The 57,671-nt window shown below is 43.9% G+C and carries 49 protein-coding genes (1 of these 49 running past the window's edge); 45 read left to right on the top strand and 4 right to left on the bottom strand.

All coding sequences use genetic code 11. The features are described from left to right. The 24 genes from cbiB to DXB15_RS11015 form a co-directional block, all read left to right on the top strand. Positions 1-1,109 carry the 3' portion of an adenosylcobinamide-phosphate synthase CbiB gene (gene cbiB, locus DXB15_RS11125; protein ID WP_118702996.1) on the top strand. 28 nt of this gene lie to the left of the window's left edge, so 1,109 of the gene's 1,137 nt are visible here — the last part of the coding sequence; its start codon lies off the left edge, out of view; it ends in the stop codon at positions 1,107-1,109. 137 nt (positions 1,110-1,246) lie between these two features. Further along, entirely contained in the window at positions 1,247-2,302 is a 1,056-nt protein-coding gene (locus tag DXB15_RS11120; RefSeq protein ID WP_118702995.1) for a pyridoxal phosphate-dependent aminotransferase, read from the top strand. Further along, complete coding sequence (locus tag DXB15_RS11115; protein ID WP_118702994.1) at positions 2,284-3,858, top strand: cobyric acid synthase; 1,575 nt, start codon at positions 2,284-2,286, stop codon at positions 3,856-3,858. Before DXB15_RS11120 ends, DXB15_RS11115 begins: the two co-directional genes overlap by 19 nt. Before the next feature lie 82 nt (positions 3,859-3,940). Beyond that, positions 3,941-4,468, top strand: coding sequence for a cob(I)yrinic acid a,c-diamide adenosyltransferase (locus DXB15_RS11110; protein ID WP_118703018.1), 528 nt, complete (start codon positions 3,941-3,943; stop codon positions 4,466-4,468). A 77-nt stretch (positions 4,469-4,545) separates the two neighbouring features. Then, the gene (locus tag DXB15_RS11105; RefSeq protein ID WP_109216299.1) at positions 4,546-5,199 is read left to right on the top strand and encodes a precorrin-8X methylmutase; all 654 of its coding nucleotides are present in this window, start codon (positions 4,546-4,548) and stop codon (positions 5,197-5,199) included. Then, the gene (gene hemA, locus DXB15_RS11100; RefSeq protein ID WP_109216300.1) at positions 5,196-6,443 is read left to right on the top strand and encodes a glutamyl-tRNA reductase; all 1,248 of its coding nucleotides are present in this window, start codon (positions 5,196-5,198) and stop codon (positions 6,441-6,443) included. The genes DXB15_RS11105 and hemA overlap by 4 nt, the downstream gene beginning before the upstream one ends. 18 nt (positions 6,444-6,461) lie before the next feature. Beyond that, complete coding sequence (locus DXB15_RS11095) at positions 6,462-6,950, top strand: precorrin-2 dehydrogenase/sirohydrochlorin ferrochelatase family protein (protein WP_109216301.1); 489 nt, start codon at positions 6,462-6,464, stop codon at positions 6,948-6,950. 2 nt (positions 6,951-6,952) lie between these two features. Further along, a complete protein-coding gene (gene hemC / locus DXB15_RS17060; protein WP_243115641.1) occupies positions 6,953-7,948 on the top strand; it encodes a hydroxymethylbilane synthase in 996 nt (331 codons plus the stop codon). Then, on the top strand, positions 7,949-9,565 hold the full coding sequence (gene cobA, locus DXB15_RS17055; RefSeq protein ID WP_187119658.1) for a uroporphyrinogen-III C-methyltransferase: 1,617 nt from the start codon (positions 7,949-7,951) through the stop codon (positions 9,563-9,565). Between the two features lie 106 nt (positions 9,566-9,671). Beyond that, the gene (gene hemB, locus DXB15_RS11085) at positions 9,672-10,655 is read left to right on the top strand and encodes a porphobilinogen synthase (protein WP_177957742.1); all 984 of its coding nucleotides are present in this window, start codon (positions 9,672-9,674) and stop codon (positions 10,653-10,655) included. A gap of 5 nt (positions 10,656-10,660) precedes the next feature. Continuing rightward, positions 10,661-11,944, top strand: a complete 1,284-nt coding sequence (gene hemL, locus DXB15_RS11080) for a glutamate-1-semialdehyde 2,1-aminomutase (RefSeq protein ID WP_118703016.1) — start codon at positions 10,661-10,663, stop codon at positions 11,942-11,944. A gap of 171 nt (positions 11,945-12,115) precedes the next feature. Next, entirely contained in the window at positions 12,116-12,844 is a 729-nt protein-coding gene (locus DXB15_RS11075; RefSeq protein ID WP_118702993.1) for a peptidoglycan recognition protein family protein, read from the top strand. After that, a complete protein-coding gene (locus DXB15_RS11070) occupies positions 12,841-14,325 on the top strand; it encodes a HEAT repeat domain-containing protein (protein ID WP_109216304.1) in 1,485 nt (494 codons plus the stop codon). The genes DXB15_RS11075 and DXB15_RS11070 overlap by 4 nt, the downstream gene beginning before the upstream one ends. 122 nt (positions 14,326-14,447) lie before the next feature. Further along, complete coding sequence (locus DXB15_RS11065; RefSeq protein ID WP_109216310.1) at positions 14,448-15,017, top strand: glycerol-3-phosphate responsive antiterminator; 570 nt, start codon at positions 14,448-14,450, stop codon at positions 15,015-15,017. Between the two features lie 34 nt (positions 15,018-15,051). Beyond that, positions 15,052-15,711: a YczE/YyaS/YitT family protein gene (locus tag DXB15_RS11060; RefSeq protein ID WP_109216305.1), complete on the top strand. Its 660-nt coding sequence runs from the start codon at positions 15,052-15,054 to the stop codon at positions 15,709-15,711. 126 nt (positions 15,712-15,837) lie between these two features. Beyond that, complete coding sequence (locus tag DXB15_RS11055) at positions 15,838-16,716, top strand: metallophosphoesterase (protein WP_118702992.1); 879 nt, start codon at positions 15,838-15,840, stop codon at positions 16,714-16,716. A gap of 382 nt (positions 16,717-17,098) precedes the next feature. Next, on the top strand, positions 17,099-17,956 hold the full coding sequence (locus DXB15_RS11050) for an NAD(P)/FAD-dependent oxidoreductase (protein ID WP_118702991.1): 858 nt from the start codon (positions 17,099-17,101) through the stop codon (positions 17,954-17,956). A 508-nt stretch (positions 17,957-18,464) separates the two neighbouring features. After that, positions 18,465-19,565 carry a redox-regulated ATPase YchF gene (ychF, locus tag DXB15_RS11045; protein WP_109216311.1) on the top strand — a complete coding sequence of 367 codons (1,101 nt, stop codon included), beginning with the start codon at positions 18,465-18,467 and terminating at the stop codon, positions 19,563-19,565. A gap of 172 nt (positions 19,566-19,737) precedes the next feature. Next, a complete protein-coding gene (locus tag DXB15_RS11040; RefSeq protein WP_109216312.1) occupies positions 19,738-19,992 on the top strand; it encodes a YlmC/YmxH family sporulation protein in 255 nt (84 codons plus the stop codon). A 26-nt stretch (positions 19,993-20,018) separates the two neighbouring features. Continuing rightward, the gene (gene nrdR, locus DXB15_RS11035) at positions 20,019-20,471 is read left to right on the top strand and encodes a transcriptional regulator NrdR (RefSeq protein WP_109216313.1); all 453 of its coding nucleotides are present in this window, start codon (positions 20,019-20,021) and stop codon (positions 20,469-20,471) included. 92 nt (positions 20,472-20,563) lie between these two features. Next, a complete protein-coding gene (locus DXB15_RS11030) occupies positions 20,564-21,100 on the top strand; it encodes a YqeG family HAD IIIA-type phosphatase (RefSeq protein WP_118702990.1) in 537 nt (178 codons plus the stop codon). Continuing rightward, positions 21,097-21,534: a ribose 5-phosphate isomerase B gene (rpiB, locus tag DXB15_RS11025; protein ID WP_109216315.1), complete on the top strand. Its 438-nt coding sequence runs from the start codon at positions 21,097-21,099 to the stop codon at positions 21,532-21,534. Before DXB15_RS11030 ends, rpiB begins: the two co-directional genes overlap by 4 nt. Positions 21,535-21,655: 121 nt before the next feature. Further along, positions 21,656-22,216, top strand: coding sequence for an elongation factor P (gene efp / locus DXB15_RS11020; RefSeq protein WP_109216316.1), 561 nt, complete (start codon positions 21,656-21,658; stop codon positions 22,214-22,216). Positions 22,217-22,430: 214 nt separating this feature from the next. After that, the gene (locus tag DXB15_RS11015; RefSeq protein WP_109216317.1) at positions 22,431-23,600 is read left to right on the top strand and encodes a MalY/PatB family protein; all 1,170 of its coding nucleotides are present in this window, start codon (positions 22,431-22,433) and stop codon (positions 23,598-23,600) included. Between the two features lie 50 nt (positions 23,601-23,650). Here DXB15_RS11015 and DXB15_RS11010 read toward each other — a convergent pair whose 3' ends face one another. After that, positions 23,651-25,006, bottom strand: coding sequence for a polysaccharide biosynthesis protein (locus tag DXB15_RS11010; RefSeq protein WP_118702989.1), 1,356 nt, complete (start codon positions 25,004-25,006; stop codon positions 23,651-23,653). A gap of 73 nt (positions 25,007-25,079) precedes the next feature. Here DXB15_RS11010 and DXB15_RS11005 point away from each other — a divergent pair, with 73 nt between their 5' ends. Next, positions 25,080-26,243 carry a cysteine desulfurase family protein gene (locus DXB15_RS11005; RefSeq protein ID WP_118702988.1) on the top strand — a complete coding sequence of 388 codons (1,164 nt, stop codon included), beginning with the start codon at positions 25,080-25,082 and terminating at the stop codon, positions 26,241-26,243. A 346-nt stretch (positions 26,244-26,589) separates the two neighbouring features. Here the strand turns inward: DXB15_RS11005 and DXB15_RS11000 are convergent, their stop codons facing one another. Next, positions 26,590-27,393 carry a histidinol-phosphatase HisJ family protein gene (locus tag DXB15_RS11000; RefSeq protein ID WP_118702987.1) on the bottom strand — a complete coding sequence of 268 codons (804 nt, stop codon included), beginning with the start codon at positions 27,391-27,393 and terminating at the stop codon, positions 26,590-26,592. Positions 27,394-27,836: 443 nt separating this feature from the next. On the opposite strand from DXB15_RS11000, the gene gap reads away from it, so the two are divergent. The 8 genes from gap to purB all read left to right on the top strand — a co-directional run bounded on the left by gap (position 27,837) and on the right by purB (position 38,654). Next, positions 27,837-28,850, top strand: coding sequence for a type I glyceraldehyde-3-phosphate dehydrogenase (gene gap / locus DXB15_RS10995; protein ID WP_109216930.1), 1,014 nt, complete (start codon positions 27,837-27,839; stop codon positions 28,848-28,850). 114 nt (positions 28,851-28,964) lie between these two features. Further along, positions 28,965-30,176: a phosphoglycerate kinase gene (locus DXB15_RS10990; RefSeq protein WP_118702986.1), complete on the top strand. Its 1,212-nt coding sequence runs from the start codon at positions 28,965-28,967 to the stop codon at positions 30,174-30,176. Positions 30,177-30,343: 167 nt separating this feature from the next. Beyond that, a complete protein-coding gene (gene tpiA, locus DXB15_RS10985; RefSeq protein WP_109215681.1) occupies positions 30,344-31,096 on the top strand; it encodes a triose-phosphate isomerase in 753 nt (250 codons plus the stop codon). 154 nt (positions 31,097-31,250) lie between these two features. Beyond that, positions 31,251-32,795: a 2,3-bisphosphoglycerate-independent phosphoglycerate mutase gene (gpmI, locus tag DXB15_RS10980; RefSeq protein ID WP_109215682.1), complete on the top strand. Its 1,545-nt coding sequence runs from the start codon at positions 31,251-31,253 to the stop codon at positions 32,793-32,795. 275 nt (positions 32,796-33,070) lie between these two features. After that, positions 33,071-34,399: an MATE family efflux transporter gene (locus DXB15_RS10975; RefSeq protein WP_118702985.1), complete on the top strand. Its 1,329-nt coding sequence runs from the start codon at positions 33,071-33,073 to the stop codon at positions 34,397-34,399. A 287-nt stretch (positions 34,400-34,686) separates the two neighbouring features. Continuing rightward, a complete protein-coding gene (locus DXB15_RS10970; protein WP_109215684.1) occupies positions 34,687-35,568 on the top strand; it encodes a phosphoribosylaminoimidazolesuccinocarboxamide synthase in 882 nt (293 codons plus the stop codon). 28 nt (positions 35,569-35,596) lie between these two features. Next, a complete protein-coding gene (gene purF / locus DXB15_RS10965) occupies positions 35,597-37,045 on the top strand; it encodes an amidophosphoribosyltransferase (RefSeq protein ID WP_118702984.1) in 1,449 nt (482 codons plus the stop codon). Positions 37,046-37,220: 175 nt separating this feature from the next. After that, positions 37,221-38,654 carry an adenylosuccinate lyase gene (gene purB, locus DXB15_RS10960; RefSeq protein WP_109215686.1) on the top strand — a complete coding sequence of 478 codons (1,434 nt, stop codon included), beginning with the start codon at positions 37,221-37,223 and terminating at the stop codon, positions 38,652-38,654. Between the two features lie 349 nt (positions 38,655-39,003). Here purB and DXB15_RS10955 read toward each other — a convergent pair whose 3' ends face one another. Both DXB15_RS10955 and DXB15_RS10950 read right to left on the bottom strand, forming a co-directional pair. After that, a complete protein-coding gene (locus DXB15_RS10955; RefSeq protein ID WP_109215687.1) occupies positions 39,004-39,300 on the bottom strand; it encodes a helix-turn-helix domain-containing protein in 297 nt (98 codons plus the stop codon). Between the two features lie 190 nt (positions 39,301-39,490). After that, on the bottom strand, positions 39,491-40,324 hold the full coding sequence (locus DXB15_RS10950) for an AraC family transcriptional regulator (protein ID WP_109215688.1): 834 nt from the start codon (positions 40,322-40,324) through the stop codon (positions 39,491-39,493). Positions 40,325-40,553: 229 nt separating this feature from the next. Between DXB15_RS10950 and DXB15_RS10945 the strand changes: the two genes are divergently transcribed. The 12 genes from DXB15_RS10945 (at position 40,554) to DXB15_RS10890 (ending at position 57,618) form a co-directional block, all read left to right on the top strand. Beyond that, positions 40,554-41,723 (top strand): galactokinase, encoded by a 1,170-nt coding sequence (locus tag DXB15_RS10945; protein ID WP_109215689.1) that lies wholly within the window; start codon positions 40,554-40,556, stop codon positions 41,721-41,723. A gap of 173 nt (positions 41,724-41,896) precedes the next feature. Beyond that, positions 41,897-43,393, top strand: coding sequence for a UDP-glucose--hexose-1-phosphate uridylyltransferase (gene galT, locus DXB15_RS10940; protein WP_118702983.1), 1,497 nt, complete (start codon positions 41,897-41,899; stop codon positions 43,391-43,393). A gap of 136 nt (positions 43,394-43,529) precedes the next feature. Beyond that, entirely contained in the window at positions 43,530-44,546 is a 1,017-nt protein-coding gene (galE, locus tag DXB15_RS10935) for a UDP-glucose 4-epimerase GalE (protein ID WP_109215691.1), read from the top strand. 17 nt (positions 44,547-44,563) lie between these two features. After that, positions 44,564-45,076: a hypothetical protein gene (locus tag DXB15_RS10930; RefSeq protein ID WP_109215692.1), complete on the top strand. Its 513-nt coding sequence runs from the start codon at positions 44,564-44,566 to the stop codon at positions 45,074-45,076. After that, positions 45,073-46,008: an AraC family transcriptional regulator gene (locus DXB15_RS10925; protein WP_118702982.1), complete on the top strand. Its 936-nt coding sequence runs from the start codon at positions 45,073-45,075 to the stop codon at positions 46,006-46,008. Before DXB15_RS10930 ends, DXB15_RS10925 begins: the two co-directional genes overlap by 4 nt. Before the next feature lie 535 nt (positions 46,009-46,543). Continuing rightward, entirely contained in the window at positions 46,544-47,884 is a 1,341-nt protein-coding gene (locus DXB15_RS10920; protein WP_118702981.1) for an ABC transporter substrate-binding protein, read from the top strand. A 94-nt stretch (positions 47,885-47,978) separates the two neighbouring features. Then, entirely contained in the window at positions 47,979-48,872 is an 894-nt protein-coding gene (locus DXB15_RS10915) for a carbohydrate ABC transporter permease (protein ID WP_109215695.1), read from the top strand. A gap of 16 nt (positions 48,873-48,888) precedes the next feature. Continuing rightward, entirely contained in the window at positions 48,889-49,695 is an 807-nt protein-coding gene (locus DXB15_RS10910) for a carbohydrate ABC transporter permease (RefSeq protein ID WP_118702980.1), read from the top strand. Positions 49,696-49,796: 101 nt separating this feature from the next. Next, on the top strand, positions 49,797-51,830 hold the full coding sequence (locus DXB15_RS10905; RefSeq protein WP_243115640.1) for a beta-galactosidase: 2,034 nt from the start codon (positions 49,797-49,799) through the stop codon (positions 51,828-51,830). A gap of 523 nt (positions 51,831-52,353) precedes the next feature. Continuing rightward, positions 52,354-54,336: a hypothetical protein gene (locus tag DXB15_RS17300; RefSeq protein ID WP_243115639.1), complete on the top strand. Its 1,983-nt coding sequence runs from the start codon at positions 52,354-52,356 to the stop codon at positions 54,334-54,336. Positions 54,337-54,616: 280 nt separating this feature from the next. Continuing rightward, complete coding sequence (gene eno / locus DXB15_RS10895) at positions 54,617-56,041, top strand: phosphopyruvate hydratase (protein WP_118702979.1); 1,425 nt, start codon at positions 54,617-54,619, stop codon at positions 56,039-56,041. A 173-nt stretch (positions 56,042-56,214) separates the two neighbouring features. Next, positions 56,215-57,618 carry a vWA domain-containing protein gene (locus DXB15_RS10890; RefSeq protein ID WP_118702978.1) on the top strand — a complete coding sequence of 468 codons (1,404 nt, stop codon included), beginning with the start codon at positions 56,215-56,217 and terminating at the stop codon, positions 57,616-57,618. The last annotated feature ends 53 nt before the right edge of the window (positions 57,619-57,671 follow it).

Genomic DNA, 57,671 nt, shown 5'->3' with positions numbered 1-57,671 from the left:
TCGTGGGCTATGTGCTGGATCTGATTTTTGGCGATCCCCATGGGATGTGGCACCCGATCTGCTTTATCGGAAATATGATTTCATTTTTTGAACGCAGGTTGCAAAGCGACTGCGTTCATGAGCAAGTAGCGAAAGCGGATTGCGAACGTCCGCTTTACGAAAGAATCCGGGGAAGCAAAAAGGAGCAGAAACAAAAACAACTGGATACAACCAACACGAATGAAAGCAAAAAGGATGGTTGTGATAAAAAACGTGAATCAGAAGTATTTCATGAACCAAATAGGGAGCTGGCAGGCGGTGTGCTGCTTGTCATTTGTGTGCTGGCGGTTTCTACCGCGATTCCGCTGGTAATTTTAATGATTTGTTATCGGATCTGGTTCTGGCTTGGGTTCGCGGTACAGTCTTATATGTGCTACACCATTCTGGCAACAAAGTCGTTAAAGACAGAGAGTATGAAGGTGGCAGAGGTATTGCAGACAGATGGTCTGGAAGCCGGAAGAAAAGCTGTTTCCATGATCGTCGGACGGGATACACAGAACCTGACAGAAACCGGTGTGGTGAAAGCTGCTGTGGAAACCGTAGCGGAAAACACGTCAGACGGAATTCTGGCACCGATGTTTTACATGGCAATCGGCGGTCCGGTGCTTGGCTATTTTTACAAAGCAGTCAATACCATGGATTCCATGGTGGGGTATAAGAATGACAAATATCTGTATTTTGGCAGGGCAGCGGCAAAATTTGACGATGTGATGAATTTTATCCCGGCAAGACTGTCAGCGATTATGATGATTCTTGCAGCGCCGCTGGTAAAATTGGACGGCGCGTCTGCATGGAAGATTTTCAAACGGGACAGGCTCAATCATGCAAGTCCGAACTCTGCACAGACGGAGGCGGTGATGGCAGGTGCCCTGCAGGTGCAGCTTGCAGGAGATGCATGGTATTTTGGAAAAAAACATGAAAAACCAACCATTGGTGATGCTGTTCGCCCAGTGGAAATCGAAGACATTGCAAGGGCGAATAAGCTGCTGTATGCGGCAAGTCTGCTTGGTATGATTGTATTTTGTGGCATAAGGATTGCAGTTTGGTTTGGAATAAAAATGGAGTTGTAAATGATCGTATTTTGGAATGAATACAGTCATTTGCAATAGGCAAAGGAATCTGTCAGAGTAAATGAAATTTTGGTAGCAAATGATACTCAATAAGTGATAGTCAATAAGGAAAAAATGGAAATTCAGGAGGTGAGCGGATGCACAGACATGGCGGAGATATTTACCGCAATCAAAACAAAATCGATTATTCGGCAAATATCAATTTTCTTGGAATGCCACAGGCGGTGCGTCAGGCAGCAAAGGATGCCATTGATGATGCTGTTCATTATCCGGATCCGTTTTGTGAGGCATTAAAGCAGGCAATCGCTGAAAAGGAAGGAGTTCCAGCGGAGTGGATCTTCTGTGGAAACGGTGCCGCGGACGTGATTTTTACCCTGATGCTGGCAGAAAGGCCAAAAGAAGCATTATTGCCGATTCCGTCTTTTTATGAATATCGACAGGCGTTGGAAAGTGTTGCGTGTCAGATTCGGACACATTTGTTGCTGCCGGAACATCAGTTTTGTGTACAACGGGATATTTTAGAAGCATTGAAGAAACGACCGGATTTGCTGATCTTGTGCAATCCGAATAATCCTACCGGGCAGTTACTGGATCAGGAATTGTCGGAAGAAATCGCAGTTCAGTGTCAGAGACAGGGAACGCGTCTTTTGATGGATGAATGTTTTTCGGATTTTCTGGAAGATGCAGAAAAGCACACGCTGTTATCAAAGGTGGCAGAGAATCCACAGATTTTCATTTTGCGTGCATTTACAAAAATGTATGGCATGGCAGGGCTCAGACTTGGGTATGGCATTTGCAGTGATGTGGCACTGATCCGGCGCATGGAAGCAGTATCGCAGCCATGGAATGTGTCAGTTCCGGCGCAGGCGGCAGGAATCGCTGCCGTAAAAGAGACCGCATTTGTGGAAAAAAGCAGAGCACTGATCGCAGAGCAGAAAGCATATTTACTGGAAGGTTTGCAAAAAGCCGGTGTTAAGGTGTTTGGCTCTGCGGCAAATTATATATTTTTCCGGGCAGAAGAAGGACTGGAGAAAGCCATGCGGGAGGCAGGTTTTCTGATCCGGGATTGTGGAAATTTTGATGGTCTGACGGAAGGATATTACCGGATCGCAGTGCGCGGACGGGAAGAAAATGAGAAATTTTTGGAAGCATTGAAGAAAAGGACACAGAATATATGGCAAAATCAATTATGATACAGGGCACCATGTCAAATGTGGGAAAAAGTCTGCTGGCAGCGGGCTTGTGCCGGATTTTTAAACAGGATGGCTACCGGGTGGCACCTTTTAAATCCCAGAACATGGCATTAAATTCATACATTACTTCCGAAGGACTGGAAATGGGACGTGCGCAGGTGATGCAGGCGGAAGCGGCAGGAATAGAGCCATCTGTTCTGATGAATCCAATCCTGCTCAAACCGACCAATGATGTGGGTTCTCAGGTAATTGTCAACGGCGAAGTGCTTGCAACGATGCGGGCAAGGGATTATTTTAAATATAAAAAGACACTGATCCCGGACATTATGAAAGCCTATCATACGCTAGAGGAACAGTCGGATATCATTGTAATCGAAGGCGCGGGTTCTCCGGCAGAGATTAATCTGAAAAGTGATGATATCGTAAATATGGGAATGGCAAAAATGGCAAAATCGCCGGTACTTTTAGTGGGCGATATCGACCGCGGCGGAGTGTTTGCACAGCTTGCCGGAACCATGATGCTCCTGGAAGAAGAGGAAAAACAGCTGGTTAAAGGTCTGATCATCAACAAATTTAGAGGAGACAAGACGATTCTTGATCCGGGTATTGTGATGCTGGAGGAGCTTTGCCACCGGTCTGTGGTGGGCGTAACGCCATATATGGATATCGATGTGGAAGATGAAGACAGCTTAAGCGAACGGATGAGTAACGAAAAAGTAGTTGGTCAGATTGACCTTGTGGTGGTTCGTCTGCCACGCATTTCCAATTTTACCGATTTTAATATATTTGAGAGTATTCCGGGTGTGTCGGTGCGTTATGTGAAACGGGCGGCGCAGCTTGGAAATCCGGATCTGATCCTGCTTCCGGGTACGAAAAATACGATGAGTGATCTGGCGTGGATGCGTCAGTCCGGTATGGAAGCGGCAGTATTAAAGGCACATGCGGCAGGATGTCCGATTTTTGGCATCTGTGGCGGTTATCAGATGCTTGGCGAAGAACTTTCCGATCCGTTCGGTGTGGAAGATGGCGGAACCATGCGCGGAATGGGACTGCTTCCGATGCATACGGTGTTTACGGAAGAAAAAACAAGAACCCGGGTGAACGGGCAGTTTTTGCAGGTAAAAGGAGATCTGGCAGGACTCTCCGACATTGCATTTTCCGGGTATGAGATTCATATGGGACAGAGTGTTTCGGATGGAAAGCTGTCGATGCTGACAAAAATCAGCGATCATTGCGATCATGTGGGACATACTTCCGAAGGGAGTGCTGACGGCGGAGCCAAAACACTGTTACAGAGCGGCAGCGCAATGGAAAAATGCGAGGGTGCCATAGGCGAAAATGTGTATGGCTCTTATGTACATGGTATTTTTGATACGCAGGAAGTCGTCAATGCCATTGTGAAGGCGCTGGCAGAGAAAAAAGGGATTGATCCGGCAGGACTGGCGCAGATGGATTATGCGGCATACAAGGAAACACAGTACGATAAGATGGCAGATATTTTGCGGAAACATCTGGATATGGAACAGATTTACCGGATTCTGGATGCCGGTGTGTGATCAGATGAAATAAGTTTCTGTGGTAAATTGCGAATGTCCGCTTTATGGTCTGTTTGATGATATAAATGTGGAGGACGAAAAAGTGGCAGAAAGTTGTGTACATATTTATACCGGTGACGGAAAAGGAAAGACCACCGCGGCGGTAGGACTGGCAGTACGGTTTGCCGGAAACGGCGGTAAAGTGCTGTTTACCCAGTTTTTAAAGGATGGGACTTCCTCAGAACTTCGGATTTTAAAACAGATTCCGGAGATTACCGTATATTCTGCAGAAAAAAAATTCGGATTTACCTTTCGGATGGATGAGGAAACAAAGCGGCAGGCGCGGGCATATTATGACCATTATCTGGCAGAAGCACTTCGACGCGCGACAGAGGAAGCATATGGTCTGCTGGTTTTGGATGAAATCTGTGCGGCATATCGGGCAGAAATGATCAATCGGAAGCGTCTGCTTGCGTTTCTGGAGCAGCGTCCACAGAATCTGGAAGTTGTTTTGACTGGACGTGATCCGGCAGAGGAATTGCTGGCATATGCGGATTATGTCTCAGAGGTCCGAAAAATAAAACATCCCTTTGAACGCGGAATTACTGCCAGAGAGGGCATTGAATATTAAGATAAAAATACATTTAGTTCAAGTCGCACGCACGTGAGACTTGAATTGTGATAGAAAAAGGAGCAGCGGAGAACACCATGGAGTTTGAACATGTAAAACCAATGGATATTGAAAAGAGAAGTATGGAGATCATCGGTCAGGAGCTGGCAGAAAAAGGAATTACATTGCCGGCAGACAAGGCGCACATCATTAAACGTGTCATTCATACGACGGCAGATTTTGAATATGCAGATACCCTTACTTTTTCGGAACATGCGGTGGAAAAGGCAAAGGAAGCGCTTCGGGCAGGTGCGACGATCGTGACGGATACGAAGATGGCGTGGTCCGGCATTAACAAACGAACATTGGAAAATCTGCACGGAAAAGCCTGCAATTTTATCTCAGATGAAGATGTAGCTGAGGCGGCAAGACAACATGGTTTTACCCGCTCCGCAGCAAGCATGGATAAGGCAGCATCCCTACCGGGACCGCTGATTTTTGCCATAGGAAATGCACCGACAGCGCTGATCCGTCTGTATGAACTGATCGAAGAAGGAAAACTTGCACCGGCACTGATCATCGGTGTCCCAGTCGGTTTTGTCAATGTGGTGCAGGCAAAGGAACTGATCATGGAAACCGATGTGCCTTATATCATCGCAAGAGGCAGAAAAGGCGGAAGCAACGTGGCGGCAGCAATCTGCAACGCATTATTATATGATCTTGACAGCAGCAGAGGAATGAAGAAATCATGATAAACATACAGATGATAGGAATTGACCACAGCAGAGCATCTGTGGAAGAACGGGAATTATTTTCCTTTACAAAGACAAAACAAAAAGAACTGATGGAGGCAGTCGTCCGGCAGCAAAGCGTGGACGGCTGCGTGTTGCTGTCTACCTGTAACCGGATGGAGCTGTATGTGTCTCTGGATGCGAAGGCAGAGCCGGATCTTTACCGGATTATTTGCCACTGTAAACAGATTTCCGGAGAAGAAGAAAAACGGCTACGGGAACTTTTTACGGTGCGAACTGAAGAAGACGCGGTGCGGCATCTTTTTTTGCTGACCGCGGGACTGAAATCGAAAATCATCGGGGAAGATCAGATTCTGACGCAGGTAGGCGATGCGCTGGAATTTGCCCGAAGTGGTGAATTTGCGGATACGGTGTTAAAAACACTGTTTCGTATGGCAGTGACAGCGGGCAAAAAGATCAAAACACAGGTGGCAATTCCAAAAGGAAACACATCAACGATTGATGCAGCACTGACACAGCTTGCCCGTCAGGGGTATCAGTTTGCCGGAGAAAACTGTCTTGTGATCGGAAATGGTGAAATGGGACGGCTGACGGCACGGGCGTTTCAGGAGCGGGGCGCAAATGTAACGGTAACGGTTCGACAGTATCACAGCGGAGAAGTGCGGATTCCGGAAGGCTGTGCCCGGATTCATTACGGGGAACGCTATCACAAAATTCCGGAATGCCGGTATGTAGTATCGGCAACAGCAAGCCCAAATGTGACATTAGAGCGTGTGGAACTGGAAAAATGGAAGCTGGAGCATCCGATCACTTTTGTGGATCTGGCAGTGCCAAGGGACATTGATACCTCAATCCGGGAACTTTCATGGGCAGAAGTCTATGACATCGATGATTTTCAGGGTGGCATCGGTTTGTCTGAGCGGCAGCAGGAGCAGTTACAGGCGGCAAACCTGCTGGCAGAAGAAGAACTGGCAGCATTTGTTTCCTGGTATGAATGTCGGGATATGGTGCCGCAGATTCAAAAGTTTGGTGCACTAGCAGCGCAGGATGTAAGCTGGCGGATGGGAAGAACGTTTCAGCAGATGAAATTGGATGCCAGTCAGTGTCGACAGCTGGCAGATGCCGTGGAACAGACATCGCAGAAAGTATTTCAGAAGATGTTGTTTGGATTGCGGGATCATGCAGATACGGACGTGATGAGGGAATGTCTGGCTGCATTGGAAAAAGTATGGAAAGAGGAGTAAAAAGGAGTAGAAAAAGGGATGGATCACAGATATTTTCCATTTTTTGTAGATATTACAGGGAAAAAAGTATTGCAGGTGGGAGCAGGAAATATTGCCCTGCGCAGAACAGAAAGCCTGCTGCGGTTTGGCGCGGATGTAACGGTGACTGCATCGGAGATTCGGATGGAGTTTTTACAGTTACAGCAGAAGTATGGCAGAAAGCGGCTGGAGCTGATCCGCAGTCCGTTTATGCATGGCATGACCAGAGGTTATGAACTGGTGCTGACGGCGACCGGGGACGAAAAAGCGGATCTGGAAGTCTGGGAAGAGTGTAAAAAGCATCATATCTGGGTGAATGTAGCATCCGACCAAGCACTGTGTGATTTTCGGTTTCCGGCGCTGGTGGAAGAAGATGATATTGTTGCAGGAATCAATTCCTGTAATAACGATCATGGAAAAGTGCGTGAGGTAAGTGCAAAAATCCGGGAAATACTTGGAACGGTAGATTATAACAATGTGGAGGAATAACAGTGAAAAAATTTCGAATCGGAAGCAGAGAGAGCCGTCTGGCTGTGATTCAAAGCGAGATGGTGATGGATTATATCAGAAATCAGTGCCCGGAATACGAGCCGGAGCTTGTTACCATGAAAACTACCGGTGATAAAATTTTGGATCGTACATTAGATAAGATTGGCGGAAAAGGATTGTTTGTGAAAGAACTGGATGCGGCATTGCTGGATGGGCGCAGTGATCTGTCGGTACACAGTCTGAAAGATATGCCGGCAGAAATTCCGACTGAATTGCCGCTGATCGGGTTTTCCAAGCGGGAAGATCCGCGGGATGTACTGGTATTGCCAGACGGTGTGAAAGAGCTGGATTTTTCCAAACCGGTGGGATGTTCGAGTCAGCGCCGGATGTTGCAGTTTCAGAAATTGTATCCACAGGCAACCTTTGCACCGATTCGTGGAAATGTACAGACACGTCTGGCAAAACTGGATTCTGGGGAGTTCTCTGCAACGATTCTGGCAGCAGCAGGATTAAAACGACTGGGATTGGAAAACAGGATTACCCGATATTTTTCGGTAGAAGAAATGATTCCGGCTGCCGGACAGGGCGTGTTGGCGTTACAGGGACGTGCCGGTGAAAATTATGCATTTTTACAACCATTTTGTTCCGAAGCAAGCCGGATCACGTCCCTTTGTGAACGGGCATTTATCCGGGAACTGGACGGAGGATGTTCCTCTCCGGTGGCAGCGCATGCAACAATTGCGGAGGATGGAAAACTGACGCTGCGAGGACTTTATTATGTGGAAGCTACCGGGAAAAGTGTCATCGAAACGGAATTTATTTATCTGGCAAAAGAAAATCTGCTTCAGAAAGATTTGTCAGATTCTATAGATCCTACAGATTGTACAGATCACAAAAAAGTTGTTTTTAAACCAAATGCATGTAATCTGGCAGAAAATTTTGGCAGAAATCTGGCACGTCGTTTGCAGGCAGAAGGAAAAGCACAGGAGGAGCGCTAAATGGAACAGAAAAAAGAAGGAAAAGTCTGGCTGGTGGGCGCCGGACCTTCCGATGCGGAACTTTTGACGTTAAAAGCAAAGCGTGTGCTGGAACAGGCAGAAGTCGTCGTGTATGACCGGCTGGTGGGAGAGAGTATCCTGCTGATGATGCCGGAAGCAGCAGAAAAAATCGATGCCGGAAAACGTTCCGGTAATCATACCATGCCGCAGGAGCAGATGAATGAGCTGCTTTTGAAAAAAGCGCAGGAAGGAAAATGCGTGGTGCGCTTAAAAGGTGGAGATCCGTTCCTGTTTGGACGCGGCGGCGAAGAACTGGAGTTGCTGGCAAAACACAACATTCCATTCGAAGTAGTACCGGGGGTGACCTCTGCCATTTCTGTACCGGCTTACAACGGCATTCCGGTGACGCATCGAGATTATGCGTCCAGTGTGCATATCATTACCGGACATAAGAAAAAAGACGAACCGCTGAATCTGGATTTTACCACGCTGGCAAAACTGGAAGGAACACTGGTATTTCTGATGGGCGTTTCCGCATTGACAGATATTTGTCAGGGATTATGCAACGGCGGAAAAGCGAAAGAAACACCGGCGGCATTATTAAGCCGGGGAACGACAGCAAAACAGAGACGGATCGTGAGTACACTGGAAAAACTGCCGGAAGAAGTGAAAAAAAATCCAATGGAAACACCGGCAGTCATCGTTGTGGGAGAAGTCTGTGGACTCTCAGATGAATTTAACTGGTATGAAAAACTAACACTGTTCGGTAAAAAAATTATTGTTACAAGACCGCGGGAGCGAAGCCGGGCGCTGGCAGAACGGTTACGGAGCCTTGGGGCAGAAGTGCTGGAACTGCCGACCATTGAGATTCATCCCAATGATAATTTTTCGAATGAATGTGATATAACAGAAAAATGGATACAGAAAAATGTTGAAGATACCGAGACACAAAATGAGAACCAAAAGGCAGAGATGCATATAGACATGGCTCAGAAGTTGTCTGATGTACTGTTAAATGATTATCAATATGTGGTATTTACCTCTCCGTCTGGTGTAAATTGCTTTTTTGATCAGTTAAAAAAAGAAAAAATCGATATCCGAAGATTTTTCAGAGCAAAAATCGCAGCTTTGGGAGCGGGTACAGCAAAAGAACTGGAACTGCATGGTGTTTTTGCAGATCTGGTTCCAGAGGTGTACGATGCGGCACATCTTGGCATCTGCATTGGGGAAGCCTGTGCAGACGGCAATCATATTTTGATTCCGCGGGTGAAAAACGGCAGTCAGGAACTGATCCGGGAGATTCAGAAAAGGAAAAAAGTTACGATTGCAGATTTGCCGATTTATGATACCATAGAGAAAGAGCAGAAATGGGTGAATGTACCGAAGCTGGTGGAAGAAGGCTGCATGGTAGTTTTTACCAGTGCATCTACGGTTCGGGGCTTTGTAAAAAATGTACCGGATACGGATCTGAGTCATGTGCAGGGCATCTGTATCGGAAAACAGACCGCGCAGGAAGCAAAAAAAGCAGGGATTTCCTGTGTGACCGCGAAATCGGCAACCGTTGAAAATCTGGTACAGACAATTTTAAATTGTTCATCTCAGTCTGATGGAAAATAAAGTATTATAACTTTTTATATAAAATTCGTTCCTGCATTTTTATGGGAAAATGATAAAAATGTTGAGAGAAAAGCGGTCGAACATAGACTGCAGGAGGAAAGTAAAAATGGAAATGATCAATCGTCCGCGCAGATTGCGGACAAGCGCAAATTTAAGAAAAATGGTACGAGAGACCAGAATGGATAAATCCTCTCTGATCTATCCGATGTTTATTGTAGAAGGAACCAATATCAAAGAAGAAATCCCGTCCATGATGGGACAGTACCGTTACAGTGTGGACCGCATGGGTGAAAAATTAGAAGAACTGACAAAAGCCGGAATCGGTGGCGTGATGCTCTTTGGAATCCCGAATCACAAGGATGAGCTTGGAAGCGGTGCCTATGCGCAGGATGGCATTGTGCAGCAGGGATTTCGTAAGGCAAAAGAACTGTTCCCGGATCTGTATATGATCGGAGATGTCTGCATGTGTGAGTATACTTCTCATGGTCATTGTGGTGTACTTTGCGGACATGATGTAGATAATGACAAAACATTGGAACTGTTACAGAAAACGGCTTTATCCCAGGTTCAGGCTGGTGCAGATATGGTAGCACCTTCTGATATGATGGATGGCAGAGTCGGCGCGATCCGTCACATTTTGGATGCCAACGGTTATATCAATACACCGATCATGGCATATTCTGCAAAATTTGCGTCTGCTTTTTATGGTCCGTTCCGGGATGCGGCAGATTCCGCACCGGCTTTTGGTGACCGCAAAACTTATCAGATGGATTATCACAACCGCAGAGAAGCGTTAAAAGAAGTAGAACAGGATGTCATCGAGGGCGCAGACATTGTAATGGTGAAACCTGCCATGGCTTACGGCGATCTGATTCGCGAAGTAAAAGATATAACAGATCTTCCGGTGGCAGCATACAGCGTCAGCGGAGAGTATTCCATGGTAAAAACCACCGCAGCGGCGGGATTTATCGATGAGACTTCTATCATGTGTGAGATGGCAGTCGCTGCTTACCGCGCGGGAACAGATATTTACATTACCTATTTTGCAGAAGAACTGGCAAAATGCATGGATGAAGGGAGAATCGGATAATGGAGATCAAAAAATCAGAAGCTCTTTTTCAGGAAGCAGTTCAATACATTCCGGGTGGCGTGAATTCACCGGTTCGTGCCTTTGGTTCTATCGGTTCTACCCCGCGTTTTATCAAAAAAGCGGACAAAGCGCTGATGTGGGATGAGGACGGCAACGAGTACATAGATTTTATCGGTTCCTGGGGACCGATGATCTTAGGACATAATCATCCGCTGGTTTTGGATGCGGTGATGGAGTATGCAAAACGCGGTTTAAGCTATGGAGCAGCGACATCTATAGAAGTGGATATGGCAAAACTGATCTGTAGCATGGTGCCGTCCATCGAAATGGTGCGTATGGTAAATTCCGGCACCGAGGCAGTGATGAGTGCTGTTCGTGTGGCGCGCGGTTTTACACGCAGAGATAAAATTATTAAATTCAATGGCTGCTATCATGGTCATTCGGATGCGTTGCTGGTAAAGGCAGGTTCCGGCGTTATGACCGCGGGCGTTCCGGGTTCCCTTGGTGTTCCGGCAGGCTGCACCGCAGATACGATCACCGCAGATTATAACTCTCTGGAGAGCGTGCAGAATTGCTTTGACACCTATGGAGAACAGATCGCAGCGATTCTGGTAGAGCCGATTGGTGCAAATATGGGAACCGTACCGCCAAAGCCGGGATTTTTGCAGGGACTTCGTGATATTTGTGACAAATATGGCGCATTGCTGATCTTTGACGAAGTCATTACCGGATTTCGTATGCAGGCAGACGGTGCACAGGGCTATTTTGGCGTGACACCGGATCTGACCACATTTGGAAAAATCATCGGCGCAGGTATGCCGGTTGGCGCATATGGCGGACGCAGAGAAATCATGGAAATGGTATCTCCGGTGGGTGCTGTGTATCAGGCAGGAACTTTAAGCGGTAATCCGGTGGCAATGGCAGCGGGTATTGCACAGCTTTCTTACTTAAAAGAACATCCGGAAGCCTACGCTGCCCTAAATCAGAAATCTGACCGGTTTTTCGAGGAATTGCAGAAAATTGTGGATGAGAGCGGCAGAGGCTATCATGTCAACCATATTACTTCACTGGGAAGCCTGTTTTTTACAGACAGGGAAGTTGTTGATTATGAAAGTGCACAGACATCGGATACAAAGGCATATGCAGATTACTGCAATTACATGCAGAATCATGGCATTTATCTGGCTCCGGCGCAGTTTGAGGCAGTATTTATTTCCATGGAACATACAGAGGAGCAGTTAGCGCGGACATTGGAACTTGCAAGAACCTATTTTACAAAAAACAAGTAATATGTATGATACAATGAGCGCAAACAAGTCAATATATTGGTATGATTGGCAAAATGTTGATCATGAACTTTTTTTGTTCATGATATTTTGAATTGTATTTGAAAAAAGGGATCGTGCTATTTCACAATAAGCAAAAATTGTTTGACATAGAGTCGAAGGAAATCAAAACATATGGCAGCACAGAAGAAGGTACAAAAAAACGCACCGCGAAGAAAAAAGAAGCGGAAAAGCAGACGAAAAAGATACGATATGTCAAGGGTATGGATGGCACTGGGATTACTGGCGTTGGTATTGCTGGTGATCGTGGGTGTGACCAGACATCAGAAAAACAAAGCGGTCAGTGCAGACAGTCCGGTAACCTTGTCCGAAGTGGATGAAAACAGACCGGAACTGGACGTGGAACTTTTGACGGTCAATCCATATTCCAGACCGGGCACAGCGCTGGAAAAAGTAAATGGCATTGTCATTCACTATACGGCAAACCCCGGCGCAACTGCCATTGCAAACCGCAATTATTTTGAAAATCTGAAAGATACGCATACGACAAAGGCAAGTTCTCATTTTGTCGTGGGACTGGAAGGTGAGATTGTGCAGTGTATTCCAACTGCGGAGATTGCCTATGCATCCAATGACCGCAACAGCGATACGATTTCTATCGAGTGTTGTTATAAAAACGAGGACGGTTCTTTTGAACAGGCAACGTATGATTCGGTGATCAAACTGACCGCATGGCTCTGTGCAAAATTTGGACTGACATCGGAAGATGTGATCCGGCATTATGATGTAACTGGAAAACTGTGTCCGCTCTATTATGTGGAACATGAAGATGCGTGGGCGCAGTTTAAAAAAGATGTAGATACTTATCTGCAAGTTTACAAGACGGGAGATGAAAACGGATGAGAGATCTTTATGAAAAAATAAAAAAAGGAATCGATCGCAGAGCAAGTCTGATCGCTCTGAAAAAAGAACTGAAGGATGACGCAAAGAAAAAGGTGTTTCTCACCATGACAGGCAACCGTCTGGATGAGATCATGAAGTGTCTGGTGGATCAGGATCCGAAGGTACGGAAAAATGCAGCATTGATCCTTGGAGAATTGCATTGTCAGGATGCGCTGGATGTACTGATGGATGCCTATGAGGAAGAAGATAAATTATTTGTCAAAGAAGCCTATGTGCAGGCATTATCCATGATCGACTGCAGCGAGTATCTGCCACAGTTAGAGGTGCGTCTGCAGGAGCTGGTTGCTTATGATGCGCCGGAAGAAGAAAAGAAACATGTGCAGGCAGAGATCCGTGCGCTGCAGGAACTTTTATTGCAGAAAAAAGGTGTGAAAAAACATACCTTTAATGGATGGAACCGTTCTAGCGAGGTACTGCTTTTGACCATTCCGGCATTTCGTGATGCACTGGCAGAAGAAGTGACTGGAAAGAAAAAAGTATTAAAATCCGGTGTGCGTACCATTGTGCCTGATTTTGAAACAGTCATGAAAATCCGTACAATTCAGGAATTACTGTTTGTGATTCACACGCAGACAGAGGGTAACGTGCTTTCCGCAGATCCGGAAACACTGGCAGCGCAGCTGGCAGAATCCGATCTGATGCAGATTTTAGCAGAGACACACAAAGGTGATGTCCCATTTTGCTTCAGGATCGGAGTATCCGGTGCCATGTCGTTAGAAGAGCGAAGCATTTTTTCAAAACGTGTGGCAACAGCGATAGAAGGAGCTTTTGAGCGAAACCTGATCAACTCTACTTCGCATTATGAAGTGGAATTGCGCCTGTTACAGCATCGTGAGGGCGGATTTGTACCGTTATTAAAACTGTATACACTGCCGGATCATCGTTTTGATTATCGCAGATATTATGTGGCAGCAAGCATGAAACCAATGATGGCAGCAGGATTGATGGCACTGGCAAAACCATATCTGAAAGAGTATGCGCAGATCTTAGATCCGTTCTGTGGTGTGGGTACTTTGTTAATGGAACGCAGATTTGCGGTACCGGCGCGAAATGCTTACGGAATTGATACTTTTGGCGAGGCGATCGAGAAAGCACGAGTAAACAGCAAGATTGCCGGTATGCAGACCAATTATATCAATCGCGATTATTTTGATTTTGTGCATGATTATAAATTTGATGAGATCGTTACCGATCTGCCGGCAGGCAATCTGTCAAAACCGGAGCTGGACGATTTGTATCGCAGATTTTTTGAAAAATCCGATGAAGTGCTGGCAGAGGATGGTCGTATGATCTTCTTTTCAAGGGAAATGGGACTGGTGAAAAAACAGCTTCGTCTGCATCCACAGTTCCGTCTGGCTCAGGAATTTTGTATTCAGGAGAAAAATGGAAGTTATCTGTTTATCGTAGAAAAGCGTCAGTAAGAAATGTCAGAGGCGATTTTTTTCCTCATTTATGATTGATAGGAAAAAATATATATCAGGGATTGTTTTCGAACAGTTATATGATATGGCATGAAAAAGAGAACAGGGGACAGGAGAAAGGTATGCTTCAGAATTTGTTTCGGGAACAATTAGAAGATTGTCCGGTGATCGCAGCGGCAAGAGATCTGGAAGGACTGGCACACTGCTGTCAGTCCGAGAGTGGCATTGTTTTTATTTTATTTGGGGATGTCTGCACCATTTCGGAAATTATAGATCAGGTAAAATCTGCAGGAAAACTGGCATTTGTGCATATGGATCTGGTGAACGGACTATCCAGTCGGGAGATCAGTGTGGATTTTATCAGGAAAGAAACGAGGGCGGATGGAATCATTTCCACCAAGCAGCCGCAGATCCGCCGGGCAAAAGAACTTGGCTTATATACTGTGCACCGTTTTTTTGTCATTGATTCCGCTGCTTATGAAAATGTGGAAAAATGCACAAAAGCACTACGCCCGGATTGTGTAGAACTGATGCCGGGAGTGATGCCGAAAGTTATTCGGCAAATGACAGAGAAGCTGTCTGTTCCGGTGATCGCGGGTGGTCTGATTTCCGATAAAGAGGACATTATTGCTGCGTTGGATGCAGGAGCGACAGCGATTTCAACGACGAAAGAAGAACTGTGGTTTTTGTAGCAGATAGATGAGAAAAATTGGGGGATGAAAAAGCATGAAAGAAATTTGGCAGGGATTTTTTCAAAAGAAACATTTTGGCATACGGTTCGTTACAGTAATGCTGGCAGTTCTTGGTATGGGATTTTCCCTTTCCTTTTTGTTACTGGTAGATCTGGGAGCAGATCCATGTACGATGATGAACCGCGCCATTTCAATGAAATTAGGGATGACTTTTGGAAACTGGCAGGCATTGCTGAATGTGATACTGTTGGTAATCGTTGTGATATTCGGTGGGAAAAATCTTGGTTTTGGGACACTTGCAAATATGATCTTAATCGGATATTATGCAGATTTTTTTATGTGGATCTGGAATCAGGTATTTCCGGAAAACTTATTTCAGAGTATGCAGGTTCGGATTGGAGTACTCATTCCGGCGATTATTGTATTTATTCTTTCGGCAGCGCTTTATATGGACGTAGATATGGGAACGGCACCTTATGATGCGATTCCAATTATTATATCCGACCATTTGCCGAAAGTCCCGTTTAAAGTAGTTCGTATGTGCTTTGACTGTATTGTGACAATACTGGGACTTGTCTTTGGTGGAAAACTTGGAATTATGACTGTGATCATGGTGCTGACACTTGGACCGGTCATTCAGTGGATGGGCAATATTTTGAAAAAGTATTTTCCGGTGCTGACAGGAGAAGCGTGAGAAAAAAAAGCAATTATGAAAATGAACAGTCCCACTATCGAAAAATGGCGGGCTGTTTTTAACTATAATTTACATATGGATAAAAAATTGAAATATAAAGAAATAGGAATTGTATAAAAATAGAGGATGAAAAACAACAAGCAAAGCAAAACAATCACAACAACATACAATATCCCCACTCAACTTTCCGGCAGCGTACACATCGCCCTGATTTCCGATGTTCACGACCGCTGTCCAGATGCAGCACTTTCCATCCTGCATCAGCAGCAACCGGATCTGATCCTGGTTGCCGGTGACCTGATGGAACGCCATGATCCGGTCGTCAGTCCCTGGACGGTAGAGCAGATGGATGAATGGCAGGGAATCCCGCGCACCCGCACCTGGTTTTTCAATATTGTGCGAAAATTTGATGGTTCCGCATCATCCGGAGAACAAACGAAGCGTTGGAACAAGGCAAACGGTTATCGTTTTCTGGAAGAAGCGGTAAAAATTGCTCCGGTGGTGCTTGGTGTCGGCAATCATGAATGGTATCACACGGAAGAAGATTTGCAGTTTTTTAAAGATCATGGGGTGGTTTTTCTGGATAATCGGGATTGTGAACTGACGGTAAAAGGACAGAAACTTCTGATTGGTGGAATGTCCACCCGATATGATCTGGAATGGCTGGATCAATTTTCACAAAAAGACGGTGTGAAGATTCTGATCTGCCATCACCCGGATTATTATCCGAAATATATCAAAGACACGAATCGGAATACGTTTGCGTTGATCGTGGCAGGTCACGCTCATGGCGGACAGTGGCGTCTGTTCAGCAGAGGCGGAAGGAAACGTGGAATTCCGGTTTTTGCACCGGGACAGGGATTATTCCCACGCTATTCTTACGGTCAGTATGACAATATGATCGTCAGCGCAGGAGTTTCCAATACGGCGAATATTCCGCGTTTTGGGAATCCCTGTGAGGTGGTTATGATTCAGCTGGGTGGAAGTTCAAGCAATAATAAATGATGGGAAAAAATAAGAAGCCATCAGAGTGCCAGATAACAAAAAACTTGCGCCTGTATAGGTGCCGGGTAACAAGAATGCGAAAAGCAGTCTGGAAGGAGATACGGTGCATTCTGGGGATACCGTGACGCTTTCCATGCGGCGCGACCATCTGCTGTGTGGGATACATCGGAAAAGTAGGAATGCATCAGACAGATAAGGAAATTATAAAAATGATACTGAAATAAGCATTTATGGTTTATAATAAATAAAGATGTTGAAATAAATGTTTGTAGATGATAATAGGTGAAAAACTTGAAACAAAATATTTATGATTTATAAATAAACGAAGATACCGAAATACAATGTTCGTGATATAGGAAAGAAATACGGAGGTACAGAAAAAATGTACGATTGCATTATTATCGGAACCGGTCCGGCAGGCTTATCTGCAGCACTGAACCTGAAAACATACAAAAAAAGTTTTGTGTGGTTTGGTTCCAAAAGCTTAAGTGATAAAGTGCGGAAAGCGGAAAAAATCACAAATTATCCCGGATTTCCGGAGTTAACTGGACAGGAACTGTTTGCACATTTTGAGGATCATATACAGTCAGCAGGTCTGGAGATTACAGAAAAGACAGTAACCAATGTCATGTCAGCGGGAAATTATTACATGGTGTTGGCGGACAATGAAATTTACGAAGCAAAAACGCTGATTCTTGCCATGGGTGTCATGACGGCAAAACTGTTAAAAGGTGAGGATGAGCTGCTTGGCAGAGGTGTCAGCTATTGTGCTACCTGTGATGGTATGTTTTATAAAGATAAGGAGATTGCAGTATTATGCAACGATCCGAAATACGAGCATGAGGTAGAATATCTGGCAGATCTGGCAGCAAAAGTAACGTATTTTCCGCTGTTTTCCGACAGTCAGGTGAAAAAAGAGAACGTTACGATTTCCAAAGACTTTCCAGTGGAAGTAAACGGCATTGACCGGGTGACAGGACTTACCTTAAAAAGCGGTGAAATTTTGAGCGTGGATGGTGTTTTCTGTCTGCGTAATGCGATCGCACTATCAAAACTGATTCCGGAATTGGAAATTGAGAACGGGCATATTGTGGTGGATCGTGCGCAGAAAACAAATCTGCCGGGCTGTTTTGCAGCAGGAGACTGCACCGGCCGTCCATATCAGTATACGAAAGCCGTGGGCGAAGGAAATGTGGCAGCACATAGCTGTATCAGCTATCTTGCTGAAATAGCTGAGTAAAATGGATCGGATAGTATAGTCAATCCATGCTATTTATGGAATCAATTTTTGCTGCGTTTATTTACACATTCTCCAACTACCATGGGAAAAGGGATAAAACTTGCGATTATGTATTTAAAAAGTAAATAAGGTGTGCTATAATATTAGGCTGTGATAGACTCTTCTGAGTTTTTACAGCCTTTTTATTTCATCTCAGTCTGAGATGAGACTCCCACTTCTGCAAGTGGTGAGTAGTAACAAGTATTTCTCAGTGGGAGTTCAATCTCCGACTGAGATAAATGCTCCGCGAGGATGTGCAGTGATTCTGAAAAGAAGATGTCAGCTTGCGCTGAACAGAATCACGCACCAAGTCTCACGTGCGTTCGACTTGAAAGAAAATCAAGGCAGATAATAGCCTGAACACATGGAGAAAACAAGATAAGATGTTATTTTTCATGGACTCAGTATTATTTAAGAAAGAAAGTATACCCCTGTTATATCGGGGAATTAAAAAGGAGAGATAGAAGATATGAAATTAGGAATCGTGGGACTTCCGAATGTCGGAAAAAGTACCCTGTTCAATTCACTGACAAAAGCCGGCGCTGAGTCAGCCAACTATCCGTTCTGTACCATCGACCCGAATGTCGGTGTCGTTGCAGTACCGGATGAGCGCTTGAAATTACTTGGAGATATGTACAATTCCAAAAAAGTAACACCGGCTGTTATCGAATTCGTAGATATCGCAGGTCTTGTAAAAGGTGCCAGCAAAGGTGAGGGACTTGGAAACCAGTTCCTTGCAAATATCCGTGAAGTAGATGCCATCGTTCACGTAGTACGTTGTTTTGAAGATCCAAATGTAGTCCATGTAGACGGAAGCGTAGATCCGGCAAGAGACATTGAGACCATCAACTTAGAGCTGATCTTCTCCGATATTGAGATCTTGGATCGTCGTATTGCAAAAACAACAAAAGGCGCAAGAATGGACAAAAAACTTGCAAAAGAGCTGGAGCTGTTACAGAAGATCAAAGCACATCTGGAAGACGGCAAACTTGCAAAGACTTTTGAAGTAGGCGATGATGAGGATGATCAGGAATGGTTCGCTTCTTACAATCTTCTGACTGCAAAACCGGTTATTTACGCAGCAAACGTTTCAGAGGATGATCTGGCAGACGACGGCGCAAACAATCCGCATGTAGCGAATGTGCGCAAACTTGCAGCTGAGGAAGGTTCTGAGGTATTTGTCATCTGTGCACAGATCGAGCAGGAAATCGCAGAGCTGGATGACGATGAGAAAGCAATGTTCTTAGAGGATCTTGGACTGAAGCAGTCCGGTCTGGAAAAACTGATCAAGGCAAGCTACAGCTTACTTGGACTCTTAAGCTACCTGACCGCAGGTGAGGATGAGACCCGTGCATGGACCATCAAAAAAGGAACAAAAGCACCGCAGGCAGCAGGAAAGATCCATACCGATTTCGAGCGTGGATTTATCCGTGCAGAGGTTGTAAACTACAAAGACCTGCTTGAGTGCGGTTCACTGGCAGCAGCCCGTGAAAAAGGTCTGGTAGGACTGGAAGGAAAAGAGTACGTAGTTCAGGACGGCGATGTTATCCTGTTCCGTTTCAACGTATAATATGAAATATTTGATGTGAGTGACAAAAGCGTAGCAGAAATATTCTTCGCTTACATCTTATAAGTAAAAATGTTGGAAACATTTTTAAATAACGTATGGATATATGAAAAATGCACTTCCTTTTTCAATCTGAATAAAATATAAAGAAACAGAGAGTAAAGGAAAGTGTACCATGCGTTTATGTGAATTTTCAAGGAAAGAGGTAATCAACGCCTCTGACTGCAGATGTCTGGGAAATGTCTGTGATCTGGAGTTTGATGAATGCAGCGGACAGATATGTGCAATGATCATAAAGGGACCTCCGAAGTGGTTTCATCTGGTGGGATGTGACACGGAATATGTCATAGACTGGAAAAAAATTGTTCGGATCGGACCGGATGTAATACTGGTAGATATATGTGCGGAGAAATGCCTGCACAAACTATAAAGAATAGGTACGGAGGAAAAAGAGCGATGAAATGCCCTTACTGCAGCAGTGATAACACACGTGTCATTGATTCCAGACCAGCGGAGGACAACTGTTCCATCCGCCGCAGAAGACTTTGTGATGACTGCTCAAAACGTTTTACAACTTATGAAAAAGTGGAGACGATTCCGCTGATCATTATCAAAAAAGATAACACCAGAGAGCAGTATAACCGTTCCAAAATTGAGGACGGCGTGCTCAGAGCCTGTCATAAACGCCCGGTATCTGTCAACCAGATCAATCAACTCATCGACGATGTGGAGACGGAAATCTTCAATATGGAAGAAAAAGAGATCCCAAGCAGCGTGATCGGCGAATTGGTGATGGATAAACTGAAAGATTTAGAGGCAGTAGCTTATGTGAGATTCGCATCTGTATACAGGGAGTTTAAAGATGTGAATACTTTTGTGGAAGAACTGAAGAAAGTTCTGGACAAATAAGTATATCCGGTATGAGTAGTATCATATCAGATGTAAGTAACGAAATGATATCAGTGGCGGGATCTGATCTGCCAACTGAACGGAGGTAACCTATGTTTCAAAAATTTTATCCGGATCTGTATATTTCATCTACATATGAAATTGATTTTGACCGGTTGTACCGGGACGGATACCGGGGACTGATTTTTGATATTGATAATACCCTGGTGACACATGGTGCACCGGCGAATGAGAAGGCAAAAAAACTGTTTGCCCATCTGCATGAGCTTGGATTTGCGACTTGCCTGATCTCCAACAATCAGGAACCCAGAGTAAAACCGTTTGCGGACGCTGTGCAGTCAATGTATATTTACGATGCACACAAACCGTCCACAAAAAACTATGAAAAAGCAATGGAACGGATGCACACCGATAAGAAGAACACGATTTTTATCGGTGATCAGATGTTTACCGATGTTTTCGGAGCCAATCGAACCGGAATCCCATCGATCATGGTGAAAAAGATTCACTGGAAAGAGGAGATCCAGATTGTCTTAAAGCGCAGACTGGAGGCAATTGTTCTGATCAGTTACCGTAACTATAGAAAAACACACAGGAGTATTTTTGAAAATCGGGAGGAAGAAAAATGAAACTTGTAATTGGAAACGATCATGCAGCAGTAGAACTGAAAAATGAGATCAAAGCATATCTGGAAGAGAAAGGTCACGAAGTGATCAATATCGGAACCGACACACATGACAGCTGCAACTATCCGGAGTACGGCGAGAAAGCCGGACGTATGGTAGCAGCAGGCGAAGTGGACGGCGGTGTGCTGATCTGTGGAACCGGCGTTGGTATCTCCATCGCAGCAAATAAAGTAAAAGGCGTTCGCGCAGCAGTTTGTTCTGAGCCTGTTACCGCACGTCTTGTCAAAGAGCACAACAATGCAAATATCATTGCATTCGGTGCAAGAATTGTTGGAAGCGAGACTGCAAAAGCAATCGTTGATGCATGGTTAAATGCAGAGTTTCAGGGAGGACGTCATCAGACAAGAATCGATATGATTCATAAAATTGAGGAATAGTCCATAAAAAGGTTGAAAAATCGCGGTTTTTCATATAGAATAGAGAGAAGTAATAATTACCATTCGTTTGTGGTAATAGAAGAAAAGACCGAAGGTCTTAACATACAAGGAGGATTTTTTAATGGCAAACGCAGGAAAGGTAATCGGAAAAGGTGTTACAATCGAGCTGGAAGGCAACGTTTACAGAGTAGATGATTTCCAGCACGTAAAACCTGGAAAAGGCGCAGCTTTCATTAGAACAAGATTAAAAAATATTAAAACAGGCGGAGTTGTAGAGAAAACTTTCCGTCCGACAGAGGATGTAGAGACAGCACACGTTGACAGATCTGAGAAACAGTATCTGTATAATGACGGTGATTTATACTACTTCATGGATACAGAGACATATGATCAGATCGCTCTGAGCACAGATGCAATCGGTGATGCTCTGAAATTCGTAAAAGAGAACGAAGCAGTTACAATGCTTGCTCACAACGGAGATATCTTCGCAGTTGAGCCGCCAATGTTCGTTGAACTTGTGATCACAGAGACAGAGCCAGGCTTCAAAGGCGATACAGCTACAGGCGCTACAAAACCTGCTACAGTTGAGACAGGTGCTACTGTATATGTTCCGTTATTCGTAAACGAAGGCGATGTAATCAAAATTGATACAAGAACAGGTGAGTACTTATCACGAGTATAAGAATTAGCAATCGGTATAGCGAACTGGTTCTTATGAATTATGAGTAAGTAATGAGCGGATTACGAATTACCGCTATGATACTACTTGTAATGAACTAAATGAAGTGTAATGCGGGGCAGACGTTTTGTCTGTTCCGTTTTCCGTTTAAGCGAAACATATTCGAACTTTTCAGGCTTTGAAAATACTGCCTGTGAGTTGAAATTAGGAGAAAAACATGAAATACGATTTTGACAGAATGGTAAACCGTTATGGTACAGATTGCTACAAATGGGACATGATCACAAAACGAAAATTAGATCCGAATACCTTACCGCTCTGGGTAGCGGACATGGATTTTGAGACCGTTCCGGAAGTAAAAGAACGCTTAAAAGAAGTGGCAGACCGCGGTATTTACGGTTATTCCATGTTGGGAGACGGTTATTATGACGCATTGAAAAACTGGTTTTCCACACGATTTAACTGGCAGATTGAAAATGACTGGGTGATTGCAACTCCGGGGGTGGTATTTGCACTGGCAGCAGCAGTTCGCGCCTACACAAAAGAGGGAGACAGCGTCATGATCCAGCGTCCGGTTTATCATCCGTTTACAAATGTGGTAAAAGAAAACGGACGCAAATTAGTCAATAATCCACTGGTGCTGGAAAATGGAAAATACCATATGGATTACGAAGATATGGAACAAAAGATTACAGAAGAACAGGTAAAACTGTTCCTGCTCTGCAGTCCACACAATCCGGTGTCCCGCGTATGGACAAAAGAAGAACTGTGCAAGACTGCTGAAATCTGCAAAAAACACAATGTTATCATGATCGTGGATGAGATCCACTGTGATTTTGTTTATGAGGGATATCATCACACTAGCTTTGGCACACTGAGCGAATATGCAGACAATGCCGTGATCTGTACTGCACCGAGTAAAACCTTCAACCTGGCGGAATTACAGCTTTCCAATATCATGATTCCAAACCCGGAATTAAGAAAAACATTCCAGGCAGAGATGAATAAAGTATTTTATTCCGATGCAAACCTGTTCGGACAAGTATCCTGTCAGGCAGCCTACGAGCACGGTGCGCAGTGGTTGGATGAATTACTGGTATATCTGCAGGGTAATATCACATACATCCGTGATTATCTGGCAGAGCATTTACCGAAGATTCATTTGATTGAACCAGAGGGAACCTATCTGCTCTGGATGGATTTCCGGGAGTATGGACTTTCACCGGAAGCATTAAATGCCCAAATTTTAAAAGATGCAAGAATCTGGTTTAACGAAGGTTCCATGTTCGGACCGGAGGGCGCAGGCTTTATGCGAATTAATATTGCAAGCCCGCGCGGTATGATCATTGAGACGATGGAGCGCCTGGGTGAAGTTTTTGGAGAATAGTGTATTCTGCACAGATTTCACATACGTTCGATTGAAATGCAGGAAGCTGGTTATGCAGATTGCTTCGGGAGTTTGGGTGTCTTACGCAGGCTGATAAGTGCCAGACCGGAGATCAAAATCTGACTGGCAAGCATACCCCATAGATAGGCAGACAGACCGATCCGTGGAATACCAACAAAAATAAAGCCAATGCGGAGTATGGCTCCGGACAAGTTGATCAGCATTGTGAGTGTCGGTTTCCCAAGACCATGCAGAATGCTGCACAGCGTAGTTGCGAGGAACAGAAACGGACAGATCCAGCTTAAAGTCCGGACATAAAGTCCTGCCAAAGCATTGTGGAACAGGTGAATGCCGATCCAGTTTCCGCCGAGCAGAAAACCGAGAGTACACAGCAGTCCAAGGATAACACACAATTGTGTCGTCTTCTGGACTGCTTTTTTGATCAGATCCATGCGGTTGCGGCTGTTTGCTTCCGAAATGGCAGGCAGCAGCATAACGGACAGGGAATTGCTCAGCACGCAGGGAAACAGGATGGTGGAAAAAACCATACCAGTCAGAATACCGTAAACGCTTAAGGAATCACTGTTTGTGTAACCAAAATCCCGCAGTTTCATCGGTATCAGGATCGCTTCCGCACTTTGACAGATGCTTAACAAAATACGGTTGCAGGTGAGTGGTAATGTCATGGTGCACAGCTCCCGCAGAACCTGCAGATAGGATCGAGATTCCGGCGGAAGCGAAAGAGAGGCTTGCGTCGGATTTTTTTCGTGTGAAAAAAGTAACATCGTAACGGAATAGAGCGCAGCGGTCACTTCCCCGAACAGAATACCCCAGACCGCAATTTCGGGAGAAGGCAGGTTTCCCTGTTCTGTCAGGATCTGTATGAGCAGCCAGACACCTGCCACACGGATCAATTGTTCCAGAAGCTGTGAAATAGAAGGAATCGCAGCTTTCTTTTTGCCAAAATAATAGCCATTGATACAGGAATGAATACAGGCAAAAGGCAGGGAAAACGTCATCAGACGAAGCAGAGATACGGTACGTGCATCTTCCAGCAAAACAGAGCCGATCCATGGTGCGTATGTCTGCACAAATGCGATACAGATACCGGAGAGCAGCAAAGAAAGAACCAGTCCGGTCACAAGATAGCGTCTGGCCTGCTGTTCAATCTGACATTGGGCGCAGTACCGGGAAATCGCGGTCTGTATGCCGGCAGCTGAAACCGCGATGATCAGGGCGAATACCGGAAAAATTAGCTGATAAATACCCAGACCTTCTGCACCGATCGTACGTGACAGGAATATTTTATAATAAAAACCGATGATCCTGCTTAAAATTCCGGTCAGTGTCAGAAGTAGTGTGCCGGAAATGAGATTATTTTTGAGTGTATTTGTATGTAAAACCATAGAAATTAATTGTTTTTTTTATATCATATGCAAAAGGGTTGTTGGTCAGAACCGGAAGGAAAGGGAGACTCTCATGAAGCGATTGGTTTATCTGGATAATGCAGCAACCACACAGCCTTTTCCGGAAGTGCTGGATGCCATGATTCCTTATTACAGCAGATATTACGGAAATCCTTCGTCTGGCTATGAACTGGGGGAGGAGAGCAAACGCGCAATGTCTTTGACACGAAAGTGGATCGCAGATACCCTGCAGGTTGCACCGGAAACGATTTATTTTACGTCTGGAGGAACCGAGTCGGATAACTGGGCACTTATGTTTGCGGTGAGTGCCAGCAAAAAGCGTGCGCCACATATCATAACGACTGCAATCGAGCATCATGCGATTTTAAATACATGCAAAAATCTGGAAAAAAGCGGCGTCCGTGTGACCTATCTGCCGGTAAACAGAAATGGAATTGTTTTGCCGGAACACGTTGAGCGGGCAATCCGTCCGGATACCGTCCTAATTTCTGTGATGTATGCCAACAATGAGATTGGAAGTATCCAGCCAATCCGCGAAATTGCAGAAATCGCGCATCGAAGGAAGGTGCTGTTTCATACCGATGCTGTGCAGGCATACGGGCAGATCCCGATTCTGGTCAAAGAAGAAGGGATTGACCTGCTTTCTGCCAGCGGACATAAATTTAACGGTCCGAAAGGAACCGGTTTTTTGTATGCACGTCAGGGACTGAAGCTGCAGCCAATGATCCACGGTGGAGGACAGGAGCGGAAAATGCGCTCCGGAACAGAAAATGTGCCCGGAATCGTTGGTATTGGAATGGCAGCACGCTGTTCTGCTGAGATTCTGGAAAAAAAGATGCGCTATGAGAAAAGACTGCAAAACTATCTGATCGACCGGATTTTAACTGAAATCCCGGAAAGTTGTCTCAATGGTTCCCGGACAAAACGTCTGCCCAACAATATCAATATCAGTATTGCAGGAATTAACGGACCGGCGGTGGTTGCGCTGCTGGATCTGGAAGGAATCTGTGCATCTTCCGCTTCGGCATGTTCTGCGGGAATACAGAAAGCGTCTCATGTGCAGCTTGCGATTGGAAAAAGTGAACAGCAGGCGTATGAGGCGATACGTTTTACGCTTGGGGTTCATAATACACGCGAGGAACTTGACTATACCGTTGATGTATTGAAACAATGTGTGAAAAGATTACGGGAATCTTCGGGGTGCCACGAAGTTTAAAATGCGTGATTTGAAAAATGTAGAAATCGGCGAATCCTTCTGTGGCAAGCGGTTCAGTAAGTGACTGAGTTTTGCAAGTTTTGCGCGAACGGGAAACGACCAGCTTTTATTGGAGTTGGAAGTGAGCGCGATAAAACCGAAGCAAAACGAAGGTAACGAACGGTTAGCTGGCACAGAAGGATTCGCCGATTTCTCTTTAAAATATCAGATGGGAGCTAATCCCCCATCTGATATAGCCTCCGGCAGGATTACAGAGGTGCGCAGTTGAAGTATGTCATGCAATTGCATGACGCGCACCTCGCAACAAGAATGCCGGAGCATTCTTAAATAAATTTGACCCGAAAACTTAGCAAATCAGAATAAATTCCGGTTTCCGTTTCGTGAAGACGGTAAAATAATCGAATCCGGCAGCTTTCAGAATTCCCGGTATTTTTTCGAAATCCCAGGCAATCTGATCCGGAGCATGTCCATCTGCACCGACGGTAATGATTTCTCCGCCAAGTTCCCGATAACGGTGCAGGATTTCTTCTGTAGGATTTGGATGACCGAGCCCGTATTTGAAGCCTGCCATGTTCAATTCAATGCCTTTTCCACGTGCAACCAGCTGTCGCAAAATTTCATCGATCACATCTTTGAATTTTTTATAAGTATAGTCAGCATTTTTATTTGGACCGTAACGTACCACATAATCAATGTGTCCGTATACATCAAATTCATCAAATGCAGCAATATTTTCCAGAATTGATTCAAAATATTCTCGGTAAGCAGCAGTCTCCGTGCGGCCTTCATAATAAACAGGATAATACGGATCAATGCCGTGTACAACGTGAGAAGATCCGATTACAAAATCAAAATCCTCTGTCTGTAACAAATCGTGATGTTTTTTTGCCAGATGTGGCTGCAGTCCGAGTTCGATTCCATAGTTGATCGTCAGAACATCGGAAAAGTCTGACTGCAGTTTATGAATTTCTTTGCTGTACTGATCAAAATCAATGATGAATAAATCCGGATCATCCGGGTAATCATAATCAAGGTGATCGGTAATGCAGATTCCGGAGAGATTTTTTGCAACGGCAGCGCGTGCCATGGCAGAAGAATCCGCTTCACTGTCTCCGGAAAAGTGAGTGTGCATATGTGTATCCCAAAGCATGAAAATAGCTCCTTTCAATGACTGTATTTTATATCTTGCATAATACAAAACGCTCTGAATCGCGCAGCTACGCGACTCCTGGGAATATGATAAACACTAAAAAGGTTTTTTGTCAATCCAATACGTGCATTTTGAATAGGAAAAATGGCTAAAAATGTAAAAAAAGAAAAAAGTTTTGTGCATATCTTACAAAAACAAAAAAAAAATATAGATATTTGCTATAAAAACAAGTAAATATCCAATTGGTAAGCTTGTACATTTTGCTAAAAAAAGAAGAAAAATGCTATGAGTTGGTGAAAAAATTAACAAACTTAAAATAAGCGCAGGAAAAGTATTGAAAAAATCATAGTTATTCGTTAAAATATAGTCAGATTGGATGAGATATCCAAAATAACTCACCGGCATTGATCCGGATACATTTTAATTCTAGGAGGAATGAAAAAATGGCAGTAAAAGTAGCAATTAATGGATTTGGACGTATTGGACGTCTTGCATTCAGACAGATGTTTGGCGCAGAGGGATATGATATCGTTGCAATCAACGATCTGACAAGCCCGAAAATGCTTGCTTACTTATTAAAATATGACTCTTCTCAGGGTAAATATGCAAAAGCTGAAACAGTTTCTGCAAGCGAAGATTCAATCACAGTAGATGGTAAAGAGATCAAAATCTACAAAGAGCCAGACGCAAATAATTGCCCATGGGGAGAATTAGACGTAGACGTAGTATTAGAGTGTTCCGGATTCTATACATCCAAAGAAAAAGCACAGGCTCATATCAATGCAGGTGCTAAAAAAGTTGTTATTTCCGCTCCGGCAGGAAATGATCTTCCTACAATCGTTTACAATGTAAACCATGATACATTAACAAAAGATGATACAATCATCTCCGCAGCTTCCTGTACAACAAACTGTCTTGCACCTATGACGAAAGCATTAAATGACCTTGTACCGATCAAATCCGGTATCATGTGCACAATCCATGCTTACACAGGTGATCAGATGACACTTGACGGACCGCAGAGAAAAGGCGACTTAAGAAGAAGCCGTGCTGCAGCAGTTAATATTGTTCCGAACAGCACAGGTGCTGCAAAAGCAATTGGTCTGGTTATTCCGGAGTTATCCGGTAAATTAATCGGTGCTGCACAGCGTGTTCCAACCCCAACAGGTTCTACAACAATCTTAAACGCAGTAGTAGAAGGAAACGTAACAGTTGACGAGATCAACGCAGCTATGAAAGCAGCAGCTAACGAGTCCTATGGTTACAATGAAGACCTGATCGTATCTTCTGACATCGTTGGTATGACATATGGTTCTTTATTCGATGCTTCTCAGACAATGGTTCTTCCGTTAGACAACGGTACAACTCAGGTACAGGTTGTTTCCTGGTATGACAATGAGAACAGCTACACAAGCCAGATGGTTCGTACAATCAAATACTTCGCAGAGTTAGCATAATCGGCACTCTATAAAGTATAACAAAGACTCACTGCAGGGTCCGGTCTTTTGGACCGGATCCTGTTTTTGATTTGCACTTGCAAAAATGAAAAACAGGATTAAGGAGACAATATCATGGGATTAAATAAAAAAACAGTAGATGATATTAATGTAAAAGGACTCAGAGTTCTTTGCAGATGCGATTTCAACGTACCGTTAAAAGATGGCAAGATCACAGACGAGAACCGTCTTGTAGCAGCTCTTCCGACCATCAAAAAACTGATCGCTGACGGCGGCAAAGTAATTCTTTGCTCTCACCTTGGTAAAGTAAAAACTGAAGAAGATAAAAAGACAAAAACTCTTGCACCGGTTGCAGCACGTTTATCCGAGCTGTTAGGACAGGAAGTAAAATTTGCAGCTGATCCGGAAGTTGTAGGACCGAACGCAAAAGCTGCTGTAGAAGCTATGAAAGACGGCGATGTGATCCTTCTTGAGAATACACGTTTCAGACCGGAAGAGACAAAGAACGGAGAGGCTTTCTCCAAAGATCTTGCGTCCATCTGTGATGTATTCGTAAACGATGCATTTGGTACTGCTCACAGAGCACATTGCTCCAACGTAGGCGTTGCAGGTCTGGTTGACACAGCTGTTGTTGGTTACTTAATGCAGAAAGAGATTGATTTCCTTGGAAACGCAGTAAACAATCCGGAGAGACCGTTCGTAGCAATCCTTGGCGGTGCAAAAGTAGCAGATAAATTAAATGTAATCTCCAACCTGCTTGAAAAATGCGATACTCTGATCATCGGTGGTGGTATGGCATTCACATTCCTGAAAGCAAAAGGATATGAAGTAGGAAAATCCTTAGTAGATGATACAAAGATCGATTACTGCAAAGAAATGATGGAAAAAGCTGAGAAACTTGGCAAGAAATTACTTCTTCCGGTTGATACAACCATCGCAGCAGGTTTCCCGGATCCAATCGATGCAGAAATCGAAGTAGAAGTAGTTCCGTCTGATGCAATTCCGGCAGACAAAGAAGGTCTTGATATCGGAACAAAGACAGCTGAGTTATATGCAGATGCAGTAAAATCCGCAAAAACAGTTGTATGGAACGGACCGATGGGTGTATTCGAGAACCCGATCCTTGCAAAAGGTACCATCGCAGTTGCAAAATCCCTTGCAGAGACAGACGCTACAACAATCATCGGTGGTGGTGATTCCGCAGCAGCTGTAAACCAGCTTGGATTTGGTGACAAGATGACTCATATTTCTACTGGTGGTGGAGCTTCTCTGGAATTCCTTGAAGGAAAAGAGTTACCAGGCGTAGCAGCAGCAAACGACAAATAAAAATCCCATATATGAAATAATTGCTTCGTTAGATGAGACTTGACGTACTTTTTTGTGTACGCCTGCGTCTCATCTGCCTTGCACTGATTCCATATCTGAAATTTTTGGAAAATTATATACAAATCAGAAAAATATGTATTGAAATGGATGTAAGGAGAAAAGATAAAATGGCTAGAAAGAAAATTATTGCAGGTAACTGGAAAATGAATAAAACACCGAGCGAGGCAGTTGCTCTGGTGAACGAGTTAAAACCGTTAGTAGCTAACGAGGATGTTGATGTAGTATTCTGTGTACCGGCAATCGACATCATCCCGGCTATGGAAGCTGCAAAAGGCAGCAATATCTGCATCGGTGCTGAGAACATGTATTTTGAGGAGAGCGGAGCTTACACAGGCGAGATTTCCCCGAACATGTTAGTAGATGCTGGTGTAAAATATGTTGTCCTTGGACATTCTGAGAGACGTGAGTATTTTGCAGAGACAGATGAGACTGTAAACAAAAAAGTTCTGAAAGCTTTCGAGCATGGCATTACACCGATCATCTGCTGTGGCGAGACTCTGACACAGAGAAAACAGGGTATCTACCTTGACTGGATCCGTATGCAGATCAAGATTGCATTCCAGAACGTAACTGCAGATCAGGCAAAAACAGCAGTAATCGCTTACGAGCCAATCTGGGCAATCGGAACAGGTGAGACAGCTACTTCTGATCAGGCAGAGGAAGTATGCGGCGCGATCCGTGCATGCATCGCTGAAGTTTATGATGAGGCTACTGCAGAAGCAATCCGCATCCAGTATGGCGGATCTGTAAACGCAGGAAACGCAGCAGAGTTATTTGCAAAACCGGACATCGATGGTGGTCTGGTAGGCGGCGCTTCTCTGAAAGCTGACTTCGGCAAAATCGTTAACTACAATAAATAAAAAACATTAACAATGCTTTAACAATTCAGAGCCATCCGCAAGTCCGTTTGGCTCTGAATTTATCTCAAACTAAATTGGTGTTTCTGCTCATATGAAGAAGTTTTGAAAATGACTTTTTGACGGGGACAACGATACAGATATTTTGGAGGAAAACATGAGTAAAAGACCAGTCGTATTAATGGTTTTAGATGGATATGGCTTAAATGACAATCCGGAAGGAAATGCTATCGCAATGGCAAAAACTCCGGTAATGGACAGCCTGATGAAAGACTATCCGTTTGTAAAAGGTGCCGCATCTGGTCTGGCAGTTGGTCTGCCGGATGGTCAGATGGGAAATTCTGAGGTTGGACATATGAACATCGGCGCAGGCCGTATCATTTATCAGGATCTGACCAGAATCACAAAAGCAATCGAAGATGGCGATTTCTTTGAAAACAAAGGATTGCTGACAGCGATTGAAAACTGCAAGAAAAACAATTCTGACCTGCATCTATGGGGACTGTTATCCGATGGTGGCGTACACAGTCACATCACACATCTGTACGGTCTTCTTGAGATGGCAAAAAAACATGGTCTGACAAACGTATATGTACATGCATTTTTAGACGGTCGTGATACACCGCCAGCTTCCGGAAAAGATTATATCGAGCAGCTGGAAGCAAAAATGCAGGAAATCGGCGTAGGTAAGATCGCGTCTATTTCCGGTCGTTACTATGCAATGGATCGTGATAACAACTGGGATCGTATCCAGAAAGCATACGATTCTTTAGTATCCGGAACAGGTGTACAGGCAACTGATGCAGTAAAAGCAATGGAAGCTTCTTATGCAGACGGCGTAACAGATGAGTTTGTACTTCCGACGGTTATCACAGATGAAGCAGGAAAACCGGTTTCTGTTGTAAAAGAGAATGATTCCGTTATTTTCTTCAACTTCCGTCCGGACCGTGCACGCGAGATCACCAGAGCATTCTGTGACGATGCATTTACCGGATTTGAGCGTCCGTTCATTCCGCTGACCTATGTATGCTTCAAAGATTACGATGAGACAATCCCGAACAAGATTATTGCATTCGAGAAAGAATCCATCAAAAATACATTCGGTGAGTTCCTTGCTGCACAGGGCAAAAAACAGCTCCGTCTGGCAGAGACAGAGAAATACGCACACGTTACTTTCTTCTTCAACGGTGGCGTAGAGGAGCCGAACGTAGATGAGGCACGTCTGTTAGTTGCATCTCCGAAAGATGTTGCAACTTATGATCTGAAACCGGAAATGAGTGCTCCGGAAGTAGGTATGGATCTGGTAGAAGCAATCAAATCCGACAAATACGATGTGATCATCATCAACTTCGCGAACCCGGATATGGTAGGTCATACCGGTGTGATCCCGGCAGCGGTTGCAGCTGTAGAGCGTGTGGACAGCCTGGTAGGCGATGCTGTACAGGCTGTCAAAGACGTAGACGGAATCCTGTTTATCTGTGCTGACCACGGAAATGCAGAGCAGATGATCGATTATACAACCGGCAACCCACATACTGCCCATACAACTAACCCGGTACCGTTTATTCTGGTAAATGCAGATCCGTCTTACGGACTGGCAGAGGGTGGATGTCTGGCAGATATCGCTCCGACACTGATCGAGCTGATGGGCTTGACTCAGCCTCAGGAGATGACCGGTCACAGTTTATTAACTAAGAAATAAGATGTGGATTTTCTTCCCTTTCTGATTCAAATATAACGTATGTAAGAATTGAATCAGGAAGTATCACTGGTAAAGTGAGCTTTTTTCGCCACACAACAGTTATTCTAATTGTTGTGTGGCTTTTTCTATGTATATTTACTTGAAAAGAAATTATTGATTTAAATGGGTACGGTTCAGACAGATAAGTTCAAGAATGCCGGAGCATTCTTGAACAGATATGAATAAATATAAGTAACAAGGCAATACCAGCTTTGTGATAGGAGGAGTATAAGTAATTGAACGAGACATTTATGAAGGAAAAACCGATTTTTCCGCTGTTGCTATCGATGTCCCTTCCGATGGTCATCTCCATGGCGGTAAATTCGCTTTACAACATTGTAGACAGTTATTTTGTGGCAAAGATCAGTGAGAATGCTATGACGGCACTTTCACTGGTGTTTCCAATCCAGAACTTTATCAATGCAGTAGCCATTGGTTTTGGTGTCGGAATCAATGCCATGATCGCCCAGCATCTTGGTGCAGGAAGAAGGGACAAAGCAGACGAGGCGCTGACACAGGGTATGGTGCTATCGGTCATTCATGGAATTATTATGATGATTTTGTGCATCGTTGGAATTCCATACTTTTTGAAATTATTTACCACAGACGCAAATGTGATTGCGCTTGGTGTGCGTTACGCGACCATCGCATTTTCGTTTTCCATTATTATCACGGTAAATCTGACCTTGGAAAAAATGTATCAGGCGATCGGAAATATGAATATTACCATGGTATGTCTGCTGATCGGCTGTGGATTGAATATTTTACTGGATCCGATGATCATTTTTGGCATCGGATCGTTCCCGCAACTTGGTATTGCGGGAGCAGCGCTGGCAACCGGAGTAGGACAGTGTGTGCCAGTGGTGATTTATCTGATTGTGTATGTGAAAAAACCAAAGAGAGTCGCATTCCGTCGGGAATATATACATCTGACAAAACCGGTTGTGACACAGTTATACGGCATTGGTGTGCCTGCTATTTTAAATATGGCGCTGACTTCCGTGCTGACCACGGCATTAAATGCGATTTTGGCAGTATTTTCTCAGACCTATGTGCTGGTGCTTGGTATTTATTACAAATTGCAGACCTTTTTATACATGCCGGCGAACGGAATCATTCAGGGTATGCGTCCGCTGATTGGCTACAATTACGGAGCCGGAGAGCATAAGCGTGTGAATCAGCTTTATCGACTGACACTGATCATGAACGTCTGCATTATGGCAGTTGGTATGATTCTGTGCCTGACAATCCCGGGAAAACTAATGGGAGCATTTGCGGAAAATCCGGAGACTGTTCAGGTGGGTATCACGGCATTACACATTATCTGCTTTGGATTTGTGGTTTCCGCAGTATCTGTTACTGGATGCGGTGCGTTGGAAGGACTGGGAAAAGGCGTACCGTCCTTGTTGATTTCGTTATCCAGATATGTGGTGCTGATCATTCCGCTGGCATTTATTTTCAGCCGGTTCTGGGGAGCAGTTGGTGTATGGCATGCTTTCTGGGTGGCAGAAGCATTGACAGCTATATTTGCAGCAATCATCTATCAACGCAGTGTAAGAGAGTAGTACATAGAAGCAGAGCGAAAACTATATATAAGTATAACTAATTAGCAAGAAAAAATATACAAAAATACTTATAAATAGAGCTGGATTTTCTACACTCACTTTTCCAATCTGCGGTCATTGTCGATTGACGAATGTTTTTCGAATGTATTATACTTAAATTACATTGCGAAAGTTTTATTTATAAATGTGTTCCGTTTTATTTGGAAAATCTATTTATGGATAAAATGTTTTGCAGGACATACAGAAACTAAATAAGTACAATACAGAGAAAAGGGGAATCAATCGCTATGAGTATTCAGACATTCAAACCGGTGAAAGAAGGAAAAGTACGTGAGGTTTATGATATTGGTGACAGCCTGATCATTACCGCCACAGACAGAATTTCTGCTTTTGATGTAATTTTAAAAAATAAAGTTGAGAAAAAAGGTACTATTCTGACAAAAATGTCAGAGTTCTGGTTCGATTTTACAAAAGATATTTTACCGAACCATATGATTTCTACTGATGTAAAAGATATGCCGGAGTTTTTCCAGAATGAGAGATTTGATGGAAACAGCATGAAATGTAAGAAACTTGAGATGCTTCCGGTAGAATGTATTGTACGTGGATATATTACAGGAAGCGGCTGGGCAAGCTACTGCGAGAACGGTACTGTCTGCGGCATCAAGCTTCCGGAAGGATTAAAAGAGTCCGAGAAACTTCCTGAGCCGATCTACACACCATCCACAAAAGCTGAGATCGGTGATCATGATGAGAACGTAAGCTTTGAGCAGACAGTCATCAATCTGGAGAAAATCTATCCGGGCAAAGGACAGGAGTATGCGGAGAAACTGCGTGACTACACCATTGCACTTTACAAAAAATGTGCAGAGTACGCATTAAGCAAAGGTATCATCATCGCAGATACAAAATTTGAGTTTGGCCTGGATGAGAACGGAAATGTCATCCTTGGTGATGAGATGCTGACACCGGACAGCTCCCGTTTCTGGCCATTAGAGGGATACGAGGCAGGCAAAGGACAGCCATCTTATGACAAACAGTTTGTAAGAGACTGGTTAAAAGCAAACCCGGACAGCGATTATCTGCTTCCGGATGAAGTAATCGAAAAAACAGTGGATAAATACAAAGAGGCATATGAAGTGCTGACTGGAAAGAAATTCGAAGCATAAAACTGTGTAAGTTGGAGGGAAAAGATTCATGCTGGAAAACAAAATGGAACAGACCATGGCACAGGACGAATTACATGAGGAGTGTGGTGTCTTTGGTATCTATGATTTAGACGGACATGATGTGGCATCTAGCATTTATTATGGACTGTTCGCCCTGCAGCACCGTGGACAGGAGAGCTGCGGTATCGCGGTCAGCGAGACACAGGGACCGAAGGGAAAAGTATCCAGTTTCAAGGATATGGGGCTTGTAAATGAGGTGTTTAACGCAGAAAATCTGGAGCGTCTGAAAGGTGACATCGGCGTAGGACATGTGCGTTATTCTACTGCCGGAGCTTCCACCAGAGAAAATGCGCAGCCGCTGGTACTGAACTATGTCAAAGGTACACTGGCGCTGGCACACAACGGAAACCTGATCAATGCCAATGAACTGCGTCACGATCTGGAGTATACAGGTGCGATCTTCCAGACCACCATTGACTCTGAGGTTATCGCATACCATATCGCGAGAGAGCGTCTGAAAGTCGGCACCGTTGAGGAGGCCGTACAGCGCGCCGCTGCAAAAATGAAAGGTGCATATTCCATCGTTGTCATGAGCCCGCGAAAACTGATCGGCGCCCGTGATCCGTTTGGGTTTAAGCCATTATGTATTGGTAAACGCGATAATTCTTATATTATTACATCCGAGACTTGTGCTCTTGAGACTATCGGTGCAGAGTTCGTACGTGATGTAAAACCGGGAGAAGTCGTTACGATCAATGGTGAGGGAGAAATTTTTTCTGATATGACAAATGCCATTGATCCGTGCAAAGAAGGAAGGTGTATTTTTGAGTACATTTATTTCGCAAGAGCAGACAGTCACTTTGACGGTATCAGCGTTTACGATGCCAGAATCAAAGCCGGCAGATTCCTTGCACAGGATTCACCGGTAGAAGCAGATCTGGTTGTCGGTGTTCCGGAATCCGGAAATGCCGCAGCACTTGGTTATGCAATGGAATCCGGTATTCCATATGGTACCGCATTTGTCAAAAACAGCTACGTGGGACGTACGTTCATCAAGCCGAAACAGAGCAGCCGTGAGCAGAGTGTCCGCGTAAAATTAAATGTAGTAAAAGAGGCAGTTGCCGGAAAACGAATCATTATGATCGACGATTCCATCGTGCGTGGAACCACATCCGGACTGATCGTAAATATGCTGAAAGAAGCAGGTGCAAAAGAAGTACATGTGCGCATCAGTGCACCGCCATTCTTATGGCCATGTTATTTCGGAACCGATATTCCTGCCAGAGAGCAGCTGATTGCCTATAACCGTTCCATTGAGGATATCCGTGATCTCATCGGAGCAGATTCCCTTGGTTATCTGCGCATCGAGCGCCTGAAAGAGATGGTAAACGGTCTGCCGATCTGTGAGGGATGTTTCACAGGAACATACCCGTTAGCTCCGCCAACTGAAGATATTCGTGGCGAGTATGAGCGATAAACAGCAAACATTTTCAATTTGAGACGTTTGTTATTTTGAGTAAAAAAACTTGCATTAGAAGCATAAAACATACTATTATAATATAAGCATGTATACAGAAACTGGAGCAAATTGGAATGACTGAAGACCGTTGTTCCGTTTGCTACAGTTTTGCTTTTGTAAAGGAGAAAAAAATATGAGTACAGACAGATATACAAGTCCACTTTCCGAGCGTTATGCAAGCAAAGAAATGCAGTATATTTTTTCACCGGAGATGAAATTCCGTACCTGGAGACGTCTCTGGATCGCCCTTGCTGAGACTGAGAAAGAGCTTGGTTTGGACATTACACAGGAGCAGATCGACGAGCTGAAAGCACACAAAGATGACATTAACTTTGAAGTCGCAAAAGAGCGTGAAAAACTGGTGCGTCATGACGTTATGTCTCATGTATACGCATACGGTGTACAGTGCCCGAAAGCAAAAGGTATCATTCACCTTGGCGCAACCTCCTGCTACGTTGGTGACAACACAGATATCATTCTGATGTCTGAGGCTCTGAAATTAGTTCGTAAAAAACTGATCAACGTAATCGCAGAGCTTGCAAAATTTGCAGACCGCTATAAAAATCTGCCGACACTGGCATTTACACATTTTCAGCCAGCTCAGCCGACAACGGTTGGAAAACGTGCCACACTGTGGACACAGGAATTCCTGATGGATCTGGAAGACCTTGATTATGTGCTTGGTTCTCTGAAATTACTTGGTTCCAAAGGAACGACTGGTACACAGGCAAGTTTCTTAGAGTTGTTTGACGGAGATCAGGAGACCATTGACAAGATTGATCCGATGATCGCTGCAAAAATGGGATTCAAAGAGTGCTATCCGGTATCCGGACAGACTTATTCCCGAAAAGTAGATACAAGAGTATTAAATGTCGTTGCAGGAATCGCTGCAAGCGCACATAAAATGTCAAACGATATCCGTCTGCTTCAGCATCTGAAAGAAGTAGAAGAGCCATTTGAGAAAAATCAGATCGGATCATCCGCAATGGCATACAAGAGAAATCCGATGAGAAGTGAGCGTATTGCTTCTATTTCCAGATATGTGATGATCGACGCATTAAACCCGGCGATCACATCCGCAACACAGTGGTTTGAGCGTACACTGGATGATTCTGCAAACAAACGTCTGAGTGTAGCAGAAGGATTCCTTGCTATTGATGGCGTACTGGATCTGTGCCTGAACGTCGTAGACGGACTGGTTGTATATGACAAAGTAATCACAAAACATCTGATGAGCGAGCTGCCGTTCATGGCAACAGAGAACATCATGATGGATGCCGTAAAGAAAGGCGGAGACCGTCAGGAACTTCATGAGAAGATCCGTCAGCTTTCCATGCAGGCAGGTGCAAATGTAAAACAGAATGGTCTGGATAACAACCTGCTGGAGCTCATCGCAGCAGATGAGAGCTTTGGTCTGACACTGGAAGAACTGCAGGCAAATATGGATCCGTCCAAGTATGTGGGACGTGCTCCGCTGCAGGTAGATAACTTCCTGAAAAATCATGTAAATCCGGTTCTGGATGCAAACAAAGAAATTCTTGGAATGACCGCTGAAATCAACGTTTAAATTCTGTGTTCAAGTCGAACGCACGTGAGACTTGGTGCGTGATTCTGGTCAGCGCAAGCTGACATCTTCTTTTCAGAATCACTGCACATCCTCGCGGAGCATTTATCTCAGTCGGAGATTGAACTCCCACTGAGAAATACTTGTTACTACTCACCACTTGCAGAAGTGGGAGTCTCAACTCAGACTGAGGTGAATAAAATCTAGGTGATGTAACTGAAATAAAGGGAAGAGGATATTTTTTCTTGCGAAGCGATTGTTAGCTAGCAAGACAAAATATCCTCTTCCCTTTTACACAGTCCCAAAACTAAAAGTTCCCAAAACCTGAAGTTTTCACGTTGTCGGCAACATTTTACCGGCGCTCATTCAAAATTTTCAAATCATTCACAATCTGCTGGATATGCGCTTTCTGTTCCAACGTCAGACCAGTGGATTCGATATAAATTTTCTGATCATCCTGCAATTCCAACAGATAATCGGCAGAACAGGAGAGAACTTCACAGATCCGTCTTAACATGTCGATGGATGGCATGATGTTATTGTTTTCCCAGTTACTGACGCTTTGTTTTGACACGTTTAATTTTTCGGCAAGCTGTACCTGATTGAGCTTGGCAGCCTGTCGAAGTGCTTTTATCTGATCTCCGAACATAGTTATCTCCTTTTTTCTCCACTTTAAAGGAGATAAGGTCTTTTTACAAAATACAGGAGTATTGCCAAACTAGATTATGAGTAAAATATTTCAAACTATGCAGAAAACATCAATTTTATAGTGTGTGAACAATTACAGAATCTGGCAAGTTCAGTCTGTACGGCTCTTTTATGCGTATTTTGCTGGAAACTCAGTCTGCACGATTTTTCCGGGCATATTCTGTGGGTGGCATACCCATCTGTTTATGAAATACGCGGGAAAAATACAGACTATTGTCAAAACCGACGGATTCAGCAATATCCATCATGGACATATTGTTGTGTGTCAGCAGATAACATGCCTGCTTGATCCGGTATTCGCTTAAATATTCTTTGGGTGATTTCCCAAGAACTGCCTGAAATGCCCGGCACAGGTAGCTTCGACTCAAACCTACATAAGCCGCCATATCATCAACTGTGATGGGGGAACCATAGTTTGAGGAGATATATTCAATGCTTTTGATCACGTAACTTTCTTTTCGACTCAGCTTGTTCTTTTTTTCTGCCTCACGCATATAAATAGCAAGAAGCATGTACAGGTAGCCTGCCATTTCCACGGAATTGATAAAGTCATTTCCACGGGCATTGTAGATCTGGTTCATGCGCTGATTGATCTCCCCGCTGTGGATATTGTTGTAAGTCACCGGAAAAGACGGGGTGAAGCGGGTTGCCTTCAGGATGGAGGGGGCATCGTTTCCGGTGAACCCGATCCAGGAATATTCCCAGGGGTCTTCCTTATCCGCATAGTACCAGACTTCATGATTTGGATAGATCAAAAAGGAGTCACCGGCTTTTAAAGTGTAGAGTTTCCCGTTGCAGTGGTAGTACCCTTTGCCAGTTAAAATGTGGTGGATCAGGTAATGGTCTTTGCTTCCAGGTCCCCAGTGATGATTTCGGTCACATTTTTGATGCCCAACATTACAGACGGACAGGGAAAAAAGTTCATATTTGCGTATTTTATAAGAATCCTTGTAAAAATCACTCATTTTTCATACCTCCAGAATAAAAATAGGTTAGCATAGAAAAAAGAAAAAAACAACATTTTTACATATTTTGCACACATTTCCATATAGGAATTTCGTAAGAAAGAAAGTACAATGAAACTATCAACGGCAGAGAAATGAGTTTGCGTGTACTGAGACAAAAATCGGTGCAAACGAAGAAGCAGTATCTGCCTGGTAATAACAGGAAAAATGAAATAGATGGAGGAGTTCGATGAAAGAGCAGTTATTAAAAGAGTTCAAAGAAAAATTTGGCAGTGAAGGCGATATCCGCAGCTATTTTGCACCGGGCAGAGTAAACCTGATCGGTGAGCATACCGATTACAATGGCGGACATGTATTTCCATGTGCACTGACCATCGGTACTTATGCAATTGTAAGAAAACGTGAAGACCGTAACTTCCGTTTTTATTCTACAAACTTTGAGAGTCTTGGTGTGATCGAGGCAAGCCTTGACAATCTGAAATACGATAAAGCTCTGGACTGGACCAACTATCCACTGGGCGTTGTATGGGCTTTTATTGAGAAAGGTTACCCGGTAGATTACGGTTTTGATATGCTGTTATTCGGAAATATTCCGAACGGTTCCGGACTTTCTTCTTCTGCTTCTGTAGAGGTTGTAACCGGTGTGGCTTTGCGTGACCTCTTTGGATACGATGATATTTCCATGATCGACATCGCATTATTCGGACAGTATTCCGAGAACAACTTCAACGGTGTTAACTGCGGTATCATGGATCAGTTCGCAATTGCAATGGGTAAAAAAGATCAGGCGATCTTCCTGGATACCAGTGATCTTTCCTATACATATGCACCGATCAAACTGGCAAATGAAAAAATCGTAATTGCATGCAGCAATAAAAAACGTGGTCTTGGTGATTCCAAATACAATGAGCGCCGTGCAGAGTGCGAGGAGGCTCTGGCAGAACTTCAGACAAAACTGGACATCAAAGCACTTGGAGAACTTTCTGAGGAAGAATTTGAGTCAAACAAAGACCTGATTAAGAGCGAAGTACGTCAGCGCCGTGCAAAACATGCCGTTTACGAGAATCAGCGTACCCTAAAAGCAGTAGATGCACTGAAAGCAGGAAATCTGGAAGAGTTCGGAAAACTGATGAACGCTTCTCACGTATCTCTGCGTGACGATTACGAAGTAACCGGTATCGAGCTTGATACACTGGTTGAGAACGCATGGGAGCAGGAAGGTGTCATCGGTTCCCGTATGACAGGTGCAGGCTTCGGTGGTTGTACCGTAAGTATTGTAAAAACAGACTGCGTCGATAAATTTATCGAGAACGTTGGAAAAGCATATCTGGAAAAAATCGGTTATGCGGCAGATTTCTATGTAGTAGAGATCGGCGACGGCGGAAGAGTTTTAGAGTAATAAGGTAATAACATGCAGCGGCTCAGAATCAATAGGATTCTGGATTGTTGCAAAAACAGACAGAAGTAATATTGCATGGAAAAATATCTGGTTAAATAGCAGAGAAATATAAAAATATCTGAGTTGAGGAACAGCAGATATTGGAACATGTATCATGAGGAGGAGCATACGAAATGTCTGATTTATATGTAGCAAGACTGGTACAGTACGGATTGGAGTCCGGTCTGATCCCGGAGGAGGAGCGGATTTACAGCACGAACCAGATTCTTGAGGTAATGAAAAAAGATGATTATGAGGCACCGACAGCCGAAGAAGTCGGCACAGAGATTGAGCTGGCAGATACCTTAAACCACCTGCTGGATGAGGCTTTGGAGAGTGGCGTGTTAGAAGACGGCGGTGTGGTATCCAGAGATCTGTTTGATACAAAGCTGATGAACTGTCTGACTCCGCGTCCGGCTCAGGTCATTGCAAAATTCCGTGAGGATTATGCAGAAGATCCGAAGAAAGCGACCGATGATTACTATAACTTCAGCGTGGCAACCAACTACATCCGCAAGGATCGTATTGCGAAAGACCGTCGCTGGAAAGTGCCGTCTGAGTATGGTGAGATCGATATTACCATCAACTTAAGTAAACCGGAGAAAGACCCAAAAGCCATCGCGGCAGCGAAACTGGCAAAACAGTCTGCTTACCCGAAATGCCAGCTCTGTGTGGAAAATGAAGGTTACGCAGGCCGCCTGAATCATCCGGCGCGTCAGAATCATCGTATCATTCCGATTACCATCAACGGTGGAAACTGGGGTTTCCAGTATTCTCCGTATGTATATTATAACGAGCACTGCATCGTATTTAACGGCGAGCACACACCAATGAAGATTGAACGTGCAACGTTCCGTAAACTGTTCGATTTTGTAAAACAGTTTCCACACTATTTCCTGGGATCCAACGCAGACCTGCCGATCGTTGGCGGTTCTATCTTAAGCCATGATCATTTCCAGGGCGGACATTATACCTTTGCCATGGAAAAAGCAGAGTTTGAGAAAACAATCACAATCCCTGGTTTTGAGGATGTGGAAGCCGGAATCGTACACTGGCCGTTATCTGTCATCCGTATCAGAAGCAACGACGATGAGAGACTGGTAGAACTGGCAGATCATATTTTAAAAGCATGGCGTGGATACACCGATGAGGAAGCATTTATTTTTGCAGAGACAGACGGCGAACCACATAATACCATCACACCGATTGCACGTATGCGTGACGGCAAATACGAACTGGATCTGGCACTGCGTAACAATATCACCACAGAGGAATGCCCGCTTGGCGTATATCATCCGCATGCAGAACTGCATCACATCAAAAAAGAGAACATCGGTCTGATCGAGGTTATGGGACTGGCAGTATTACCTGCACGTCTGAAAAATGAGATGGACGTACTGGCTGAGTATATTCTGGAAGGCAAGGACATCCGTTCCAATGAGACCATCGAGAAACATGCAGACTGGGTAGATTCTTTCCGTGACCGGTATACATTTACAAAAGAGAATGTGGAAGAAATTCTGCAGCAGGAAATCGGAAAAGTATTTGTAAAAGTTCTGGAAGATGCCGGTGTATACAAATGCACCGAAGAAGGAAGAAAAGCATTTGACAGATTTGTTTCAGTTTTATAAAATGGTAACTGTTCAAAAATGGTCGGATTTGCATGCTTTTTAACAGAAAGCGTATGTTTCGCACTCTCCCTATGGATAAAAGTAGAGTGGTGTGAAAGGAAGAAATCTGACTTGCATGAATTTAGGAGGTAAAGATATGCATATTTTAGTAACCGGAGGCGCCGGATATATCGGCAGCCATACATGTGTGGAACTGTTAAACGCAGGCTATGAAGTAACTGTAGTAGATAATCTGTACAATTCCAGTGTGAAAGCCCTGGACCGCGTACAGGAGATTACCGGAAAAACACTGAAATTCTACGAAGCAGATATTCTTGACAGAGATGCCATGAATAAAATTTTTGATGAAAATACATTTGATGCTGTTATTCACTTCGCTGGTTTGAAAGCAGTCGGTGAGTCCGTTGCAAAACCAATCGAGTATTATCAGAATAATATCGGCGGAACACTGGTGCTGACAGACGTTATGCGTAACCATGGCTGCAAGAACATTATCTTCAGCTCTTCCGCAACAGTATACGGTGATCCGGCAATGATCCCGATCACAGAGGAATGCCCGAAAGGAACCTGCACCAACCCATATGGCTGGACAAAGAGCATGTTAGAGCAGATTCTGACAGACATTCATACTTCTGATCCGGAGTGGAACGTTGTATTACTTCGTTACTTCAACCCGATCGGAGCACACAAGAGCGGCATGATCGGCGAAGATCCGAAAGGCATTCCAAACAACCTGCTTCCATATGTAGCTCAGGTTGCCATCGGTAAATTAGAGTGTCTTGGTGTATTCGGTGATGATTATGACACACCGGATGGAACAGGTGTACGCGATTACATCCACGTAGTAGATCTGGCAGTTGGACACGTAAAAGCAGTTGAGAAACTGGCTGACAAAGACGGCGTATCTATCTACAACCTTGGAACAGGACACGGATACAGTGTACTCCAGGTAGTTCATGCATTTGAGAAAGCATGCGGTCATGCGATTAATTATGCCATTAAACCGCGCCGCCCGGGCGATATCGCTATGTGCTACTGTGATCCGGCAAAAGCGAAAAAAGAGCTTGGCTGGGAGGCTCAGTACGGCATTGAGGATATGTGTGCTGATTCCTGGAGATGGCAGAGCCAGAATCCGAACGGATATGCTGACTGAAAGGAACTTTAGACTGAATGAACGACTATAAGATTACGCAGCAGGTAAAGCGGAAATCAAAGCGTTTTGCAAAACCATTATCAGTTACCATGGTCGTATTGGCCGTGGTACTGGTAATTCTTGCAATTATATTTGACACAGGACTTATGATGCCGGCTTTCTTATTTGCGGCATTATATTATGTGTTCTCCATCAATGCAGATACAGAGTATGAGTATGCGATGGAAAATGGAATCCTGACTATTGATGTGATCCGGGGAAAACGTCGTCGCAAGACGGCACATACGCTGGCACTCAAAGACCTTGAGGTGATTGCACCGAACTGGCATGAGTCTGTTGCAAAGTACAGAAAAGACGGCGGTACAGAAAAACTGAAAAAATTTGACTACACCTCTTATGACGATAATATCCCATATTATACGATGATCACATATGAGGACAAAGAAAAAATCAAACTGCTGCTTGATTTAAACAGCAGTATGCTGGAAGCAATCAAACGAGTTTACCCACAGAAGGTGTATTTACAATGAAAAAAATAAAGGGCAAAATGGAATTGCGTTATTATGATATTCCGCAAAATGAGTTTCTGATCGCATTGCAGAACCAGAACTGGCAGAATAAATATCAGACGGAATCCGATCTGCTCCATTTTCATAATCTGATGGAGATCGGCGTCTGCCGTCGTGGACACGGAACGATGCGTCTGGAAGATGATGTGGTTCGTTACGAATCCGGAATGATCAGTATCATACCGGCAAATTATCCGCACAATACCATACCGGATATCGGGACAGATAACTGCTGGGAGTATCTGTTTGTAGATCCGGAGAAGATTTTTGCTGTTGTTTATGCAGATGATATCTTACAGCAGCAGAAAATTCTGGAAAATATCAATAGAAAAGCCTTTTTAGGACGGGAAGAAGATATCCCGAATATGAAAAATATTATCTGTGCGATCATGAGCGAGATGAGCCGTAAGCAGGAGTTTTACAGGGAGAGTACCCGCGGACTGGGTCTGGCTCTCATGATGATGATCGCCAGAATGAACTCCAATGTAGGCAATGCACCGGAAGGACTTCGCCAGAAAAACGGTTTTGATCAGGTGCGCCCGGCGCTGGAACATATCAGGGATCACTATGCAATGCCGATGAAGATTGCTGAGATCGCATCCGTCTGCCATATGAGTGAATCTCATTTCCGCAGACTGTTTGAGGAAAATATCGGTATGACACCGGTGGATTATCTGAATCAGGTGCGGGTAAAGAAAGCCTGTGACATGATCCGCAAGACAGGATATTCCATGGAGGAGATTGCCGTAAAAGTGGGATTTACGACGACCTCTACGTTTAACCGTAATTTTAAACGGATCGTGGGAACTTCTCCTTACCAGTGGAAGAAATCACCGGAAAATTTTGAGATACGTCTGGCAGATTTTAATATTCTGATCGAAAAAGGCTGGTAGTACAAAAATAAAATAAGACAAAAGATATGCCATGATGCGGTTCTGCCGTGTTCTGGCATTTTTTTGTCAAAGGAAAAGTTACTGTTTTGAGATCTTTGCATAAAAATATGTGATAATAGTTTGACTTAAAGGGACATTTGTTTTATTTGATTCATAACAACAGATGTTTTCTGTTGTTTTAAAACAAAACAAAGCAATGTTTTGGAAAATAAAACCAGAAAAAGAACAGATACGGGCAAACTGTCGAAAAAAGCAGGGAAAATCTTCGTGAAAAAGACGAAAATGTGTTAAAAAATAAACGAAAACGCGGATCAAATGCGAAAAAAGTAAAAAAAGATAGTTGAAAATGCGAAAAAATGTGCAAGTTGACGGCGAATGATTGAATATGCATATATTGTAGAAAAAAATGCGAACAATAGTTAAGAGGGGTATAGTATAATATGTACATCTTGATGCAGGAGATAAAATGATATTTGAATAAAATATACAAATGATTTTAATGCATCAGAATTTAATTTCATGAGGAGGAGAAAACATGAAAAAGAAAGTAATTTCACTTATGCTCATTGGTGCTATGGTAGCTTCCATGGCAGCATGCGGAAGCAATGGCGGTAGCAGCGACGGCAACGCAGCAAAAGGTGGCACATCCGCAACAGAAGAAAGCGGAGCAAGCGAGGGTGGCAACACATTAACAGTTTGGACATGGGATCCAGCATTCAACATTCCGGCAATCGAGGAAGCTGCAAATGTTTACAAAGCTGATCATCCGGATTTCGAACTCAAAGTAGTTGAGACATTATCTGATGACTGTGAGACAAAACTGATCACAGCAGCTGAGTCTGGAGATCTTAGCACATTACCGGATATCTGCTTAATGCAGGATAACTCTTATCAGAAATTCGTTTCCATTTATCCGGAAGCATTCGTTGATTTAACAGATTCTGGAATCGATTTTTCACAGTTCGCAGCTGGTAAACTTTCTTACTCTACAGTAGATGGAAAGAACTACGGCGTTCCGTTTGATAATGGTGCTGTAATCGGCGCATACAGAACAGATTATCTTGAGCAGGCTGGATACACAGTTGATGATTTAACAGACATTGATTGGAACAGATTCATCGAGATCGCTAAAGACGTTAAAGCGAAAACCGGTAAATATATGTTATCAGGACAGGCTGACTCTCCGGATATGGTCATGGAGATGCTTCAGTCCGCAGGTGCTTCTCTCTTTGATAAAGACGGAAAACCGGCTATGACAGATAACGCAGCATTAAAAGAGTGCATCAGCATTTATCAGAAGCTGGTAGAAGAAGGCGTTTACTACGAAGTAAACAACTGGGATGATTATGTATCCTCTATCACAACTGGGCAGGTTGCAGGTGTTATCAATGGTAACTGGATCTCAGCTACAATCATGGGTATGAAAGATACATCTGGTAAATGGGCTATCACAAATATGCCTAAATTAATTGAGACACCAAACGCAACTAACTACTCTAACAACGGTGGTTCTTCTTGGTATATTACATCAAACTGCAAGAACCAGGATCTGGCAATTGACTTCTTAAAGAGCACATTTGCCGGTAGCGTACAGTTTTATGAGAACATCCTTCCGACAACTGGAGCAATCGGTACATATGCACCGGCAGCTGATTCAGCAGCTTACCAGGAGCCACAGGAATTCTGGAACAACCAGCCGATCTTCGCTAAAATTGTAGATTTCTCATTAAAGACACCTACAAATAACACAAGCCCATACTACTATGATGGACGTAATGCAATCGGTACACAGATTCAGAACATCATGAACGGTGCTGATGTTGATCAGGCTATCGCTGATGCTCAGGCAGAAGTAGAGTTCACAATGGGTGAGTAATTCCTGTTTGTTGAATGATTACAATGTAGTTTTTTAAATATGCGGGGGACTGCCTGGCAGTTCCCCGAATATTATTTGCGAAGGGGGTTTTGAGGTGGAACCTAAGAAAAAAGGCATGACCTTGGTTGCAAAACAGAAAGCGGCAGGATGGGCATTCCTGATCCCTGCATCAGCTATGATTGCAATTATGAGCTTTTTCCCGATGGTAAAGGCATTTATTCTTTCCTTACAGACTGGTAAAGGAGCGAATATGCATCTTTCCGGATTTTCAAACTATGTGCGTATGTTCCAGGATAAAGTATTTTTACGTTCTGTAGGAAATACGTTCATCTACCTGGCAATTCAGGTACCGATCATGCTTGTGCTTGCTATTTTACTTGCACAGCTTCTGAACAACAGAGATCTGAAACTGAGAGGTTTCTTCCGTACATGTGTATTCTTACCATGTGCAACATCTCTGGTTTCTTACGCTTTGATCTTCCGTTTCCTGTTCGCTCAGGACGGATTTGTAAACAATGTATTAGTAGGTTTAGGCATCTTGGATCAGGGATATAATTTCCTTGGAAATGCCATAAGTGCTAAGATCGTAATTATCATCGCTTTGGTATGGAGATGGACAGGTTACAATATGGTATTCTATCTGGCCGGCTTGCAGAATATTGAGTACTCCGTATATGAGGCAGCCAAAATCGATGGTGCCAACGGATGGAAGACTTTCTGGAGTATTACCGTACCACTGTTAAAACCGACAATTATTATGACATTTATCATGTCAATTAACGGTACATTACAGTTGTTCGACGAGTCAGTCAACCTGACACACGGCGGACCTGCAAATGCAACTATTACAATGTCACATCATATTTACAATACCGTATTCTTACGTTCACCGAACTTTGGATATGGCGCAGCAATGTCATTCTTTGTATTTGTACTTGTGGCAATCCTTGCATTTATCAATATGAAAGTAGGTGATACACGTGACTAAGAAGAAAAATAAATCTATGATTCAGCGTCGACTGATCCCTACCTATATTTTCCTTGCAATTGTATCCCTGATCTCCGTATTTCCATTTTACTGGATGATCATGGCAGCAACAAATAACTATGTTGATGTATCAAAAGGAAAACTGACATTTGGTACTTATGCAGCTGAAAACTTCAGAAACCTGATCTCTCAGCAGCCACTGGGTCTGGCAATGAAAAATTCATTTGTATATGCAATTACAGTTACTGTTATCTGTCTGTTTATCTGCTCTCTTGCAGGTTACGGATTTGAGGTATATCATGATAAATGGAAAGACAAACTATTCTCTGTTCTGCTTCTTGCAATGATGATTCCGCAGGTCGCAACTATGATCCCTCTGTTCCGTATGTTCAGTAAAGCAGGCTTACTGAATACAGTACTTGCTTTCTTCCTGCCGATGATCTCGACACCGTTTATGATCATGATGTTTAGACAAAACTCACGAGCATTCCCGGTAGATATCGTTGAGGCAGCACGTATTGATGGCTTAAGCGAGATTAAGATTTTCTTCCAGATGTATATGCCGGTTATGAAATCTACATATGCAGCAGCAGCCGTTATTACGTTCATGAATGCATGGAATGCATATCTGTGGCCGAAGGTTTGTATGACAGATGGCAAATCTCTGAACATGGTTATGTTGATCGCAAACATGACTGGTGGTTACAAGATTGATTATGGTATGATCATGATGGGTGTATTATTCTGCTCCATCCCGACACTGGTAATCTTCTTCGTACTTCAGAAACAGTTTGCAGAAGGTATCACAGGTGCCGTTAAATAATCAAAATATAATAATGCAATTTTATGCAGCCCCACGGTGGTTTCGCCGTGGGGTTTTTAAAACCGACAATTATCGGAAATGTGTTTTTGGGTTTTAATAAAATGAATAAACAGAAAGGAATTACAGACATGGGCGTTAAATTTGATCGTTTAGTTTATGGTGGAGATTACAATCCGGATCAGTGGTTAGAGTATCCGAACATTCTGGAAGAAGACATCCGTCTGATGAAGAAGGCACATGTAAATACGGTTTCTCTTGGCATTTTTGCATGGGCAAAATTGGAGCCGCAGGAGGGTGTGTATGATTTTGACTGGATGGAAGAAATCATCAATCGTCTGTATGAAAACGGAATCAGTGTATTCCTGGCAACTCCGTCCGGCGCACGTCCGCACTGGCTTGCAGACCGTTATCCGGAAGTGTTACGTGTAAATGAAATGCGTCAGAGAAATATTTTTGGACAGCGTCACAATCATTGCTATACATCTCCGATCTACCGTCAAAAAGTACGCCAGATCAATATGAAACTGGCAGAGCATTTTGACCATCATCCGGGTGTGCTGATGTGGCATATTTCCAATGAGTATGGTGGAGAGTGCCATTGCCCGTTATGCCAGAGCGCATTCCGTAGCTGGTTAAAAAAACGGTATAACAATGATATCAAAGAAGTAAACCGCAAATGGAATACTGCATTCTGGAGTCATGATTATCAGAATTTTGACCAGATTGAGAGCCCGACACCGTTAGGAGAGACGTCCATTCACGGACTGGTGCTGGATTGGAAACGTTTTGTCAGTCATCAGAGCGTTGATTTCTGTAAGGCTGAGATTCAGGCTCTGCGTGATGCAGGCGGAACAAAACCGGCAACCACAAACCTGATGTATAACTTCCCGACGATTAATTATCATGAGATGGCAAAAGTGCTGGATGTGGTATCCTGGGATAACTATCCGCAGTGGCACAAAGGACCGGAGCGTCTGATTGCTATGGATAATGGTATGCAGCACGATATTATGCGTACCTTAAAGAAAGAGCCGTTTATCCTGATGGAGTCCTGTCCGGGACCGACAAACTGGCAGTCTGTCAGCAAATTAAAACGTCCGGGAATGTTAGAGACGGCTTCTTTGCAGGCGGTAGCGCATGGATCTGACAGCGTCATGTATTTCCAGATCAGAAAAGGTCGCGGTGGATTTGAAAAATTCCATGGTGCCCTGATCGACCATTACGGAAAAGAAGACGAGCGTACTTATCAGGAGTGTAAAGAGGTTGGTGCTGATTTGGAGCAGATCGATGAGCTGAAACATTCCAATGTAAAGGCAGATGTGGCAGTTATTTATGACTGGGAGAACCGTTGGGCGGTAGAAGAAGCACAGGGACCGCGTAATAAAGGTGTGTTCTATAAAGAAGCGGTAGAAAAATCCTATTATGCGTTCCGTAAACAGGGACTGAACGTAGATCTGCCGGATATGACTCAGGATCTTGACGGTTATAAGATCGTGGTTGCTCCAATGTTGTATATGTTTCGTGCAGGATTTGAAGATAAAGTGCGTAAATTTGTAGAAAATGGTGGTACATTTATTCTGACTTACTGGAGTGGCGTTGTTGATGAGAATGATCTGTGCGTACTTGGTGGTACACCGGGCGGTCTGATGGATGTTATGGGACTGCGCAGTACAGAGATTGATGGTCTGTATGACGGTGAGAGCAATACCGTAAAAGCGGTTGTTGGCGATGTGGCTTACAAGTGCGAGCACCTGTGCCAGCTGGTAGATGTTAAGACTGCCGAGCCGTTATTTGTATATGGTGAGGATTTCTATGCAGGTACACCGGCTATGACAGTGAATGAGTTCGGTAAAGGAAAAGCGTATTATGTATGCGCAGATTCTGAGCAGAAATTCTATGATGATGTGTATGCTGAGATCGTGGCAAAAGCTGGGGTTGAGAAACCGTTGAAACAGCATATTCCGGAAGGAATTGAAGTGTCCACACGTCAGGGTGAGAATGTGGAATATGTGTTCATCCAGAACTTTAATAAGGTTCCGACAGCGTTTACACCGGAACTTGACGGGGCAGAGGTGCTCTTTGGTGAAGTTACCGGAGAAATGAAGCCGTTCTCTACTATTATCTTGAAAAAATAATATGGGTTCCTAAATATGGTTTCTTAATTTTACTAATTTAGGTTATTGATGAAATCGGGGAATCTTACCTCGTCAGCTAACAATCGCTTGCCGAGGAAAGATTCCCCGATTTCGCTCTAAGTATTGATGATAATTTAAAAAATAAGGAAGTCATCTGTTTTTATTATGTAAAGCAATAAGCAGGAATTAATTCATCTCAGTCTGAGTTGAGACTCCCACTTCTGCAAGTGGTGAGTAGTAACAAGTATTTCTCAGTGGGAGTTCAATCTCCGACTGAGATAAATGCTCCGCGAGGGCGCACATTGTCTGGGAGACAATGGTTTTGCGCCGACCGGAACGGAGTGTAGAGTGCAGTGATTCTGAAAAGAAGATGTCAGCTTGCGCTGACCAGAATCACGCACCAAGTCTCACGTGCGTTCGACTTGAAATTAGGAGGGATGCATGTCTCTTTTGATAAGTTGCATAGCAGAATAGGATTATAAATGGGTAGCGCGAGCTATAGGATCAGGAGAAGCGAAATAAAATGGGAAAAATATGTGAAAATGGACAGAAAGTTTATGCGGCCTATCGGGTTGCAAAATTGCTGAAGATATATGAGGATTGTTCGCCGAATGGTTTTTACCAGAGATGGAAACAGAAAAACACGTTTATGAACGAGCAGGCAGAAGCATTTGGAACGGGAAGAACAGATAGTTTTATTGATGAAGTTGAGCAGATTGTGGATCAGCGGCGTGCAGAGACCGAATGGAAGAATGAAGAAGCATGGAAAAACGGAACAGTGGCTTTCGGTGCGCGCTATCTGACACCGGAAATGTATCTGGATTATGAGTGGAAGAGTATTCAGCTGGCTTTTGTGGTGTATAAAGGTGATCGTGTTGGAAATCATAAATGCCAGGTTTATACAGAGGATGAGAAACGGGCATTTTACGAGAATAATCAGGATTTGTTTACCAGATATCATGGAGATCTGTTTCCATATGAAGAAGTGGATCTGATCATTGAAAAGTGGCTAAAAATGCAGGAGTACCAAGAATTCACAGAAAGTGTAGCGGCTAATGCGCATTTGAGTGAAACGACCGTAAATGAAATATCGACACAGGATGTGTCAGATGAAAAGTCAGATAATGCAGCTCAGTGGATGGCAGAGTTTGAGGTAATCTGGAATCAAATGCAGGCAGAACAACGTCAGAGAGAAGATAAAAATCGCCTGAAAGAAAATACAGGAATGGGGATTTGTGGACGTTGTTATTATGTCAGTGCAATTCATGGGGATGATAATAATGACGGAACAGAGAGTCATCCGTTAAAGAGTTTGTATGCGGTAAATTGTTTGGATTTGCAGCCGGGTGATCAGGTGCTTTTAGAGCGTGGTTCTGTGTTTGAAGGTCAGTTTTTGCATTTGGATGTACAGGGCACAAAGGAGCACCCAATTTATATTGGGGCATATGGAACTGGCGAAAGACCGTTAATCCAGACGAATGGTCAGGGTATCTGGTATCAGGATTATGGAACGCAACTGGATGCACCGACGCATGTATACAAAGGATATGTGTCTTCTGCAGTTCTGCTGTATGATTGTGAATATGTGACTGTCGAAAATCTGGAGATAACCAACTGTGGTGGTGTATTTGGAGAAACATATTCGGCTCCGCACAAGATGAATCGCACCGGTGTGGCAGGAATTGCCAAGAACCGTGGAACGTTGCACGAAATTCATTTGAATAATCTGTATATTCATGATGTGGAAGGCAATGTTTACGATAAACATATGAATAACGGTGGTATTTATTTTACCTGTCTGAAGCCGGATGAGGAAGAAAAAACGGGTGTGGCACGTTATGAAAATGTCAGTGTACGTGGCTGCCATCTGAAACGGACAAGCCGTTGGGGCATTGCTATTGGATACAGTTATAAGTGTAAAGAGTTTATGATGGCAGAGCTGCCGGATGAATTATTTGAAAAATATGGTCATCACAATATTTACATTGCGGATAATTATGTGGAAGAAATCGGCGGCGATGGCGTTACGGTGATGTATACCATGAAACCGTTGGTGGAATACAATTCCGGGGACAGTTGTGCGCTGGAAATGAATGACCGTTATTATAGCGAACCGGAAAATCGTGGTGGAAAAGTTGCAGCAGGTATCTGGCCATGGAAGAGCAAAGATGCGTTACTAACCTACAATGAGATGCGGGATATGCGGCTGAATCAGGATAGTATGGCGTGGGATGCGGACTCCGGTGACGGAACATTATATCAGTATAACTATAGCCGGTTAAACGAAGGCGGATGTGTGATGTTCTGTCTGGAAGAAGCTATTCATAATGAGTTTCGTTATAATGTCAGCATGGATGACCTAGGCGGAACCATCAGTCCTTCCGGTAATCCGGATGCGTGGATTCACCACAATGTTTTTTATCACAGAGCGGAAGTGCCGTTTGTGCGGGCGCGCATGGATGATGGAACATATACCGCAGAAGAAAACGAATTTTACCAAATTTAGAAAAATTGCATCGGAGAAGCATCGGGAAAAGTAATTCAAAACATTATTTTCCTGATGCTTTTTTGTTGGAAAAGTTTATGCATTTCAGCGCAAAAAGTGTTGAAAATAAAAATTTTTGAATTTGAGTGTAGAAACTTTTGATATTCAGAAGTTATTGCAGTGTTTTTGTACATTTGGAGCGTAAATAAGACCATTTCTGATCGTGTGTATAAGGATTCCAAAAACAGCAGATAATGTAAGGGAGAAAACTGATTTATTTTTGGAAAGGAGACGAAAAATTATGGCTGTTTATCTGGAAATTGTGGATGTATATGCAAGAGAAATACTGGATTCCCGGGGAAATCCAACGGTGGAGACGGAAGTAAAAGTAAAGGACGGAAATCACATTTTTACCGGGCGGGCAAGTGTCCCATCCGGCGCCAGCACTGGGGAACATGAGGCGAAGGAATTGCGGGATACGGATTCGAGACGGTATCATGGAAAAGGTGTGCATCAGGCGGTGGTCAATGTCAACGACCGGATCAAAGCGGTGCTGCTTGGAAAAGATGCAACGAATCAGGTTTTGATCGATCAGATTTTAAACTGTACGGATGGAACGGAAAATAAATGCAATCTTGGGGCAAATGCGACGTTGTCTGTTTCTATGGCGTGTGCAAAAGCCTGTGCCAAAGCGCTGAATCTGCCGCTGTTTCGGTATCTTGGCGGTGTGTATGGGATTCGTATGCCGGTCCCGATGATGAATATTTTAAATGGTGGGCGCCACGCGGACAATACCGTTGATTTTCAGGAGTTTATGATCATGCCGGTGGGCGCACGGGACGATGAGGGCAATTTTATTTTCCGGGATGGACTGCGCTGGTGCGTGGAAATTTATCATACGTTAAAATCAATTTTGGAAAAAGATGGTTACACGACGTCTGTGGGGGATGAAGGTGGTTTTGCACCGGATTTGAAAAATGCAGAGGAAGTGTTGGATTATCTGATGCGGGCGGTGAAGGAAGCAGGTTATGAGCCGGGCAGACAGATTGCCTTTGCGTTAGATGTGGCAGCAAGTGAATTGTACAATAAAGATTCCGGACTTTATGATTTCCCGGGAGAAACACGGTTGAAACTGGCAGAGTTGATGGCAAAAGGAAATCAGTGCGAGAGTAATTCTGCGCAGGAAATCCTGCATTCGGATGAACAGAAACTGCCAAAAGCGGAGATGGCAGGCATGCTGGCAGATACGATTTCGCTGTCTGTGCATCGGACAACGGAAGAGATGATCTCTTATTATGAAAAACTGATCAGTAAATATCCGATCGTATCTATTGAGGATGGTTTACAGGAGAATGACTGGGAAGGATGGAGTGAGATGACCAAACGGATCGGCGATCGGGTACAGTTAGTCGGAGATGACTTATTTGTGACAAATCCGAAGCGGTTAAAACAAGGCATTGCACAAAAAGCGGGCAATGCGATTCTGATCAAGGTAAATCAGATCGGTACGTTATCCGAGAGTTTTGAGGCAATCGTGTTGGCAAAACGAAATGGGTATCAGTCGATCGTATCGCATCGCTCTGGCGAGACGGAAGATCCGATGATCGCGGATATTGCTGTAGCGTTAAATTGCGGGCAGATCAAAACTGGTGCACCATGTAGAGGGGAACGGACGGCAAAATATAATGAACTTTTGCGGATTGAGGAAGAAGTCTGCGAGAGATAGAAAAATTTATTGTCATTCACTACTTTTTTATAGAGAATTTATATAAACAGAATTATCAGATGAACTAAAATAAAACTTAGGCAAAACTTACTGCCAGTTTACTTGTCCCGGAAAACAAGATGTGATACACTAATTTCCGACAGTAACAAAAAATCACTGAATGAGGAACGTGAATGGAACAGGAAAAACAAAAGACAGAAGAGGAACTTGCAGCAAAGATCATGGAATACGCCAGAGATGAGCTGATGATCTCCATGCGGTTTCTTGACAGAGCCTTATTTCGGATGCCACTGGTGGCCGCAGACAGTGTCGCTGCTTTTGGCGTGGATGGCGCGACCATGTATTACAATCCGGAATATGTGCTGCATGCATTTAAAAGAGAAAAAAATGCCTGTACCCGGGCATTTTTACATATGATATTACACTGCATTTTCAGTCATCCGTTTCAGTATGAAAAATTGGATCGGGAGTGCTGGGATCTGGCGACAGATCTGGCGGTGGAGCAGTCGATTCTGGATCTGAATCTGAAATGTGTGGAGCTGGAGCGGGATGCGTCCCTGAAACGGACGTTATCGCATTTGGCGCAGAAAGTACCGATTCTGACCGCAGAGAAAATTTACCGCTGGCTGTATGAAAATCCGGAGGAGAGCGCAGAATTTTTCAGGGAAGAACCGCAGTTTATGTGGGATGATCATCTGAAATGGATTCCGTTGAAGGAAAATGAAGCCGGAGAGCGCAGAAACGACAGTATTACGACAGATACGAGAACTGCCATGGTGGGCTGCCATGAGGCGGATACTGGCGAGGAAGGCGAGCAGGAAGATATTGACGAAGCATTGGTGGGACAGCGTCAGGGGGACTGGCAGGATGTGAGCCAGCACGCCAAGACAGATCTGGAAATGTTTTCCCACGAACAGGGATACGGCGCCGGAAGCCTGCTGCTGAACCTGAATGCCGCGTTGCGGGAAAAATACGATTACGGCGAGTTTTTGCGGAAGTTTGCGGTTCTGGGCGAGGAAATGCATGTCAATGATGATGAATTTGACTACATTTACTATACTTATGGATTGCAGATGTACAAAAATATGCCACTGGTGGAGCCGTTGGAATACCGGGAAAATAAGCGAATCCGGGAATTTGTCATTGCCATTGATACGTCTGGTTCCTGTCAGGGCAAGACGGTGGAACGGTTTTTACGGAAAACTTACAATATTTTAAAGAGCAGCGAGAGCTATTTTGAACGGGTCAATATTCATATCATTCAATGCGATGAGAAAATCCAGCGTGATGTGAAAGTGACCACGGACGAAGAATTTGAAAAATATATGGAAGATGTGGAGCTGTGCGGCTTTGGCGGCACGGATTTCCGACCGGTGTTTGAATATGTGGACGGGCTGATCCGAAGACATGAATTTCAGGATCTGAAAGGTCTGATCTATTTTACGGACGGACAGGGAACCTTCCCGGAGCGGATGCCGGATTATCAGACGGCGTTTGTGTTCGTACAGGAAGGCTACAGCATCCCGGAGGTGCCGATCTGGGCGATTCGGTTGGTGTTGGATGCAGATGAGATTTAACAAATTATAGCAAGAATTCTCCTTCCTCTACAGGTGGGAGATGAATTGCAAAA

It is taken from the genome of Roseburia sp. OM02-15, from assembly GCF_003481835.1.
Taxonomy (GTDB): Bacteria; Bacillota; Clostridia; order Lachnospirales; family Lachnospiraceae; genus Eubacterium_I; species Eubacterium_I ramulus_A.
The sequence above is the reverse complement of the archived record's forward strand: the minus strand, read 5'-3'. Positions and strand labels throughout refer to the sequence as shown.

What these genes read in the sequence shown, in the direction of transcription:
- DXB15_RS11120 (WP_118702995.1), top strand. Translation starts at nt 1,247, where the DNA reads ATGCACAGACATGGCGGAGATATTTACCGCAATCAAAACAAAATCGAT.
- DXB15_RS10970 (WP_109215684.1), top strand. Translation starts at nt 34,687, where the DNA reads ATGAGTATTCAGACATTCAAACCGGTGAAAGAAGGAAAAGTACGTGAG.
- cobA (WP_187119658.1), top strand. Translation starts at nt 7,949, where the DNA reads ATGGAACAGAAAAAAGAAGGAAAAGTCTGGCTGGTGGGCGCCGGACCT.
- DXB15_RS11055 (WP_118702992.1), top strand. Translation starts at nt 15,838, where the DNA reads ATGAAAAACAACAAGCAAAGCAAAACAATCACAACAACATACAATATC.
- DXB15_RS11115 (WP_118702994.1), top strand. Translation starts at nt 2,284, where the DNA reads ATGGCAAAATCAATTATGATACAGGGCACCATGTCAAATGTGGGAAAA.
- galE (WP_109215691.1), top strand. Translation starts at nt 43,530, where the DNA reads ATGCATATTTTAGTAACCGGAGGCGCCGGATATATCGGCAGCCATACA.
- DXB15_RS11095 (WP_109216301.1), top strand. Translation starts at nt 6,462, where the DNA reads ATGGATCACAGATATTTTCCATTTTTTGTAGATATTACAGGGAAAAAA.
- DXB15_RS10990 (WP_118702986.1), top strand. Translation starts at nt 28,965, where the DNA reads ATGGGATTAAATAAAAAAACAGTAGATGATATTAATGTAAAAGGACTC.
- DXB15_RS10890 (WP_118702978.1), top strand. Translation starts at nt 56,215, where the DNA reads ATGGAACAGGAAAAACAAAAGACAGAAGAGGAACTTGCAGCAAAGATC.
- tpiA (WP_109215681.1), top strand. Translation starts at nt 30,344, where the DNA reads ATGGCTAGAAAGAAAATTATTGCAGGTAACTGGAAAATGAATAAAACA.
- DXB15_RS10920 (WP_118702981.1), top strand. Translation starts at nt 46,544, where the DNA reads ATGAAAAAGAAAGTAATTTCACTTATGCTCATTGGTGCTATGGTAGCT.
- eno (WP_118702979.1), top strand. Translation starts at nt 54,617, where the DNA reads ATGGCTGTTTATCTGGAAATTGTGGATGTATATGCAAGAGAAATACTG.
- DXB15_RS11050 (WP_118702991.1), top strand. Translation starts at nt 17,099, where the DNA reads ATGTACGATTGCATTATTATCGGAACCGGTCCGGCAGGCTTATCTGCA.
- DXB15_RS10955 (WP_109215687.1), bottom strand. Translation starts at nt 39,300, where the DNA reads ATGTTCGGAGATCAGATAAAAGCACTTCGACAGGCTGCCAAGCTCAAT.
- DXB15_RS10925 (WP_118702982.1), top strand. Translation starts at nt 45,073, where the DNA reads ATGAAAAAAATAAAGGGCAAAATGGAATTGCGTTATTATGATATTCCG.
- DXB15_RS11040 (WP_109216312.1), top strand. Translation starts at nt 19,738, where the DNA reads ATGCGTTTATGTGAATTTTCAAGGAAAGAGGTAATCAACGCCTCTGAC.
- gap (WP_109216930.1), top strand. Translation starts at nt 27,837, where the DNA reads ATGGCAGTAAAAGTAGCAATTAATGGATTTGGACGTATTGGACGTCTT.
- DXB15_RS11015 (WP_109216317.1), top strand. Translation starts at nt 22,431, where the DNA reads ATGAAATACGATTTTGACAGAATGGTAAACCGTTATGGTACAGATTGC.
- DXB15_RS10910 (WP_118702980.1), top strand. Translation starts at nt 48,889, where the DNA reads ATGATTCAGCGTCGACTGATCCCTACCTATATTTTCCTTGCAATTGTA.
- DXB15_RS11005 (WP_118702988.1), top strand. Translation starts at nt 25,080, where the DNA reads ATGAAGCGATTGGTTTATCTGGATAATGCAGCAACCACACAGCCTTTT.
- DXB15_RS10930 (WP_109215692.1), top strand. Translation starts at nt 44,564, where the DNA reads ATGAACGACTATAAGATTACGCAGCAGGTAAAGCGGAAATCAAAGCGT.
- DXB15_RS11105 (WP_109216299.1), top strand. Translation starts at nt 4,546, where the DNA reads ATGGAGTTTGAACATGTAAAACCAATGGATATTGAAAAGAGAAGTATG.
- DXB15_RS11065 (WP_109216310.1), top strand. Translation starts at nt 14,448, where the DNA reads ATGCTTCAGAATTTGTTTCGGGAACAATTAGAAGATTGTCCGGTGATC.
- DXB15_RS11010 (WP_118702989.1), bottom strand. Translation starts at nt 25,006, where the DNA reads ATGGTTTTACATACAAATACACTCAAAAATAATCTCATTTCCGGCACA.
- DXB15_RS11075 (WP_118702993.1), top strand. Translation starts at nt 12,116, where the DNA reads ATGGCAGCACAGAAGAAGGTACAAAAAAACGCACCGCGAAGAAAAAAG.
- DXB15_RS17300 (WP_243115639.1), top strand. Translation starts at nt 52,354, where the DNA reads ATGGGAAAAATATGTGAAAATGGACAGAAAGTTTATGCGGCCTATCGG.
- DXB15_RS11060 (WP_109216305.1), top strand. Translation starts at nt 15,052, where the DNA reads ATGAAAGAAATTTGGCAGGGATTTTTTCAAAAGAAACATTTTGGCATA.
- nrdR (WP_109216313.1), top strand. Translation starts at nt 20,019, where the DNA reads ATGAAATGCCCTTACTGCAGCAGTGATAACACACGTGTCATTGATTCC.
- purB (WP_109215686.1), top strand. Translation starts at nt 37,221, where the DNA reads ATGAGTACAGACAGATATACAAGTCCACTTTCCGAGCGTTATGCAAGC.
- purF (WP_118702984.1), top strand. Translation starts at nt 35,597, where the DNA reads ATGCTGGAAAACAAAATGGAACAGACCATGGCACAGGACGAATTACAT.
- ychF (WP_109216311.1), top strand. Translation starts at nt 18,465, where the DNA reads ATGAAATTAGGAATCGTGGGACTTCCGAATGTCGGAAAAAGTACCCTG.
- DXB15_RS11000 (WP_118702987.1), bottom strand. Translation starts at nt 27,393, where the DNA reads ATGCTTTGGGATACACATATGCACACTCACTTTTCCGGAGACAGTGAA.
- DXB15_RS10950 (WP_109215688.1), bottom strand. Translation starts at nt 40,324, where the DNA reads ATGAGTGATTTTTACAAGGATTCTTATAAAATACGCAAATATGAACTT.
- efp (WP_109216316.1), top strand. Translation starts at nt 21,656, where the DNA reads ATGGCAAACGCAGGAAAGGTAATCGGAAAAGGTGTTACAATCGAGCTG.
- gpmI (WP_109215682.1), top strand. Translation starts at nt 31,251, where the DNA reads ATGAGTAAAAGACCAGTCGTATTAATGGTTTTAGATGGATATGGCTTA.
- galT (WP_118702983.1), top strand. Translation starts at nt 41,897, where the DNA reads ATGTCTGATTTATATGTAGCAAGACTGGTACAGTACGGATTGGAGTCC.
- DXB15_RS11070 (WP_109216304.1), top strand. Translation starts at nt 12,841, where the DNA reads ATGAGAGATCTTTATGAAAAAATAAAAAAAGGAATCGATCGCAGAGCA.
- DXB15_RS10945 (WP_109215689.1), top strand. Translation starts at nt 40,554, where the DNA reads ATGAAAGAGCAGTTATTAAAAGAGTTCAAAGAAAAATTTGGCAGTGAA.
- DXB15_RS10905 (WP_243115640.1), top strand. Translation starts at nt 49,797, where the DNA reads ATGAATAAACAGAAAGGAATTACAGACATGGGCGTTAAATTTGATCGT.
- DXB15_RS11030 (WP_118702990.1), top strand. Translation starts at nt 20,564, where the DNA reads ATGTTTCAAAAATTTTATCCGGATCTGTATATTTCATCTACATATGAA.
- hemB (WP_177957742.1), top strand. Translation starts at nt 9,672, where the DNA reads ATGGAAATGATCAATCGTCCGCGCAGATTGCGGACAAGCGCAAATTTA.
- hemA (WP_109216300.1), top strand. Translation starts at nt 5,196, where the DNA reads ATGATAAACATACAGATGATAGGAATTGACCACAGCAGAGCATCTGTG.
- rpiB (WP_109216315.1), top strand. Translation starts at nt 21,097, where the DNA reads ATGAAACTTGTAATTGGAAACGATCATGCAGCAGTAGAACTGAAAAAT.